The sequence below is a fragment of the Sphingomonas kaistensis genome (genome assembly GCF_036884275.1).
Classification (GTDB): domain Bacteria; phylum Pseudomonadota; class Alphaproteobacteria; order Sphingomonadales; family Sphingomonadaceae; genus Sphingomicrobium; species Sphingomicrobium kaistense_A.
This window is the reverse complement of sequence record NZ_CP145607.1, coordinates 1-57,671: the sequence shown is the minus strand read 5'-3', so window position 1 is coordinate 57,671 and position 57,671 is coordinate 1. Positions and strand designations below refer to the sequence as shown.

The 57,671-nt window shown below is 64.0% G+C and carries 44 protein-coding genes (1 of these 44 running past the window's edge); 17 read left to right on the top strand and 27 right to left on the bottom strand.

Annotated features, from left to right (window positions below):
* On the bottom strand, window positions 1-1,014 hold the 5' portion of the coding sequence (locus V6R86_RS00220; RefSeq protein ID WP_338501071.1) for a S8 family serine peptidase. 330 nt of this gene lie to the left of the window's left edge; the window shows 1,014 of its 1,344 coding nt (coding positions 1-1,014); its start codon is at window positions 1,012-1,014; its stop codon lies off the left edge, out of view.
* Window positions 1,015-1,088: 74 nt separating this feature from the next.
* Between V6R86_RS00220 and V6R86_RS00215 the strand changes: the two genes are divergently transcribed.
* The 5 genes from V6R86_RS00215 to V6R86_RS00195 all read left to right on the top strand — a co-directional run bounded on the left by V6R86_RS00215 (window position 1,089) and on the right by V6R86_RS00195 (window position 7,572).
* Window positions 1,089-1,595, top strand: a complete 507-nt coding sequence (locus V6R86_RS00215; RefSeq protein ID WP_338501070.1) for an RNA polymerase sigma factor — start codon at window positions 1,089-1,091, stop codon at window positions 1,593-1,595.
* Complete coding sequence (locus V6R86_RS00210) at window positions 1,592-2,284, top strand: anti-sigma factor (RefSeq protein WP_338501069.1); 693 nt, start codon at window positions 1,592-1,594, stop codon at window positions 2,282-2,284. Before V6R86_RS00215 ends, V6R86_RS00210 begins: the two co-directional genes overlap by 4 nt.
* A gap of 1,558 nt (window positions 2,285-3,842) precedes the next feature.
* Window positions 3,843-4,841, top strand: a complete 999-nt coding sequence (locus tag V6R86_RS00205) for a sensor domain-containing diguanylate cyclase (protein ID WP_338501068.1) — start codon at window positions 3,843-3,845, stop codon at window positions 4,839-4,841.
* 383 nt (window positions 4,842-5,224) lie between these two features.
* Window positions 5,225-7,210 carry a sensor histidine kinase gene (locus V6R86_RS00200; RefSeq protein WP_338501067.1) on the top strand — a complete coding sequence of 662 codons (1,986 nt, stop codon included), beginning with the start codon at window positions 5,225-5,227 and terminating at the stop codon, window positions 7,208-7,210.
* Complete coding sequence (locus tag V6R86_RS00195; RefSeq protein WP_338501066.1) at window positions 7,210-7,572, top strand: response regulator; 363 nt, start codon at window positions 7,210-7,212, stop codon at window positions 7,570-7,572. Before V6R86_RS00200 ends, V6R86_RS00195 begins: the two co-directional genes overlap by 1 nt.
* Window positions 7,573-7,813: 241 nt before the next feature.
* Here V6R86_RS00195 and V6R86_RS00190 read toward each other — a convergent pair whose 3' ends face one another.
* Window positions 7,814-8,161, bottom strand: coding sequence for a VOC family protein (locus tag V6R86_RS00190; protein WP_338501065.1), 348 nt, complete (start codon window positions 8,159-8,161; stop codon window positions 7,814-7,816).
* Window positions 8,162-8,374: 213 nt separating this feature from the next.
* Here V6R86_RS00190 and V6R86_RS00185 point away from each other — a divergent pair, with 213 nt between their 5' ends.
* From V6R86_RS00185 to V6R86_RS00160, 6 genes are all read left to right on the top strand, one after another.
* On the top strand, window positions 8,375-8,884 hold the full coding sequence (locus V6R86_RS00185; RefSeq protein ID WP_338501064.1) for a helix-turn-helix domain-containing protein: 510 nt from the start codon (window positions 8,375-8,377) through the stop codon (window positions 8,882-8,884).
* A gap of 4 nt (window positions 8,885-8,888) precedes the next feature.
* Window positions 8,889-9,179, top strand: coding sequence for a hypothetical protein (locus V6R86_RS00180; RefSeq protein WP_338501063.1), 291 nt, complete (start codon window positions 8,889-8,891; stop codon window positions 9,177-9,179).
* A gap of 232 nt (window positions 9,180-9,411) precedes the next feature.
* Window positions 9,412-10,209, top strand: coding sequence for an alpha/beta hydrolase (locus tag V6R86_RS00175; RefSeq protein WP_338501062.1), 798 nt, complete (start codon window positions 9,412-9,414; stop codon window positions 10,207-10,209).
* A gap of 125 nt (window positions 10,210-10,334) precedes the next feature.
* Complete coding sequence (locus tag V6R86_RS00170) at window positions 10,335-10,817, top strand: hypothetical protein (protein WP_338501061.1); 483 nt, start codon at window positions 10,335-10,337, stop codon at window positions 10,815-10,817.
* 279 nt (window positions 10,818-11,096) lie between these two features.
* Window positions 11,097-11,357: a DUF6894 family protein gene (locus tag V6R86_RS00165; protein WP_338501060.1), complete on the top strand. Its 261-nt coding sequence runs from the start codon at window positions 11,097-11,099 to the stop codon at window positions 11,355-11,357.
* Window positions 11,358-12,461: 1,104 nt separating this feature from the next.
* Window positions 12,462-14,006, top strand: coding sequence for an MFS transporter (locus tag V6R86_RS00160; protein ID WP_338501059.1), 1,545 nt, complete (start codon window positions 12,462-12,464; stop codon window positions 14,004-14,006).
* A gap of 367 nt (window positions 14,007-14,373) precedes the next feature.
* Here V6R86_RS00160 and V6R86_RS00155 read toward each other — a convergent pair whose 3' ends face one another.
* On the bottom strand, window positions 14,374-15,480 hold the full coding sequence (locus tag V6R86_RS00155) for an alpha/beta fold hydrolase (RefSeq protein ID WP_425335967.1): 1,107 nt from the start codon (window positions 15,478-15,480) through the stop codon (window positions 14,374-14,376).
* Between the two features lie 77 nt (window positions 15,481-15,557).
* Here V6R86_RS00155 and V6R86_RS00150 point away from each other — a divergent pair, with 77 nt between their 5' ends.
* On the top strand, window positions 15,558-16,049 hold the full coding sequence (locus V6R86_RS00150) for an FKBP-type peptidyl-prolyl cis-trans isomerase (protein WP_338501056.1): 492 nt from the start codon (window positions 15,558-15,560) through the stop codon (window positions 16,047-16,049).
* Window positions 16,050-16,080: 31 nt separating this feature from the next.
* On the opposite strand, the gene V6R86_RS00145 is transcribed toward V6R86_RS00150, so the two are convergent.
* Window positions 16,081-17,382, bottom strand: coding sequence for a M20/M25/M40 family metallo-hydrolase (locus V6R86_RS00145; RefSeq protein WP_338501055.1), 1,302 nt, complete (start codon window positions 17,380-17,382; stop codon window positions 16,081-16,083).
* 421 nt (window positions 17,383-17,803) lie between these two features.
* Between V6R86_RS00145 and V6R86_RS00140 the strand changes: the two genes are divergently transcribed.
* Window positions 17,804-19,555, top strand: coding sequence for a S9 family peptidase (locus V6R86_RS00140; protein ID WP_338501054.1), 1,752 nt, complete (start codon window positions 17,804-17,806; stop codon window positions 19,553-19,555).
* Between the two features lie 206 nt (window positions 19,556-19,761).
* Here the strand turns inward: V6R86_RS00140 and V6R86_RS00135 are convergent, their stop codons facing one another.
* Both V6R86_RS00135 and V6R86_RS00130 read right to left on the bottom strand, forming a co-directional pair.
* A complete protein-coding gene (locus V6R86_RS00135; RefSeq protein ID WP_338501053.1) occupies window positions 19,762-20,394 on the bottom strand; it encodes a tyrosine-type recombinase/integrase in 633 nt (210 codons plus the stop codon).
* 249 nt (window positions 20,395-20,643) lie between these two features.
* Window positions 20,644-21,393, bottom strand: a complete 750-nt coding sequence (locus tag V6R86_RS00130; protein WP_338501052.1) for a DUF72 domain-containing protein — start codon at window positions 21,391-21,393, stop codon at window positions 20,644-20,646.
* A gap of 156 nt (window positions 21,394-21,549) precedes the next feature.
* Between V6R86_RS00130 and V6R86_RS00125 the strand changes: the two genes are divergently transcribed.
* The gene (locus V6R86_RS00125) at window positions 21,550-21,774 is read left to right on the top strand and encodes a DUF2188 domain-containing protein (RefSeq protein ID WP_338501051.1); all 225 of its coding nucleotides are present in this window, start codon (window positions 21,550-21,552) and stop codon (window positions 21,772-21,774) included.
* 468 nt (window positions 21,775-22,242) lie between these two features.
* Entirely contained in the window at window positions 22,243-22,905 is a 663-nt protein-coding gene (locus tag V6R86_RS00120; RefSeq protein WP_338501050.1) for a DUF6766 family protein, read from the top strand.
* Window positions 22,906-23,230: 325 nt separating this feature from the next.
* Here the strand turns inward: V6R86_RS00120 and V6R86_RS00115 are convergent, their stop codons facing one another.
* The 9 genes from V6R86_RS00115 to V6R86_RS00075 all read right to left on the bottom strand — a co-directional run bounded on the left by V6R86_RS00115 (window position 23,231) and on the right by V6R86_RS00075 (window position 37,193).
* Window positions 23,231-23,599 carry a hypothetical protein gene (locus tag V6R86_RS00115; protein ID WP_338501049.1) on the bottom strand — a complete coding sequence of 123 codons (369 nt, stop codon included), beginning with the start codon at window positions 23,597-23,599 and terminating at the stop codon, window positions 23,231-23,233.
* A gap of 21 nt (window positions 23,600-23,620) precedes the next feature.
* Window positions 23,621-24,727 carry an ATP-binding protein gene (locus V6R86_RS00110; RefSeq protein WP_338501048.1) on the bottom strand — a complete coding sequence of 369 codons (1,107 nt, stop codon included), beginning with the start codon at window positions 24,725-24,727 and terminating at the stop codon, window positions 23,621-23,623.
* Window positions 24,728-25,106: 379 nt separating this feature from the next.
* Window positions 25,107-26,489, bottom strand: coding sequence for an efflux transporter outer membrane subunit (locus tag V6R86_RS00105; RefSeq protein WP_338501047.1), 1,383 nt, complete (start codon window positions 26,487-26,489; stop codon window positions 25,107-25,109).
* Window positions 26,486-29,692: an efflux RND transporter permease subunit gene (locus V6R86_RS00100; RefSeq protein WP_338501046.1), complete on the bottom strand. Its 3,207-nt coding sequence runs from the start codon at window positions 29,690-29,692 to the stop codon at window positions 26,486-26,488. The genes V6R86_RS00105 and V6R86_RS00100 overlap by 4 nt, the downstream gene beginning before the upstream one ends.
* On the bottom strand, window positions 29,692-30,933 hold the full coding sequence (locus V6R86_RS00095) for an efflux RND transporter periplasmic adaptor subunit (RefSeq protein WP_338501045.1): 1,242 nt from the start codon (window positions 30,931-30,933) through the stop codon (window positions 29,692-29,694). Before V6R86_RS00095 ends, V6R86_RS00100 begins: the two co-directional genes overlap by 1 nt.
* Before the next feature lie 116 nt (window positions 30,934-31,049).
* On the bottom strand, window positions 31,050-32,036 hold the full coding sequence (locus V6R86_RS00090) for a DUF2891 domain-containing protein (protein WP_338501042.1): 987 nt from the start codon (window positions 32,034-32,036) through the stop codon (window positions 31,050-31,052).
* Entirely contained in the window at window positions 32,033-32,986 is a 954-nt protein-coding gene (locus V6R86_RS00085) for a DUF979 domain-containing protein (RefSeq protein ID WP_338501041.1), read from the bottom strand. Before V6R86_RS00085 ends, V6R86_RS00090 begins: the two co-directional genes overlap by 4 nt.
* The gene (locus V6R86_RS00080) at window positions 32,983-33,654 is read right to left on the bottom strand and encodes a DUF969 domain-containing protein (protein WP_338501040.1); all 672 of its coding nucleotides are present in this window, start codon (window positions 33,652-33,654) and stop codon (window positions 32,983-32,985) included. The genes V6R86_RS00085 and V6R86_RS00080 overlap by 4 nt, the downstream gene beginning before the upstream one ends.
* Window positions 33,651-37,193 (bottom strand): hydantoinase B/oxoprolinase family protein, encoded by a 3,543-nt coding sequence (locus V6R86_RS00075; protein ID WP_338501039.1) that lies wholly within the window; start codon window positions 37,191-37,193, stop codon window positions 33,651-33,653. The genes V6R86_RS00080 and V6R86_RS00075 overlap by 4 nt, the downstream gene beginning before the upstream one ends.
* 100 nt (window positions 37,194-37,293) lie before the next feature.
* On the opposite strand from V6R86_RS00075, the gene V6R86_RS00070 reads away from it, so the two are divergent.
* Complete coding sequence (locus tag V6R86_RS00070; RefSeq protein ID WP_338501038.1) at window positions 37,294-38,553, top strand: cation:proton antiporter; 1,260 nt, start codon at window positions 37,294-37,296, stop codon at window positions 38,551-38,553.
* Here V6R86_RS00070 and eda read toward each other — a convergent pair.
* From eda to V6R86_RS00015, 11 genes are all read right to left on the bottom strand, one after another.
* The gene (eda, locus tag V6R86_RS00065) at window positions 38,542-39,150 is read right to left on the bottom strand and encodes a bifunctional 4-hydroxy-2-oxoglutarate aldolase/2-dehydro-3-deoxy-phosphogluconate aldolase (protein ID WP_338501036.1); all 609 of its coding nucleotides are present in this window, start codon (window positions 39,148-39,150) and stop codon (window positions 38,542-38,544) included. The two genes, V6R86_RS00070 and eda, sit on opposite strands and share 12 nt — an antisense overlap.
* On the bottom strand, window positions 39,147-40,118 hold the full coding sequence (locus V6R86_RS00060; RefSeq protein WP_338501034.1) for a glucokinase: 972 nt from the start codon (window positions 40,116-40,118) through the stop codon (window positions 39,147-39,149). Before V6R86_RS00060 ends, eda begins: the two co-directional genes overlap by 4 nt.
* Window positions 40,118-41,932 carry a phosphogluconate dehydratase gene (edd, locus tag V6R86_RS00055; RefSeq protein WP_338501032.1) on the bottom strand — a complete coding sequence of 605 codons (1,815 nt, stop codon included), beginning with the start codon at window positions 41,930-41,932 and terminating at the stop codon, window positions 40,118-40,120. The genes V6R86_RS00060 and edd overlap by 1 nt, the downstream gene beginning before the upstream one ends.
* Window positions 41,925-43,367 (bottom strand): glucose-6-phosphate dehydrogenase, encoded by a 1,443-nt coding sequence (zwf, locus tag V6R86_RS00050; RefSeq protein ID WP_338501030.1) that lies wholly within the window; start codon window positions 43,365-43,367, stop codon window positions 41,925-41,927. Before zwf ends, edd begins: the two co-directional genes overlap by 8 nt.
* Window positions 43,367-44,920, bottom strand: coding sequence for a tryptophan halogenase family protein (locus V6R86_RS00045; protein WP_338501029.1), 1,554 nt, complete (start codon window positions 44,918-44,920; stop codon window positions 43,367-43,369). The genes zwf and V6R86_RS00045 overlap by 1 nt, the downstream gene beginning before the upstream one ends.
* Window positions 44,863-45,771, bottom strand: a complete 909-nt coding sequence (locus V6R86_RS00040) for an alpha/beta hydrolase (protein WP_338501028.1) — start codon at window positions 45,769-45,771, stop codon at window positions 44,863-44,865. The genes V6R86_RS00045 and V6R86_RS00040 overlap by 58 nt, the downstream gene beginning before the upstream one ends.
* On the bottom strand, window positions 45,768-47,798 hold the full coding sequence (locus V6R86_RS00035; RefSeq protein WP_338501027.1) for a glycoside hydrolase family 97 protein: 2,031 nt from the start codon (window positions 47,796-47,798) through the stop codon (window positions 45,768-45,770). The genes V6R86_RS00040 and V6R86_RS00035 overlap by 4 nt, the downstream gene beginning before the upstream one ends.
* Window positions 47,799-47,801: 3 nt before the next feature.
* Complete coding sequence (locus V6R86_RS00030) at window positions 47,802-49,421, bottom strand: alpha-amylase family glycosyl hydrolase (protein WP_338501026.1); 1,620 nt, start codon at window positions 49,419-49,421, stop codon at window positions 47,802-47,804.
* Window positions 49,396-51,210, bottom strand: a complete 1,815-nt coding sequence (locus tag V6R86_RS00025; protein ID WP_338501025.1) for an alpha-amylase family glycosyl hydrolase — start codon at window positions 51,208-51,210, stop codon at window positions 49,396-49,398. Before V6R86_RS00025 ends, V6R86_RS00030 begins: the two co-directional genes overlap by 26 nt.
* Window positions 51,207-52,709 (bottom strand): tryptophan halogenase family protein, encoded by a 1,503-nt coding sequence (locus V6R86_RS00020; protein WP_338501024.1) that lies wholly within the window; start codon window positions 52,707-52,709, stop codon window positions 51,207-51,209. Before V6R86_RS00020 ends, V6R86_RS00025 begins: the two co-directional genes overlap by 4 nt.
* 63 nt (window positions 52,710-52,772) lie before the next feature.
* On the bottom strand, window positions 52,773-55,541 hold the full coding sequence (locus tag V6R86_RS00015; RefSeq protein ID WP_338501023.1) for a TonB-dependent receptor: 2,769 nt from the start codon (window positions 55,539-55,541) through the stop codon (window positions 52,773-52,775).
* Between the two features lie 148 nt (window positions 55,542-55,689).
* Here V6R86_RS00015 and V6R86_RS00010 point away from each other — a divergent pair, with 148 nt between their 5' ends.
* On the top strand, window positions 55,690-56,715 hold the full coding sequence (locus V6R86_RS00010; RefSeq protein WP_338501022.1) for a LacI family DNA-binding transcriptional regulator: 1,026 nt from the start codon (window positions 55,690-55,692) through the stop codon (window positions 56,713-56,715).
* Window positions 56,716-56,735: 20 nt separating this feature from the next.
* Here V6R86_RS00010 and gluP read toward each other — a convergent pair.
* Window positions 56,736-57,671 (bottom strand): glucose/galactose MFS transporter (gluP, locus tag V6R86_RS00005; RefSeq protein ID WP_338501021.1); only part of this gene is annotated, 936 nt, incomplete at its 5' end.

The following is a 57,671-nucleotide window of genomic DNA, read 5'->3' as shown; positions in this document are numbered from 1 at the left end:
GGGACCGTCATTGCCAACCGCCGCCGCCATCCGGATCTGGCGCCTGGCGAGGAGCGCGACGGCGCGCTGAAGCAAGAGATTACTGGGGCCCACGAGGCTGATGCTGATGGCGTCGGGCTGCTTGGACGAGGCCCAGGCGAGCGCCCTGACGATGGCGCTTGCGCTGCCCGCCGCCGGGCTGCCGCCGTAGACGTCGGCGACGAACAGCCTCGCTCCACCGGCGGCACCGCGAAAGGCACCGTCGCGCCCTACCAGCAGCGAGGCGACCGCCGTGCCGTGTCCGGTTGCCTTTGCCGGTCCGGCAAAGCCCTGCTGCACGATCGAGGCACCGGCGAGGCTTGGGTGCGGGGCCACGCCCCCATCGATCATGACGATGGTCTTTCCAACCGGCATCGGCGGCGGCGCCGCGGCGGCGAGCAGCGCGCCGGCACCCGGCAGGAGCGCTCCGCCCGCCGGCTCGTAGACATGATCGTAATCGGCCGTGAGCCCGGGTGCGACCTCGGCCAGCCGCCGCATGGCTGCCCGGGCGGAAAGCCGCACGGGAACCTTGAGCACGACACTGACGAGGCCGCCGAGGTCCTCGCGGGTCTCGACCGTGAAGCCCGCCGAAGTCGCAGCCCTTAACTGGGCTTCGGTCGGGTCGATCGCGACCAGCACGCCGCGCCGGATCGGTGCCCCGTCGGACCCGACGTCGAGCAGCGCCGGATTGGCGCGGATCAGCTCGGCAAGGCGAAGACGGCGCAGCTCTGCAAGCGTTTCCCGGCCAAGGTCACCGACGGCCGGACCGACCCCGAGCCGGTCGAGGCTGGGGACCGTCGCCGCGCGCCGCTCTGTCGGGGTAAGGCCGCGCAGAAGCTCGCCGACCAGTGGTGTACCGCGAACGGCGTCCGGCAGCGGAACGGGCAGGTTGCCGACCGGAAGCGAAGGCAGCAGTTGCGCCTGGGCCGCGCCGCCAGCGGCAATTGCGGCGCCGGCCAGCAGCAGAGCGGCAAGGGCGGAAGAGTGTCTGGACATTCCCGGGCATCCTAATCAGTTCGTCGTCAGGGATGAAACGGCGCAGCCTCCTCGTTTCATCCTCATGGAGAGCAATGAACAGCCAGGACGAGTTTGCCCAAGGAGTCGCATCGCTGCTGCCACGGGTGCGGCGCTTCGCCTTCGCGCTGTCGCGTCACCCGGCGGACGCGGACGATCTGGCAGCGCTCGCGGTCGAGCGGGCGCTTCGCAGCCGGGCGCAGTTCACGCCTGGCACCAGGCTCGACAGCTGGCTGTTCCGCATCACTCGCAACCTGTGGATCGACGAGGCTCGCAGCAGGCAGCGCAAGGCGGCGTGGGAAGCGCCACCGGAAGAGGGCGAGCGTCAGGGCTTCGACGGTGCGGCCGACATCGAGCGCTCGGCGGAACTGGCAAACGTCATGCGGGCAATGGGCCGCTTGCCCGACGAACAGCGGGAGGTCGTTGCCCTGATCATGATCGAAGGCCTTGGCTACCGGGAGGTCGCCGAGCTGCTCGGGCAACCGATCGGCACGGTGTCGAGCCGGTTGGTACGCGGGCGCAATGCCCTTCTTGCGGCGCTTGGCGAGGAAAGTGACGAATGACCGACGATCCCAACTTCTACGCCTGGCTGGATGGAGAGCTTCCGGACCCGCAGGCGAGCGCAATGGCCGCGAGGGTTGCGGCCGATCCCGAACTCGCCGCCTTCGCGGGCCAGCACCGGGCACTGTCGAACAGGCTTTCCGCGGCGTTCGCACCGGTCCTGGCCGCACCCGTGCCCGATCGTCTTCAGACGGCGGCGGAGCCACGAACCGCCGAAGTGATCGACTTTGCCGCACGCGCTCGCCGGCGTCAGTGGAGCGTTGTCGGGCTGGCCGCGGCCGCCAGCCTGGCGCTCGGACTCCTGATCGGCACCAATGTGCCACGGGAGGGCGGCCCGTTTCGGTCGACAGGCGGACAGCTTGCGGCCGCCGGGTCCCTGGACGCGGCTCTAGACCGCCAATTGGCTGCTGCCGGCGAGCAGAATGGTGTTCGTATCGGCCTTAGCTTCAAGGACCGGGAGGGCCGCTACTGCCGTACGTTCGCCGCTGAAGCTCAGAACGGCCTAGCCTGCCGCAGGGGTGAGAACTGGGCAATCGAGGGCTTGGTCCGCTCCGGCTTCACTCAGGGGGATTATCGGATGGCGAGTGGCCAGGATCCGGCACTTTCCGCGCTCATCGATAGTCGCATTGCAGGCGAAGCGTTCGACCCAGCGGCGGAAGCGCAAGCCGTCACGAAGCAGTGGGAAGATTAGGCCCACCTGCGCAAGCTCGCGTCTGCCTCGCGGATCAGGCACGAATAGCGGAGCACCTACCTAAACCATTGGCAGCTTTCTGCGTGAGGACCCCAACTCCAGACGGGCAGAGTACGGCCAAAAGCAGCCACTCCGCCGGCAGTGAGGATGTCTGCTTTCGACCCAAGGCAGACACCTCAATCAGTCCATCGTCATCTTAAACACGCACGTTTAGTTCGGCCCAATTTGGAAGCGTTCTTTATCCTTCGACAATGAGCATCTGCAACGAATCTTCCGAAGGGAACTACCGGGGGGTACGTCCATGGGTCATCTGCTTAGTCAGGGTTTGCGTGCCAGAGAACCTCGCAAGAAGGTGCTTATAAAGGCTAGAATGCAGGCAGGCTCAAGATGGGCTGACGTATGCCTCCTAAACATGTCGTCTCGCGGTCTCTTGATCCATAGTTTTGTGGCTCCGCCAGAGAACAGCTACATCGAAGTGAGGCGCGGCCGCCATGTTATTGTCGGGCGTGTCGTGTGGTCTAAAGATCATCGGTTTGGAGTCTGCACCCAAGATCCCCTGCCCATTGAAGCCTTGATAACAGGACAAGATAATGACGAAGGTGCCGCTCCCGCCTCGTCAGCACTGGGCGAACGGCGAGCTGTTCCCCGAGAGCCCGCTCCGATAAACAAGCACGAGCAGAGTAGGCTGCTAGGACGATCGATTGAGTTCTGCTCAATTAGTGCGGCGAGCATTGGTTTAGCCTTAGTTGGGGCTGGCATGGTTGAGGCAGCAGTGTCGGAGCCACTCTCGGTTGTCACCGCAGCTCTCGATTAGGCAGCAAAGCTTTACCAACCAGATCGATGCGATGTAGCCTAGAGCGCACGTCTGCTTTCCACCCGATCCGGATGTTTGTGGATACAAGTGGCCTAGCCTCAATGGTGGTGCTGACTGTACCTCTGCTTAGGCCAGGACTGCGCCTGCTGACCTACTCCCCAGTAGTCGGATCGATCACCGAACGCACCTACGAAATGCCGTTTGCTGGGACCGTCGTTTCCTTTGCGGCCAGCGCTGCCGGTATGGCGCATTGCCAGCTTGCCACTGCACGCGAGAAGACGGCTGCGACGCAGAGGCAAGCTTCGGGTACGCTGTCGGCGGTTTGCCATTACGGCGGCAGGCTCAACGCTTGGGGTCGCGCCAGTGGCTCCATCGATAGCCGCGCAGGTGCTCCCAACGAGGACTGACTCGGTTTCCAATGCCGTCATGGCAACATGGGCAGACGTCCAAGCACAGCTGTCACTCTGAATGCGAACGCAGGATTACGTAAACTCTTGGCCGCTAGCATGCCGTTTGTGTCACCAGCGTGGGAGGGTGTGCTGCGAAACGATCTACGAGACATCGAAATACCTGAGCAGCTACGCGCGGCTGCCGCTCGTCATAAAGAACATGTCGCTCAACTAGTGGGTCAGCTTCGAAGCTTTGGCATGACTGAAGAGGCTATTGAGCAAAGCGTCGACCAGCTGATCTCTGCCTACAGAGCCGAACTTGTAGAAGCGATTAAAGCCCTTGGGGAAGCTACCAATGCTTGATCGAAAGCTCACGGATGAACACGCCCGCTTGGCTGCGCTTCATCGTTATGGTGTGTTGGATACCGCACCTGAACAGCAATTTGACAAGATCACGTCCTTGGTCCGCTCCGTGCTCGGAGTTCCAATTTCAGCCGTTTCACTGATCGATCGGGACCGGCAATGGTTCAAGTCAATATGTGGTCTAGAAACCAGAGAGACCCCGCGGTCCGTTTCGTTCTGCAGCCATGCCATTCGCCAGACTGAGCCTCTTATCGTAGACGATGCGCTTCAGGACGATCGCTTCAAGGTGAACCCTCTAGTCTTGGACGATCCAAACATCCGCAGTTACGCGGGGGTGCCCTTGCAGACTCCCGACGGCTACAACGTGGGGGCGCTGTGCGCCATTGACGTCGTGCCGCGTGAGTTCAGCCAAGCTCAGATCGAAATACTCAGCAACCTTGCGTCGCTAGTCGTCGATGAGCTGGAGCTGCGCCGCATCGCAGAGCGGGATCATCTAACCAACGCTTTGACTAGGCGCGGGTTCGTGCAGGCGATGGACAAGGAGATCGCTCGTTTCCATCGCCATCAGCGAGCCTCTGCGCTGATCCTCTTCGACATCGATCACTTCAAGAAGATCAACGATTGTTATGGGCATCCAGGAGGCGACGCAGTTTTGAAGGCGATTGTCGCTGCCTGCCGCAACGCGCTACGCGCCAACGACGTCCTTGGGCGCCTTGGTGGCGAGGAATTTGGCATCGTCTTGGACGAAGCTGATAACTGCGCCGCAACCGCCGTTGCCGAGAAGCTCAGGCAGACAGTGGAGCAGCTGACGGTGGGCTTTTCGACAGGCATCAAGGTGACAGCGAGTTTCGGAGTCGCACCAATCGCGACTTCGGTGACAGACTCCGATGAATGGATCTTAGCGGCTGACGCCGCGCTATACAGCGCCAAGCGAGGTGGCAGAAACCAGGTCGTCGTAAACGAGCAGGACGAGAGAGCTGCGGCGGCATAGGTCCGCTCATCGGCGCATGCATCATTGTTGTTGAGGGCGGACAAAAAGTGCGCCCTCTCAGCCTTGATCGGCAACGAGTAAGCGACACTCGACCTAAGCCGACACAAGGGCCTGTTCCCACCAACTAGGCTAGAGGAAGAAAGGCTAGCGACCGATGCTCGTTGGGCCACCTCGAGCTGGCAACGATGCTTTCGCACAGAGCTCGAAGAGGGGCAAGCTAGTGCAATCCGCCGCAGCGGGGGCAACTAAGTCACTCGCCAGGCACTCACTTAACCTAAAACAGATGTGACCAGTGGGGGTTACTGGGCATACAACCGTGTTCTCGGTAAGCCGTTGACCGAGCAGCTTGCGCGATTTGACGTGGCCAGCGGTAGGAGCGTGGTTTGAGGTCGGTTCGCAATTATCTCGTCACTGCCTCAATCATGCTCGTGGCGCTTGTGGTCGCGGCAGCCTTGCTGATCCTCTCGCAGGTTGAAAGCGCTAGTCAGCGACAAGCCGAGCAGCAATTACTTGCCACGACCAGGGCCCTTTCACTTGTCGTCGATGGGGAGCTCAAGCGCTATGAGTCGATACTAACGGCGCTTGCGACAAGTAGTGAAGTCTCTCAGCAAGACTGGAAGAGAGTGGATGCTCGCGCAAGACAGCTCGGGTTGGGTCCGGATGCTTGGCTTCTTGTAAGTGATCGGAGCGGCCGCCAGCTCGTTAATACGGCGCTGCCTGCAGGGGCTGCGCTCCCAGCCGGACCTCCACCGGAAGACATGTGGCGCGAGCTGGACAGGGGACGCAGCAGAGTATGTAACCTCAGCGAGGGGTTGATCGAGCGACAGATCCTCTGCGTTGACATCGCTTCGCGAGCGAGCGGCTCTCCTCCCGTGGCGCTCTCTATCATCATGCGACCAGCACAGCTGGAGCGTATCCTGAAGGACCAACGCGTCGGACGTGCGTATACCACTGTGATCGACCGCACAGGCCGTATTATCTGGCGAAATCGAGATGCCGATCGCTGGATCGGGAAACCGGCTACCAAGGACATCCGAGCTGCCCTTCGGACGCGATCCGAGTCTGTTCAGCAAAGCAAGTCGCTTGAGGGCACGCCGACCTTGGCGGCCTTCAGCCGTTCTGCTTACTCCGGTTGGACTTTCCTCGTTGCCGTTCCTCGGGCCGACCTTGGTGTTCAAGGTACTGGACTTCTTTCTCTCAGCGCTGGCTCGGCCGTCCTTCTGATAATCATGGGCGCATTGGTTGGCCTGTTCACCGCTCGTCAGGTCACGAGAGCGACCAAGCGACTGGCACTTAGCGCGGCGCAAATAGAACGCGGAGCCTCACCCGACTTCGCGCGCACCGGCTTGGCTGAGATCGATGCTGCAGGCTTGGCGCTCCAATCTGCCTTCAATGCTCGCAAGTCCACGGAGGAGCGCTACCGGCTCATCTTCGAGCAAACGAGCGACCTCATCCTCACTGCTGATCTCGATCAAATCATCACTGACTGCAATCATTCCGCAGCGGCCGCCGTTGGTCTGAGCAGGGAAGAGGTAATCGGGAAGCGCATCGCAGACTTTATATCGGAGAGTGACTACACCCGAACGACTGGCATGCTTCAGCGCAAGCTCGATGCCGGCGGTACCACGAAGTATGACGTGCAGGTCAGGAACAAGGCTGGAGCATGGCTCTTCTGGGAGATCAACTCAGGGCTCCTTTTCCAGGACGGCGCTCCCATTGGCCTTCACGTTGTTGGGCGCGACGTAACAGAGCGGAAGAAGGCAGAAACGCGCCAACAGCTCCTAATCGACGAGCTGAACCACCGAGTGAAGAATACCCTGGCGATCGTCCAAGCTCTGGCTCAACAATCCTTCAAAGGTGGACGTCCGCCGGCCGAGGAAAGAGCAACTTTCGAGGCCCGCCTGAGCGCTTTGGCGGCCGCGCACAACCTGTTGACGAATGCTGCCTGGGAGTCCGTTAGCTTGTCGCAAGTGGTGGAGACCGCGATGGCGACTGTCTGCGGGACGGAGCTTCGGCGGTACCACATCGCGGGTCCTGAGGTTCGACTTGGCCCGCAGGCTGCCGTATCCTTCGCTCTGGCCTTACACGAGCTCTGCACCAACGCGATTAAGTATGGAGCACTATCCAACGACAGCGGGACCATCAGCATCCGGTGGCATCTTGAAGGATCAGGCGACGATCCAGAGCTTCTTCTTGTCTGGACAGAGAAGGGAGGGCCGGCAGTGCAAGCTCCGCCCAAGCGGGGTTTTGGAACTCGGATGATAGAACGTGCGCTTGCGAGTGACCTGAATGCGAGAGTACAAATCAGCTTTGAGGAGCACGGAGTGGTTTGCTCCCTGTCTGCTCCGGTTTCCAGCATGAGCGCGTGATGCAGAAGCGGGTACTGATCGTTGAGGACGAGCCGATAGTCGCTCTGACCCTCGAAGACATACTTGAAGGCCTCGGCTGCTCTGTAGTGGGCTCGGCTTCGCGGCTTGATCATGGTCTCCAGCTAGTACGAGATTCAGCACCCGATCTCGCGATTCTCGATGTGAACCTGCATGGCGAGAAGAGCTATCCCATTGCTGATCTCTTGGCTGACAACGGCGTTCCGTACTTCTTCACGACGGGTTACGGCTCGGCGGGGCACCCCGAGAGGCATCGTCGCGCACTTACGGTGGCCAAGCCGTACTCCGAGACGGTGATTGCGGATGCCATCGCCACAGTGTCTGCTGCAGCTAGGATCTGCTGATCACCTCTCCACACTGCGATGACGCCGAGACGTTTCTGCTACTCGAGCGTTTGCAATCGGCGATCCTTAGCGAATAGCGGACCAGCCGCTAGCGGCCAAAGGCGGTCGTAGGGCAGTTGTGGTCTGCTTGGCGCCCGTTCCGGCCGTTGCGGTCTGCCTGGCGATCACCGGTAAGCAGACGACCATTCAGCTAAGTTGCTTTTGTCGCAAAGCGATCCATTGCGGACACCTGGACAGCCCTTCACCCCATTACCCGACCTATCCGAACCAGCGTCCCGCTAGGGTCACTGACGGCAAACTCATAGGTGCCCAACGGCTTGGCGTGTGAAGCGCCTTCCTCAATGATGAGATCGCGAACGCCTTCGGCGACCGCGTCCACGTCATCGACGTAGAGGTACAAGCCGAACGGATTATCCTCGATATGTTTGGGCCAGCCCGGCGAATGGGTCAGGTGAAGGTGCCAGCCACGACCGTCTTCGAGAATGCGATAATGGCCGTAGTCGCTGGCGACCATAAAGCCCAGGCGCCGGTAGAAGGCCTCGCTGGCATCGAGGTCATTAGACGGAACGATGGCAACCGCATGATGCATGATCGCTGCACTCCTGAAATGATTTGAACGCCTCGCGCCCTGCGCCTGCCGCAAACCCTTGGCCAGTGAGTTCAGCCTCCCAGGTGCCGGATCCGGACATTGCGCCTCCATTGTCCGGCGCGTCACCCAAGCAACGCGGCGGCAATGCTGGTAGGAAGAGGCATGTCTCGCTCATCGCCAGTCTCCGGCCAGCCGCCTCAGAGGGCGAAAGCCATGATTGTCGCTGCCTTCACGGAGCTCGCTCAGCAGCAGCGTTACGGTACCATCAAGGTAGCCGATCTCGTCAACGCCGCCGGCGTTGCAAGATCGACCTTCTACGAAAATTTCAGGAGCAAGGACGAGGTCCTCGTCGCGGCGATGCAGCCGATCCTGCTCGCCCTCGCGACCGCGTCATCGGGGCGAGCCGCGCGGTCCTATGTGAAGGCCACCGTAGACCATCTTTGGACCCGGCGATCGATGACTCGCCCACTCCTTGATTCCCCCGCCGGTCGCGTCATGGAGCGCCATCTCGCCCGTGCAGTGGCAGATCACGGCATCCCCTTCGGCGCTGGCAGCGAAGTCCCTCTCTACGCTGTCGGAATTGCGGCAAGCCAGCTGGCCATGCTCCGTACTTGGCTAGCCGGCAAGGTGACCGTCACTGCCGATAAGGTGACCGACCATCTGATCGCCTGCGCTCACTTGCGTTCGAAGGATGTCGGCATTTCTGAGGGGCACAGGAGCTGAGGCGATGACCAGATTGATCGGGTGCGCATCCAGCGTCTGGCGCAAGAGCTTCTCGCCACCAATGGACTGTATCGCTCCGACGATCATTACATCCTCGGGATCAGGCATTCTGCCGATGATTGCCGTCATCGCCTCGCGCCAGACTTCCATCTGCCGCATCGTGAAGGCGTTGAGCACTATCAACGCTAGGCGGCTGTCCTCGTTGGCGGCATCCGCATCCATTCGAACCATGGCTCAACCTATGCAAGGGTGGGCATGCCCAAACAACGCAGCCCAATCGATTTTTGCGCAATGAATCTTAAGCGCACCAATGGCTCGGCGTGGTGGAGCCGCGATCAGTCGCGTGATGGCGTCGTCCTCCGCGAGAGCAACACAGCCTTCTACTTCTACTCAAGAGTGCAGCGCTTGATGTCTGCAATGGGCCGAACGCAGACGTCGGGCTCGGATGTCTGGAATGGGCGGAAAGCGGACGTTCCGAGGTCCGTTCTCGTGTGGTAGTCGGGGACCAAGGTCAGGGGTCTTTTGTCATGAAGATATTGGTCGTAGCTGCGCTTTTCGCCGTGTCAGTGGCGCAGCCCGCATCGGCGGAGACACTTCGGACGAACGGCGTCGAGATCGAGTATCGGGTGAGTGGTTCGGGCGAGCCGCTACTGATGATCCATGGCTTTGGCGAGTGCATCGACCAAAGCTGGGGCGCAATCATTCCGGAGCTTTCCAAATCATTTCGTGTGATCGCAATCAACCAGCGCGGACACGGCGCATCGACCAACCCATCGGGCAAATTTACCCACGAGCAGTCGGCTCAGGACGTCAAAAACCTGATGGATGCGCTCGGCGTGAAACGTGCAAATGCTATCGGATTTAGCAGCGGAGGGATGACGCTTCTCCATCTCGCCACGCGCTATCCGGAGAGCTTGTCGAAGCTGGTAGTAGTCGGTGCGACTACGCATTTCGGAGAGCAGGCCCGTCGAATCATGCGGTCGGTCGCTTCGGAGGGCTTACCACCGCCGGTCCGCGAGCAATTCCTAAAATGCGCTACCCGGGGGTCGGTGCAGGCCCACGAGCTGGCGCGGCAGTTCGGGGAGTTTAAGGACAGTCATTCGGACATGAACTTCAAGGCTGCAGACCTGATGAAGATCAAGGCTCGGACTCTTATCGTCCACGGCGATCGCGACGAATTCTTCCCAGTGGCGATTCCGGTCGCGATGTACTCTGCAATCCCCAAGTCGCAGCTGTGGATCGTTCCGCGCGGCGACCACTCGCCGACGGCTGGCGCACCGCAGGAGGTCTTTACCCAGACTGTGAAGACCTTTTTGGCACCCTAAGCGCCGATGTCCGCAATGGGTCGAAAGCGGACATTTGCGCCTGCTTTCACGCAATTAGCCAACGCGCTAGAAGATGAGCAGCAGGCTCATTGCCTGTGCTTACAAGCTAGGTCGAGTGGTGCAGGATGCAGCTAACGATCGATGAGGAACAAGCTGACGCCAGCAGTCGTGTCACAGCTATACGCTCTGCAATGATGTTGATGCGCTCGTTGGAGGTGTGGCGACAAGATCGCTTTGATCTGCCGAGCGTGTTCATCATCTTGGCCGTTATTGCCATCACGTCGGAGAAGCTGATGCGCTCGGACCTTGAGCCCAAATATCGCTCTCTGAGTGTCTACTTGCCGCTCGAGCAATTACAGCGATGCAACATTGCGTCAGTCGCTGCGGCAACCGGTCTAAATCGAGAGACGGTTCGACGTAGGGTTCATGACCTGATCGACGCTGGCACGCTTATCCGCACCGAAGCTGGTGAGATCGCACTGCCACCGCATAAGGTACAGGAAAGCTCCGCCCTTCAATTGGTGCGTCGGCAGCTCGAGGCTGTGGTGCGCTTTGCGAATGACAGCCTCAAAGATGGGGTCATCATCGCAAAGGGAGGAGAGACGTGACATCTTTGTTCGCTAATGCCCGCAATGGGTGGAAAGCGGACGTTCGCGTCGGCCTGCTGAGTGGCCGCTGATGGTCGAAGGAAGACATTCCGCCCCGATGTGCGCAATGGGTGGAAGCGGACCTACTGCCTAGACGTCGGCAACGGTCGAAAAGCGCCGGCCATTCTGTAGTTTACGCCGCCAGCAAAATGTCGCTTCCACGACTCCAATCTAGGTACTAGGGCCACTTATCGTTTGCGGCCCAGTAGCTTATCGGCACCGATCTCATTGGAGTTGCGGATGCCTGCGTACTACTTCCACCTCCAGAGTGGAGCCGAGACCCGCGACGAGGCGGGAACCGAGTTGGCGAGTTTGCAAGAGGCGAGATGCCATGCTGTGCAGATGATCGCCGAGATGCTGTGCAACTCACCCGAGCGCTACTGGGAGCATGAAGAATACCGAGTCACGGTGTCGGACCAGACAGGACTGACCCTGTTTACCGTTGAGATGGTGTCGGTGGATTCAGCGGCTGTGGGAACTTCTGGTAAGCGCGTCAGCTAGTTGGCGGCCCATACGGCAAGGGGGTCAGACGAGCCGCCGATAACAAGCTTACAGGGGAAGGCCGTCGCGGCAAGTGGGCTCGCCCGGTTCAGGGCCGAACGAGCCCACCCTAGCGCGCCTCTATGCGGCCCCCACAGAAGCGCATCGAAGCAACTGATGTTTTGGGGCTCGGTTCCAATCCGTACCAGCAGGGGAAGGCCGTACGGGCAAGCGCCGCAATCACGCTGCTAAAGTCCGCAATGGGTCGAACTCAGACGATCGGCCCGGGTGTCCGGAATGGGTGGAAAGCGGCCATCATGTCGGTCTGGCAGTCTGGATCTGAGACAGTAGCCCGTGCGCCCCTATCTCGTCACCCTCAACTGGCACATTCCGGCTTCATACGCTTTAGACGATGTCGCGTTGTCCAGCGTGATGAGGGAGACGCTCGCCCACGGTTCGCGATTGCGAGTTTCTATCCGGATTGCCACGTCGCCACGTTCCGAGCCCTGCACCGCAAGCGTATCGGACATGTCCCATCCACCCGTTCCATCGGGCATACTAACGCGACTCAACACGGGAGTTGCTCGTCTAAGATATGCCATCGCTCGGTCGGCATAAACAATACGACCGTTCGGCTGAGGAAAGTTCTTCACTTCAACTGCAATTCGAGCAACCCGTCCCGTCGGATCCAGCACCCGGCAAGTGGCTACATACTCCGGCGGCAGTTCTATTCTTCGAGGTGCTGGCGGTGGAGGTGGCGTCCCAGGCGCCGGCACCTCTCCTATCAATTGCGCAAAGAGCATGAGACCTAACATGCGTCCCTTATCGGTAAGCATCCGAATGTCCGCAATGGGTCGAAAGCGGACATTAGCCCGGCAGCTGAACGAGCGGCCGCTTCCCAGCTTTCGCCACGAACACCGGACGTTCTCCTGACGGCCAGCTTCAGCCGCTCAACTCAGAGCTCATCGGGGCGGCTGAGCCGGTACCCGCAAGCGAAATCTAGGCTTAGGCAGCCCTACCTTGCTGGCGTTGACTGCCGTTTGCGGCCACATAGTCTGGCGCTAACTGGCACGAGGCTCCAGTTGTATTGCAGGTGCGGGTCGAACCCCTTAGCCGCAGCAGGCTATGGGCAAACCTCAAGTAGGATCGATCGTTGGAGAGCGCGCGGCGTGGTTCTGGATCGGATGCGCGTTCATCAGCCTTGGCGTTCTGCTTCACCTGCCAATGCTGGCGATGGCTCACGAGATGGGAAACCACCTCGCAGGCATGCCCATGGATCTGGAAATGTACTTCGGGATGGCGGCCATCGCAGTTGGCGCTCCGCTCGCGTGCCTCGGTGCGCTGCCAAAGCATCGTGCGCCGCACGGGGATCATGCGGGAACCAGCTATGAAGCGCCAGACAGCACACCCCTGAACAAATGGCATGCCGGCGTCCTGCTGGTCCTGACCTTCGGCCTCATCATTGACGTGATGAAGCCCGCAACACTCGGCTTCGTGTTGCCGGGGATGCTGGTCGAATATGGTGTCGAACGTTCAACGGTTGCGCTGCTTCCGCTGGTGGCTTTGACGGGAACGACGGTGGGGTCATTCCTGTGGGGCTGGCTAGCTGATGTTTACGGGCGACGTGTTTCTATCCTCCTGTCCACCATCCTCTTCGTCGCGACTTCGATCTGCGGCGCGATGCCTGCGTTCGAGTGGAACCTCGTGATGTGCTTCCTGATGGGTTGCTCTGCAGGTGGGATGCTGCCCGTCATCTACACCCTCCTGGCCGAAGTGATGCCGCCGAAGCATCGGAGTTGGGTGCTCGTTCTCGTTGGCGGTACAGGTCTAGTCGGCGGTTATTTGGCCGCCAGCGCCGCCGCACACACCTTCGAGCCAATCTTCGGGTGGCGTGCGCTCTGGCTTCAAGGCTTTCCAACCGGCCTGCTGCTGCTGGCACTTGCCTGGCTCATCCCGGAGACACCTCGCTTTCTGGCGGAGCAAGGCCGGGCAGCCGAGCTTGAGCAGATGAAGGTGCGCTTCGGTCTTGTTCCGAAGGCGCGGCCGGCAAGACCGCCCACTGATGTTCCGACACCCAGTGGTTACCGCCAGATTACTCTGGCTCTAACGATTGCAGCGCTTTGCTGGAGTTTCGTCAACTTTGGCTTGTTGCTGTGGCTGCCTTCTGATCTGCAGGCGCGTGGATATAGTGCTGCCATCGCCAGCGGCATTCTCGCGAAGTCATCTCTGCTCGCGCTCCCAACGATCATGGTGGCAGCCTTCTTCTACGCTCGTGTCAGCAGCAAGTGGACTTTGGTGGCAACGATCCTGCTGACGCTTGTAGGCTTGATTGGCGCACTTGTCCCGACAGCACTACTCAGCTGGGAGCCGTTGCTGGTCTCGATCATCGCGATGCTCATAGTCGGCACTAATGGAACGATCGCGGTGCTCCTTCCATACACTGCTGAAAACTACCCCTTGGGCATGCGTGGGCGCGCAACTGGTTTAGTGGCCGGCAGCAGCAAGTTCGGTGGTGTGGCGGTGCAAGTCGCAGCCCTTGCCGGCTTTGTGCCGACTCTCGTGGGCGCTGCTATCGCCCTGCTTGTGCCAACGGCCGCCTCTGCTGGCATGATCGCCTGGGCGGGACGGGAAACCCGTGGACGCAGCCTCCGTGAACTGGAAGCTGAATGAAGCTAAGCCGCGCGCCCGTTTCGCCTCGTGCCAGCGCGCCTCTCTCTCTCTCTCTCTCTCTCTCTCTCTCTCTCTCTCTCTCAAAAACTCAAAGACATAGGTGCTTCCATCCTACGCCTTGAGGCCAATGAATGAAGGTCTGAATTCGACCGAGCGGTCCTTGCTTCCGGAAAGGCAGCTCTCGGCCAATTGCCGCCGTTCGGGTAGGGGTCGATCCAGGGCTGAGCTAAGGACGTAGCGATTGGGCGAGCCGCTAACGTTTCAAGCGCATCATCAAGCGAAGCTCTGCGCTTTCGCTAATGATTACAGGTAGAATAATTACGCCTTGGACCAAAAGCCGATCTTCGACGTCGCAACCAGGTGCTGTTTAGCGCTCGGTTCGGGCGAGCAAATCGACAAGATCGGCTTTCCAAAACTTGGCCCAGGTGTGGGTGCCGTGGCCGCGAGTTTCGGCGCTCTCCGCGATCATGCGGAAGCGGGCGTTCGGCATCCTGGCAATCGCGCGCTGCGGAACGTCGAGGGCGCGCGGATTTATGAAGTCGTCCGCCGAATTGATCCAGGTCACTGGTGCGGTGATTGCTTCCAGCTTTGGCCACGGATCGTAGGTCCGCGACGCGTCGACCTGATACAGCAGGTCGTTGGCTTCGAGCGCGGCGAGCGAAGCCTCCATTCGGGCGCGAACTTGCGCGGTCGCGGCCTCGCGCGTCGGGTAGCTCTGCTGCAGATTGAGCGGGGCCGCGCCGGCCAGGATCAGCATCGACGCTGCTGTTCGAAGGCCCTGTATTGGCTGGGTCTTGTAATCACCGCCGGCCCAAGCCGGATCGGCCTTGATGCCATCGACAAGCAGTTGCCGCCACATCCGATTGAGCCCGGCAATCTCTACCGGCTGACAAGCGAGCGGCATCAGCGCGCGTGCGAAACCCGGGCGTTTCTCTCCCCAGACGAAGCTGTGCATGCAGCCCATCGACGTGCCCATGATTAGCCGCATCTGACGAATGCCAAAACTTTTGCTCAGCAGTTGGTGCTGCGCTTCGACCATGTCATCGTAATCATAAGCCGGGAAGCGGGTGCGCAAGCCGTCCGAAGGCTTGGACGATCCACCGTGCCCGATATTGTCGGGAAGGATGATCCAGTAGCGATTGATGTCGAGCGGCTGTCCCGGGCCGAACAATTCATCGGCAAATTGGGGCTGCAGGAACTGCTTACCGCTTCCACCGGTGCCGTGCAGGATCATGACCGCATTGCTGATCTCGCCGCGTGCGTCGCGCTGCGGCCGACCCAAGGTGGTATAGTGGATGCGGAGAGACGGGAGTCGCTCGCCGCTCTGGAAACGGAAGTCACGAACAGTGAAATCTGCCTCGCGGGTTGGCCACTTGGTTACGGCAGCAGTTGCCGAGCGCGCCGGAGCGGCTGCAGGAGGTAAAGGGGCGGCCTGAGCAGCGAAGCCTGCCAGGATTTGAAGAAGCCATGTCATGCGCCTCTTCTGACTCGCTTTCGAGGCCAATCCAAGCCGATCAGGGATGTCTACATCGACACGCTGAAGGGTCTTACATGCGCGCTCAACTCAGCTTGGCAGTCTTCGCCCTCGTGGCTGTTAGCTCCGGCACCTTCGCAATTGCGCAAGCCCCGCAAAGCAAGGTCGTCCGCTTGCCAGGTCTTTCTTATGAAACGCTGCGCTCGGGCTCGCCCGCAGGGGCGCGTCCCTTGCGGTCGGACGACGTCATGATCCGCTATGTCGGACGACTGGAGGACGGGAGCATCTTCAGTACTTCAGCAGCCGACGGCACGGGGCCCACGCGCTTCTCCGTACGCACCGTGATACCTGGTTTCAGTGCGCTGGTTCAGCTTATGCGCCCCGGCGACCGGTGGCGCTTCACCATTCCTGGCTACCTTGGCTACGGCCACGAAGGGCGCCGATTTACTCCTCCCGAAGCAACCTTGCGGCGCGACATTCCGCCGGGAAGCACACTTATCTTCGATGTGGAATTGATCTCGATCGAACCGACACCTGCACCACCGCTCGCTGCTTCCCGAGGCCGGTAATCAGCAACCTGGATAAGCCCTCGCATTTGGTCTAGCGTCGCAGCTCGCTCGCGAGCCGCGACATTAGGATTGCGGCGCGTTTTGCCTGGCGCTGGATGCTGGGCAGGTCGACCGTTTCGCCCGGTGCATGTGAACCGTCGCCAGCAGGTCCAAGACCCACTAGCCCGTCCACGTCCTTGGCGACAAAGGCGATATCACCGGCGCCTCGCTTGGACGGATGGAGCTCGCCCATTGCTGGCAGGCCCATGTCGGCGTTCACCTCGTTGAGGCGCCGCAGCAACGCCCGATTACCTTCGGTGGGCGCCATCGGCGGGTAGCCTTCGTCAAAGGTGATCGTCGCCGACGCTCCGGGCAGATGCTTGGCAACGATTGCCCGCATCTTCGCCTGTACGCGCAAGGTTTGCTCTTCGCTCAGCGTCCGAAAATCGCCGCGTGCGATCCCGGCGGCCGGAATGATGTTTGTCTTGCCGATCGCACTAACGCCCGCTGCATCCGTGCTGAGCTCGGCTGTCGCGCCAGTCGCCGCGATCCCGACGTTGAACGTGAGGTTTTCCTCGGGCAGCTCAGTGCGGAACGCCGCAAGGATACGCGCAAGCTCGAAAGCTGCGCCATCACCAACGGCGTTACCGAAGATGCCGCTGGAGTGACCCGACTTGGCGGTCGTGCGCAGCGACCAGCTGTTCGAGGAGCGCCGCGCGATCGAGCCCATGTCGCGGCCGTCTTCCTGCGACAGTCCTTCGAAATCGAGCGCCGCATCGGCTCGCTTGCCCGCCGCGATCAAGTCCTCGCGCGCCACCTCGATAGGCCGGCCCGTGCTTTCCTCATCGCCTGTCAGGTGGATCTCCATGTTGGCCCCGTTCAGCGAGCCGGCGGCGCGCATCGCCCTCAGTGCTGCGACCATGACGACCATGCCGCCTTTATCGTCTCCGACTCCCGGACCGGTCGCCTTGTCCCCGCTGCGAGCGTACCGCTGGAACGGCGAGTTCGGCTCGAAAACCGTGTCGAGATGACCGATCAGCAGCAGGCGCTTGCCGCCGCGTCTGCCCTCGTGCGTTGCGATGAGATGACCGGCACGCTTCGTCTGCGGCAGCGGCTTCCACACGACCTTGAAGCCTAACGGCTCCAGCTCGGCACTCATCATGGCGCCGACTTTCGCAACTCCGTCGACGTTCATCGTGCCGCTGTTCTGGTTGACCAGCCGCTCCAACAGGGCGAGCGAACGAGCCTGTTCGGCATCGACCACTTGCACCATGCGTTTCTCCGACACGGTGAGGCGGGCCTCCACCGGGGTAACGATCACCAAGGCTGCAGCAAGTGTGCAAAGCGGCTTCATCAATCCTCCGGATGTGGGCACTTGGTGGCGATCTTACCCATTCAGCGCTATCGCGTGGCCAGTGCAACCTCAGGAGGGTGCAAATTTGCCTCGGGTAGGACGAAGACACCGCTGCGCATTGAAAGGACGACCGCGCTGCTGTGCCACGCGCCGCCGAGCGATCAGTCGACTGGTGCAACCCCAACTCCTCTATGATTACTGATGTGAGTTAATTGGCTTGCACTGCGTGCCTTGAAGGTTGAGCATCCCCTTTTCCGCAGGGGGGGCAATCGAGATGAAGCTGAGACACGCACTACTAGTCGGCTTCTTGGTGTCGTTTACACCAACTCTCGCCGCCGCAGACGAGCTTGCGAAAAGGGTGGAGGCATTGGGGCGCATCAATAGTGCTACCTCGCCGACCCTTTCCCCAGACGGAAAACGGATGGCCTATCTCTCCAATGAAAGCGGCAGTCCGCAGATCTGGATTCGCGACCTGGCCACTGGCGCCGCTCGGCAGATCACGACGCTAACGGATCCAGTCGGTTCTGTGTCATGGTCTCCGACTGGCGAGCAACTTGCATATTCGGTGCTGCCAGGCGGCGGCCTTAACACTCAGATCTGGGTGATGAACGCGGCAGGTTCAGGCGCAAGACGGCTGACTCCCGGAGGTAAGGAAAACAATGGGTTTGCCGGCTGGAGCCGCGATGGATCTGCCATCTTCGTTGATACGAACAAGGACAATCCGGCGGCGCGAGACCCGGCGCTGATCCAGGTGGCCACTGGAGCGTGGACGAAGCTCGCTTCCGACAAGGGCTTGAATAGCATTGCCGACATGCGAGGTGACCGGGCCGTTGTCGGACGGCTACTCGGTCGTGGCGACACGAATCTCTATCTCATCGACCAACGTACTGGCACGGAGACCCTGCTTACACCCCACGAAGGGAAGGCTGAGACCGGCTGGGGCGACCTCTCCCCCGATGGGAGAACCGTCTACGTAATCTCCAACGTCCGGCGGGACCGGCAAGCATTTGGCACCATAAGCATCGGCCCAGACGGCAAGCCCGGGCCGATCCGCTATTTTGCTCAGCGAACCGATGCCGTGGCCGAGGGTGCCGCCATGAGCGAGGACGGCCGCAAAGCGGTACTCGTGTGGAATGTGGGCGGAAGAAGCGAGTTGGCCTGGTTCGATCCGAAGAGCGGCCGGGTCCGTCCGGGACCCAAGCTTCCGTTCGATCTCGTCGGTGCGGGTGACTTCACTGCTGACGGTCGAAGTCTCGCGCTAGTTGGATCGGGGGCCAATCGCACGACCGACATCTACCTTGTCGACACCGCCACGGGAGGCATTCGCCGCATCACCGAAAGTCGTCACGACGGGGTCGATCTGACGACGCTCGTCCGCCCGGAATTGATTACCTACAAGGCTCATGATGGCCTTGCACTTTCCGGCTGGTTGTATCGGCCTCGGGCATCAACGGGGCCGGTGCCGGTAGTGTTCAATTACCACGGCGGACCCGAAGGACAGGCCAGGCCGAGCATGAGCCCAGACGCTCAGGCTCTAGTCGCCACCGGCATCGCCGTTTTTGCACCCAATGTCCGGGGCTCCTCAGGTTTCGGCAAGACCTTCATGGCGATGGATGATCGCGGCAAGCGCGTCGACGGCGTGCGGGACATTAAGGCTACGACCGATGCGCTGGTCGCCAAGGGGATCGCCGATCCCACGCGGCTCGGTATCATGGGTGGAAGTTACGGCGGCTACATGGTGATGGCTGGACTGACCGAGTATCCAGACATGTTCGCCGCAGGCGTGAACCTGTTCGGGGTCGTCAATTTCGAAACCTTCTTTCGTGAAAGCGAGCCCTGGATGGCGGCCATCTCGACCACTGAATATGGTGATCCCGCGACAGAAGCGGCAATGCTTCGCAGCCTCTCGCCCATCCACAAGCTTGATCGCATCAAGACACCCTTGTTCGTGCTTCACGGCGCCAACGATACCAACGTGCCGGTCGTCGAGGCGGAGCAGATTGTCGCAGCGATGAAGGCGCGGGGGGTGCCTGTTAAGTACACGCTCTTCCCCGATGAGGGTCACGGCTGGCGCAAGACGTCTAACAGGGTTCGCTCCACGACGGAGATCGTTGGCTTCTTCGCAGAGCATCTTAGGGCTGTGGCAACGACAAGCAGCGCTGCGCCACGCTGAAAGCCCGCAGGACCGACTGCTTACGGCCCGTTTCGGACGCCGAGATTTGGCAGATTTCTGGAGGATTATCCTGCATTTTTCACGATGTGACGATTCGCTGGATAACCAGTCGGGGAGAAAGCTTCAAAGCTTCGCAGATTGCTACCCCAGTTGGACGAATGGCGATGGTCAGCGTGGAGGGCTGGCGAACCAGCCCACCACGCTGTTTAGATCTCGGTCGCTTCGGCAAGCGCCAGAGCATCTTCGACTTCGACGCCCAGATATCTCACCGTCGTCTCGATCTTGGTGTGCCCGAGCAAGATCTGCACGGCGCGCAGATTGCCCGTTTGCTTGTAGATGAGGGCTGCCTTTGTGCGGCGGAGCGAGTGGGTGCCGTAGTCTTCGCGGCGCAAACCTATGGCCGTCACCCACTCGTCGACCAGGCGAGCATACTGCCTGGTGCTCATGTGTGCGAGCCGGTCAACGCGGCTGGGAAAGACGTACTCGTCGAGCGAGCCACCGCGTCGTTCAAGCCACTGAAGCAAACTTGTGCGGGCGGGTTCCAGAAGCTCGAACTGCACAGGGCGACCAGTCTTCTGCTGGACGATGATCGCGCGCTGGCGGATACGGGCTCCGCTGACCAGCTCGTCAATCTTGATCTTCACGAGGTCGCAACCGCGAAGCTTGCTGTCGATCGCTAGGTCGAAGAGAGCGCGATCGCGGAGGCGGTGCTCCTGCTCTAGGAAGAATCGCACCGCCCACACCTGCTTTGGCAGGAGCGGCCGCTTAGCGCCAAGCTTACGGCCAACGTTCCACGCGGGGCGGTCTTCCTGACCGGGATCGTAGATTGCATGTCCCATGCTTCATCTCCTCAGGCCCACAGCGGCCGAGGAGAAAACGAGCGAAGAGACTTGGCCTGGTGGAAAGCAGTCCGTCTGCTTTCGGATGCGCAGGCGGATAGCGGAAGTTCGTTCATGCGAGGCGTAGGGCAGCTATGCGCCCTTCGCAGGCACACCGAAGCCCTTCGCCAGTACCGACAAATGGACGTTTGTTCAGCTGAGTTGCTGATATTCGCAGCCGGCGAATTGCAAAAATTTCGTCACCCCGAATCAGAATAAAGGTAAACTTGAAGGAAGGTTGAGCGCATCTTTTAGCCCTAGCGCGTTCGCTGTCGCCGCGGTGCTTGCCGTATTGTCGAAGATGCACCAGCGCTCCTCGGCTTCCGTGTTCCGCAACGCCGCCGCAATGTCGCCAATCCGGTCCACATAGCTTGAGCGGTAGATGACAGGCGATCCATGCAATCGCCAATAGGCAAGGCCGTTTTCCACTAGCGGCAAGGCTGCCTCGGGCAATCGCGCGGGATCTGCCCCGACCCGGCTTACGCCCACCTCGCGCAGCAGGGCGTCACCTTCCACGCCAAACCAGCTTGCGTGACGCGGCTCGACTGTCACGCGCGCCAGTGAGGCAGCACGGAAGTCGCGAAAGAAGGCACCGGCAACTTCCGGGTCCAGTTCAAGGCTTGGCGGTAGTTGCACCAGCAGAACGGCCAGTTTCTCGCGCAGCAGCCCGGCTTCACTTAGAAACGCCTCCATCTGCTTCTCCGCCCCAACGAGCCGAGCCTCATGCGAGATGGTTTTGGGCACCTTTACGGAAAATCGGAAACCTGTTGGCACGCTCTCCCGCCACTTCTCCCAAGTGCTTGTCCGATGCGGACGGTGGAAACTGCTGTTGATCTCGGCACAGGAGAAGACGGCCGAGTAGCGCTCGAGGCCGGTCCCTGCCGAGGGGAATGCCTGTGTAGCGTCACTCGCTATGCTCCAGCCTGCGGTGCCGATGCGCGTGGTGTCCGAGAAAGCCATAAGGATACGAACGCACAAAGACGCGCATGTCTGCTTTCGCTCATTGCGGAAGTTCCGCTCACCATTCCCCAAGACATTGCGAGGCCGTAGCGGACCTCGGGAACATCACGGCGATCATCACCGTTCCGGCAAACGGTATCAGGAGGAACTGTTGCCATGGCTCGAGATATTCATCGCATCATGCCGCACAAAGATGGCGGTTGGCAGGTCAAACGGGACGGCGGGAAGCGCGCCAGTCATGTTGCTGACACGAAGGCCGAGGCCGAGAAAATCGGTCGCGAGATCAGCCGAAATCAAGGGACCGAGCTACAAATTCAGAATCTCGATGGCAAAATCATCAGGTCGGACAGCCATGGCAACGACCCTCGCGGGCGCGGGTAGTTTGCGAGCCGCTCCAATAGCGGTTTGACTCATCAGTGGTCAGGCCGTCGCCAACTATGCGCCGGAAAGCTTTTCATAGGCTTAAAGAATGCTTGTGACGCGCTTACGGCCGCGTGAGAGCTTGCGAAGGATTCAATGGCTCTTCAAGATGATCGTTCGCTACGGGGCGACCCATCGTCCTCATCAGGCTGAGATAGTGATCAGCTAAATCCTCATGTTGCCTCGCAATCTCAGGCGTAGGCTCGGCTAGGGCCCGTCCTGACTCAGTGAGAACCAGCTTGCGATATTTTGCGATCTTTTCGTAAGGCATGGCGTCTTATGCCTGCCACGGCTCGTACTCGTTTTCTACTTGGAAAGCGAAGCTCTTCGCCTCATGCCGCCGACGGGTTGTTGTGGCAGTTGGCCTAGTCTTGCCTGCCCAACGGGTTGAAGACTGCTTCGTCGTCTGACCACCGAAATGGAGCTACTATGCCAAGAATCATCAGGGATAACGGTCTGACTATCGTTCTCATGATGATGTTCCTCGTGAGCATCGTTGGACAGTGGCTCGCCGGTTGGAAAGTCGAGAACGAAAATCTTGGCCGCCATGGCGAGCATTTGCTTACGGGCTGGCAGTATCTCGGTAGCGCGTCCTTTATCTCGTCGGTCTTCGAGAACTGGGAAAGCGAATTCCTGCAGATGTCCACGTACGTCGTGCTGACCAGCATTCTCGTTCAGCGAGGTTCATCGGAGTCTAGAGACCCTGACAAGCCACCTCGCGATGGCTTGCCCGAGGAAGCAGCAAAGATCGAAGGATCACCGGGTGCGCTGCAACGCGGACCCCTTGTTCGGTGGCTCTACGCGCACAGTCTCGGCCTGACGCTCTTCACCCTCTTCGTCCTTTCCTTTGTCGTGCACTGGACGAACAGCGCGAGAGTGGCTGCACAGGAGGCTGAGGCCCATGGCGAAACGCAGGTCGACCTACTTTGGTATCTTGTCGACCCGCAGCTTTGGTTCGAGTCCTTTCAGAACTGGCAGAGCGAATTTCTTTCGACCGCCGTCTTGGTAGTCCTGTCCATTTTCCTCCGGCATCAGAACTCGCCCGAAAGCAAAGCGCTCTCCGCCCCAAATTCTCAGACCGGGCAGGAGTAGCTATCGGGTTCGCCTAGTGGGGTTGGGCTAGCTTCGTCTCTTTCAGATTGACCGAACACCGCATTATCCGCAGGAGTTGACGACCCGTTGCCACGTGCTCGAAGGTCGTAATGCTTCCGGGTCACAAGCGCACGAGATGCACCGCATTGCCCGCAGTCGATCCTCAGGTTGAGCAGGAGCACTGAGCCGGCGCAACCATCGCCTACGTCCAATATCGTCGTCCTAAGTATAGCGGACAGGCGAGTTTCGGCCACCTTGAGACATTCAGCCTAGGCTCTCTCAGTTGGGAGTGCGCGGGCCGATTAAGGACGTGAATTGGCGGGAGCTATTGTCGCAACCTATCCGCAAGTTCGTCGATCCGGGCGATCCCGCGTCTGATATAGCTCCCTGGCGCGGCGGCTCTCGAACCTGCAATTGCGTCAAGGCAATCTCCGGCAATTGAACGCAGCCTTTCGATATCGGCAAGACCTGCATCGCCGATCCCTTGGAGTGCCCGCCCGATCTGTCCGGCTTCTTTAGCACTTTTCGGATGTACGTGTTCGCCTGCAGTAATCTTGGCCAGCCAAGCGGCGGGTGCGCCCGCAGCGACGTCGAAAGCTGCGTCGGAGTGCGCGACCCGATCCTTGAATAGCCGTTTGTTTGCCGCATGGCCGCCTGTCCCATCGATGAAGGAAGTGAGCTGTTCGTCGCTCATTCCAGCAAGCCGGGCGAAGTGTCAGATGGGAAGCCATTCGCCGTTCGATATCTCGATCGCAAAGCGGAGATAGTCGACTGGATCGGCCCGGCTTGTATCGTCGAGAAAGTCGGAGAGCATCTCGGCGCGGTTAACGATGCCCTTCTTCACTGCCGGCTCGCCCTGACCGACTCGTACTTCGCCTACGAGCCGGAGCGCCGGCATCCCGGCTTTCTCGACGAAGTGGCCCTCCTTGATGAAGGCGATCTTGTCTGCGAGCTCCTTATCGATCCTGATCGAGCGCCTACCATCGGTTAGCTCGTTGGCAGAAAGATCGGCTACCATCGCCCTGCCAGGACCAAGCTGCACAAGGCGGTTGAGCATCGGCTGTAGTTCGGCCCGGACGCGCGCATCTCGCTCGTCGAGTAGCGTCCTAAGATCGCTATACTTGATCTTCAGGCTCTGGCCCGGATAGCGATAGTATATGTCACCCTCGGCGACGTCCCCGTCCTGCTTCGTCGCTACAATGGGACGAGCGGGATGCTGATCAACGTGCATAACGCCGACCACCTTATTACCGAACGAGATCTTCCCGATCTGGAAGACCGGAGTAGGGTCGAAGGTGCTCCGGATCCGACGGGTGAGGACGAGCGGGTCTGTTTTCAGCAAAATGTCGTCACGCATGCCGACGACAACTAGCTGTCTCCCCTCCACGTCATTGTCACGGACGCCGAAGAGGATGTAGCCTCCCTGATTGTTTGCGAGAGCAGCCATGGCGCGCAGCCAGTTCCCGCGCAGGTGAAAGGTCTCCTTGCACTCTACTCGGTCTGTCTCGTTGCCGACCAGTCGCCATGCACCCTTGCCGATCTTCTCGAAGAGTGCCCTCAGAGTCACTGGTGCGAGCGGATCGGGTTTCGCTATTTCAACATTGATCCGGCCAGCGGCATGATCATCGAGAAAGGTCTGCAGCTCTTCATCGGTCGCGGCTCCGATCACGGCGGAGCGGCCGTAGCGACCGGCGCGAATGTCGGCAAAGCGGCCTGTATTTACTGGCCGATCTTGATGGTTGAAGTAGAACTGGATGTCCGCAGTTTTCATGCCTCGCGCCATCATTGCCTTGATGAACGCAATCTCTCTGTCGGTGATCACAGTCAGGCCCCAGCTTTCTCGTTAGATTAGCTAGGTGCAAATCGACTGCAAGAGTCAGGAGCTGCGCCAGAGGAAGGCTTTCTCTTGCCACTTTCAGGCCAGGGCGCACATGAACGAACGGCTGCTTACGTTTGATCGAAAGTCAGCGCCGAACGTCGGCTTGTGGGTCTTTCCAGACAAAGTAACCCTGCGTTGGATCATTCGGTCCTCTAGGCCACTTGCAACTCGACTGCCGCTTGCCGCACGTCATTTGCGGAATCCAGAATGGGGGCACCCGTGGGGGCACCGTCCCCGAGGATGCGGGTCGTGCTAAGCAATTGGAGAGAGCAGACAGACTTCTGTTCGAATCCCACCCTCTCCGCCACTTTCCCCTGACGCTTCAGATCCCGTCGCCGCCAAGCGCGCGATAGACGGCGACGCGATTCTGCGCGGCGGCGAGTTGTACGGCGACGACGTTGCGTTCGGTCGCATAGGCCGAGCGCTGGGCGTCGAGGACGTTGAGGAAGGGGTCCAGTCCTTCGCGGTAGCGGGCGGTGACGAGGCGCAAGGTCTCGTTGGCGGCGGTCAGGTTGCGCTGATTGGCGGCGACCCGGTCGCCTAGCGCGCCGCGGTCGGCAAGCGCGTCGGCCACCTCACGAAAGCCGGTCTGGATCGCGCGCTCGTAGGTCGCGAGCGCGGCCTGCTGCCCGGCACGGGCGAGTGCAACGTTTCCGCGCGCCGCGCCGCCATTGAAGATGCTGTAGGCCGCATCGGCGCCGGCCGAGAAGTTGAACGCGCTTCCGCTGAACAGGCCGCCGAGCGTGCTGCTGGCGAGCCCGAGCAGTCCCGTCAGCGAGATGCGCGGGAACAGCGCCGCGCGGGCCGCGCCGATATCGGCGTTGGCGGCGCGCAGGCGATACTCGGCCTCAATCACATCGGGGCGGCGAAGCAGGATGCGGCTGTCGAGCCCGGCCGGAAGCGCGGCGACACTGGCCGCCGCTTCGTTGATCGAGCGGGGCAGCAGGCTCGGATCGACCGGGGCGCCGACCAGCAACTGCAGGAGGTTCGCGTCCTGCGCGCGCCGCGCGCGCTGTTCGGCGAGATCGGCGCGGGCGGTCTCGAGCACTTGCTGCGCCTGAAGAAGATCGGTGCGCGGGGCGACACCGCCGCGAAGCCGAGCATCGGTCAGCACCCGGCTCCGCTCGGCCGCCGCAACCGTATTCTCGGCAATCGACAGCAACGAGGTGTCGGCGGCGTAGGTCAGCCAGGCATCGGCGATGTCGCCGATCAAAGCGACCCGAACCGCCCGCTCGGCCGCGCCGGTGGCGAGCAGCCGCTCCTGCTGCGCCCTGGTCTGGGACGCGAGCAGGCCGAACAGGTCGAGCTCGAACGACGGGAGCAGGCTTGCCGCGCCGCCGACGCGCACGCCTTTGATGTCGCCGTCCTCGTTCCGGCGCGGGCTGACGTCGACCCCGACGGCGCTGTCGAGCCTCGGCAATTGATTGGCGCGGGTGATCCTCACCTGAGCGCGCGCGGCGGCGATGTTGGCGGCGGCGATACGCAGGTCGCGATTGTTCTGGAGCGCCTGTGCGACCAGCGTCTGCAGCCGCACATCGCGCAGCACGTCGCGGTGACCGAACGCGGGGAGGGCAGGGGCCTCGGCGCGATACGGATCGCCGGCCGGCCAACTCACCGGAACCGGTGCGGCCGGGGTGCGGTAGGTGGGGTCGAAGGAAGTGCAGCCGGCAAGCAGGATGGGGGCGAGAAGGAGAAACTTCTTCATGTCGTCGCCTCCGCTGTCGGCGGCGGGGTCCGGCGGCGCAGTCGATCGCGGATCTTGGACACGCCGTCCCTCGCAGCGCGGCGCACCAGCACGAAGAAAAGCGGGATGTAGAAGACGGCGAGAATGGTCGCGGTCAGCATCCCGCCGATCACCGCCGTGCCGATGGCGATGCGGCTGTTGGCCCCGGCCCCGGTCGAAATCGCCAGCGGCAGCACGCCGAAGATGAAAGCGAAGCTGGTCATCAGGATCGGGCGCAGGCGGATCCGAGCGGCTTCGATCGCGCTGTCGAGCACGCTCTTGCCCTGCCGCTCGGCCTGTTCGGCGAATTCGATCATCAGGATGGCGTTCTTGGCGGCAAGGCCCATGGTCGTGAGGAGGCCGATCTGCAGGTAGACGTCGTTCTCCAGCCCGCGAAGCGTCACCCCAAACACCGCGCCGACTAGGCCGAGCGGGATCACCAGCAGCACCGCGACGGGGATGGTCCAGCTTTCGTACAGCGCGGCGAGGCAGAGAAACACGACCAGGAGCGACAGGCCGTAGAGCAAGGGCGCCTGACCCGCCGACAGACGTTCCTGGAAGCTCGCGCCCGACCAGGCGACGCTGGTGCCGGGGATTTCGGCGGCAAGCTGCATCATCCGGTCCATCGCTTCGCCCGAACTGACGCCCGGCGCGGGCTGACCCTGGAATTCGAACGAGGAGACGCCGTTGAAGCGGCTGAGGCTGCTCGGCCCCGTGCTCCACCCGGTCTGCGCAAAGGCGCTGAACGGGGTCATCTCCCCGTCGTTGCCGCGCACGAACCATTGACCGATGTCGGACGGCTGCGAGCGATAAGCGGCGTCGCCTTGCACGTAGACCCGCTTCACCCGGCCATTGTCGATGAAGTCGTTGACATAGCGTCCACCCCATGCGGTCGACAACGTGCTGTTCACGTCGGCCTGGCTGACGCCGTAAGCCGTGAGGCGTTGCTGATCGACGTCGATGTCGAGGTTGGCGACATCGGGCAGGTCGCTGAGGCGAACCGACGTCAGCAGCGGGTCGCCATTGGCGGCGGCGAGCAGGCGTTCGCGTGCTTCCTGGAACTGTTCGCGGCTGAGGCCACCGCTGTTCTGGAACTGCAGGTTGAAGCCGTTGGATTGGCCAAGCCCGCGGATCGCGCCCGGCACCAGCGCGAACACCTGCGCGTCGCGCAGGCCGCGGAAGGCACCGGAGGCACGCTCGACGATCGCATTGGCGCTGTTTTCCGCCCCCTTGCGCTCGTCCCACGGCGCCAGGTTGATGAACCCCTGACCGGTATTCTGCCCGGTCGCGCCGCCGCCGCCACCGCCGCCCGCCACGGTGAACACCACCGCGAGGTTCTTGGCTTCGTACTGATTGAGGTAGGTCTCGATCTGCCGCTGCACTTCCAGCGTGCGTTGCTGGGTGGCGCCGGCGGGCAGGCGGAACTGGATGCTGGCCGCACCCTGGTCCTCGGTCGGCAGGAAGCTGGTCGGAAGGCGGAAGAACAGGATCACCAGGATGGCGCAGGTGATGCCGTAGATGCCGAGGAACAGCCACTTGCGGTTGATGACGGTCATCACTCCGCCGGTGTAGCGCTCGATCCCGCGGTTGAAGTTGCGGTTGAACCCGTCTTGGAACTTGTGCGCCCAGCGCTGGTACCAGCGTGCGTCGACCCGCTCGGCGGCTTCTTCATCGGCGGGCTTGCGAGCTTTCAGCAGGGTCGCGGTGATCGCCGGGCTCAGGATCAGCGCGACCAGCACCGACAGCACCATGCAGCTGATGATGGTGATCGAGAATTGCTGATAGATGACCCCGGTGGAGCCGCCGAAGAACGCCATCGGCAGGAACACCGCCGACAGCACCACCGCGATCGCGACAAGCGCGACCTGGATCTCCTTCATCGAGATCTCGGTGGCTTCCTTGGGGCTCATCCCCGGGTTTTCTTCCATCAGGCGCTCGACATTCTCGACCACCACGATGGCGTCGTCGACGAGAAGCCCGATCGCCAGCACCAGCCCGAACAGGGTCAGCGTGTTGATGGTGAAACCGAACAGGTAGAAGATCGCGAAGGTGCCGAGCAGCACCACCGGCACCGCGATTGCCGGCACCAGCGTCGCCCGCCAGCTTTGCAGGAAGACGAACATCACGATGACCACGAGGACCACGGCCTCGAGCAGGGTCTTCACCACTTCCTCGACCGACAGCTTGATGAAGGCGGTGGTGTCGTTGGCGTAGGCGACCTTGAGGCCGTCGGGCATCGAGGTCGTCAGCTCGGCCACCCGCGCCTTAATCAGGCCGGCGGTCTTCAAGGCGTCGGCCCCAGGCGCGAGGCTGATCGCCATGCCGGCACCCGGATGGCCGTTGATCCGGCTGACCGAATTATAGCTCTCGGCGCCCAACTCTACCCGGGCGACGTCCTTGACCCGGACGGTAGCGCCGCTCGGTTCGGTCTTGAGGATGATGTTTTCGAACTGCTCGGGCCTCTGCAGGCGCGACTGGGCGGTGACGGTAGCGTTCAAAAGCTGGTCGCGCGGCTGGGGCAGGCTTCCGACTTCGCCCGCGGCGACCTCGGTATTCTGGTTCTGGATGGCGGTGATGACGTCGCCCGGCATCAGCGCGACACCGGCCAGCTTTTGCGGATTGAGCCAGATCCGCATCGCCCGCTGTGAGCCGAACACGTTCACGTCGCCGACCCCTTCGACGCGGCTCAGCGGATCCTGGATGTTGCTGGTGAGATAATCCGACACGTCGATGTTCGAGCGCCGGTCGGTCTCGTCAAAGACGCCGACGATCAGCAGGAAATCGGGATTGGACTTGGTGACCCGGACACCCTGCTGCTGAACCTGCTGCGGCAGCCGCGAGACCGCCTGCTGCACCGCATTCTGCACCTGCACCTGCGCGGTATCGGGATCGGTACCCTTGGCGAAAGTCGCCGAAATCCCGACCGCCCCGCGCGAGCTCGAGGTGGAGGAAAAGAACAATAGCCCGTCGATCCCGGACAATTGCTGTTCGAGGATCTGGGTGACGCTGTTCTCGACCGTCTCGGCGCTGGCGCCGGGATAGGTGGCGCGGATGTTGACCTGCGGCGGGGCGACGTCGGGATATTGCTCGATCGGAAGCTGGGTGATCGCGCCGATCCCGGCCAGCATGGTGATGATCGCCAGGACCCAGGCGAAAATCGGCCGGTTGATGAACAGCTGGGACACTAAGCGGGCCCGCCGCCCTTGCTCTGTCCGCCCGCCTTGCCCCGGCCGCCGCCCTGACCCGCCGGAGGTGGCGCGATGCGTTGCGGGGTGTTGGCGGGCACCGGTCGGATGTCGGCGCCGTCACGCAGGTTGGCGAGGCCCTGCGTGATGACCTTGTCACCGGCCCGAATGCCACCGGTAATCACCCAATCGTTGCCCTGCGCCCGATCGGCCTTCACCTCGCGGCGGATCGCCTTGTTGTTGGGCCCGACGATGAACACATACGCCTGCCCGCCGATGTCCCGCTGCACCGCATTTTGCGGCACGAGTATGGCGTTGGGCGTCACGGCCTGGGTGAAGCGGGTCTGGACGAACTGCCCGGGCAGCAAAGTGCCCTGCGGATTGGGGAAGCTGGCGCGCAAGGTCACGGTGCCGGTGCTCTCGTTCACCTGGAGCTCCGAGAATTGCACGGTGCCGGTGTAGCCATAATCGCTGCCATCCTCGAGAAGGAGGCGGACCTGCGTGCTGCCCGGCGTCACCCCGCCTTGCGCCAGCGCGCGGCGCAGCGCGGTCAGATCGGCGCTCGATTGCTGGATATCGACATAGATGGGATCGGTGCGCTGGATGATCGCGAGCGGCTCCACCTGATTGGCGCTTACGAGCGCGCCCTGCGTGAACAGCGAACGGCCGATGCGCCCACTGATCGGCGCACGGATGGTAGCGAAGCGCAGGTTGATCCGCGCGGTCTCGAGCGCCGCCTGATTCTGGGCCACGGCGGCGCGCGCCTGCCGGGCCTGCGCGGCGGCATCGGTATATTCCTGCTGGCTGACCGCTTCGATCTGGGCCAGCGGACGGAAGCGATTGGCCCGCGCCTGCGCCGCATCGGCTGCCGCGCGCGCGCTGGCCACGGTGGCGGACGCCTCATTCACGGCGGCGCGGTAAAGGCTGGGGTCGATCTGGTAGAGCGGCTGGCCCTGACGAACGAAGCTGCCTTCGGTGAACAAGCGGCGCTGAACGATGCCGTTGACCTGTGGCCGGACTTCCGACGTCTCATAAGCAACGGTGCGCCCGCCGAGCTGGGTGACGAGCGGCACATCGGTGGTCGTCACGGTGACGAAGCCGACCTGCGACGGCCCGCGCGCGCCTTTCGCGTTGCCGCCCTTCTGCGCTTCGGCCTCAGCCCCGCCCGAGCAGGCGCCGAGGATCGGCAACAGCACGCAAAGAACGAGGGCCGTGGCAGCGCCCGGCGATCTTTTGCTCATCAGATATACGCATTCTTCAAGCTAGCTACGCCCCTTCAATCGTGCCGTGCGGCAAAAGTTGCATAAGCGAACTCGTTATCGACCAACCGCCGTATCGCTCGGCCAACGGCCTGCGCTCAGGCGAGCGTGGCCAGCAGCGCGAAGGTCGCCAGCCAATGCTCCCCGGCATAATCGCCGCTGAGGTGCGGCAGCGCCGCGGCGAAATTGGCGTCGGCGAGGCGGGTCAGCAGCGGCGCGGCAGGGTGGGGGCCAAGGCGCTCGCGGATTGAGCGCAGCGCCCAGGCGCGGCTGAGATTGAGCCCATCGAGATGCGCGGTCTTGCCGTCGCTGCGGTCGGACACGAAGGCGGGCGCGAAGCGACCCTCCAGCGCGCCATTGTCGAGCAGGAACGCCTCGAACCACGGCGCGAAATCCTCGCGCCCCCGCACTCGCGCCATCAGCAGGGCGACGCTGAGGGCAGGGGACAGGAACTCGTCCCCGCCGGGCTCCCACCCGCGATAATCCCGCTCCTCCCCGAAACAGCGTTCGGTCCAGGCTTCGATTGCTTCGCGCAGGGCCGGGTCATGCTCGCGTGCCCAATCGTGCGCCAGGGTCAGCGCGAAAGCGGTGTTGAAATGCGTCCCGACCGTGATCGGATAGGTCAGCTTGTCGAGATAGCCGACAAAGCGCCCGGCGAACGCTTGGGCGAGCGGGCGCAGCCGGTCGCCCCAGCTGTGGTCGCCCTGCCGCTCGGCCTCGCCATGCAGTGCCAGCAACCAGGCCCAGCCATAAGGCCGCTCGAAGCCGGCCGATTGCGGGCGGTTGAGATAGGCGAGCTCGGCCGCCACCTTGTCGGCGGTGAAGCTTTCGTCCGCGAGCATGGTGATCCGCGCCGCTTCGGAGAGGTCGGGGAACAGCCGGCGGATGGTCAGCAGGGTCCACCAGCCGTGGACGCAGCTGTGCCAGTCGAAGCTGCCGTAGAAGATCGGATGCAGCACCCGGGGCGGCACCGCGTCGGCGTCGCCGAGCAGCACATGATCGAGCTTGTGCGGATATTCCTGGGTGACGTGACCGAGCGCGATGCCCGCGAAGCGCGCCGCCATGTTGCGGGTGAGGCCGCTCATCGGAACGCCGCCACGTAGATGATCAGGATGTTGAGCGCGAGAAGCGGCAGCGCTGTCGCGACCTGTGCTTTCACCACGCCATATTGGTCCTTGAGTTCGAGCAAGGCGGCGGGGACGAGATTGAAGTTGGCGGCCATCGGGGTCATCAGCGTTCCGCAGAAACCCGCCAGCATGCCGACGGCTCCCACCACCGCGGGATCGCCGCCATAATCCTGGATCAGCAGCGGCACGCCGATCGCTGCGGTCATCACCGGGAAAGCGGCAAAGGCATTGCCCATCACCATGGTGAACAGCGCCATGCCGATCCCGAACACCGCGGCGGTGAGGAACAGGCTGCCATCGGGAATGACCGAGCGGGTCAGCCCGCCGATGATGTCGCCGACGCCGGCCGCCGCGAACAGCACGCCCAAGGCCGCCAGCATCTGCGGCAGGACGGCGGCCCAGCCGATCGAATCGATCAGCCGCCGGCCTTCCTGCAGCGGGGTCAGCGGCGGCGGCTTCAGCCAGACGAAGATCGTGAGGATCGCCAACAGCACACCGAGGCCGAGCAGCACGTAGGTCTCGCGCTTGGCTTCGAACAGGCCGGACTGACCCAGTGGCGAATAATTGTAGAGCAAGGTGCCGAATAGCGCTGTCGCCGGAATGATCAGCGCGGGCAGGAACAGCTTGTTGCCGAGCCGTGCGGACCAGGCCTCTCGCTCCGCCTCGCTGGTGGTCGCCGGCTGGCCGCGCCCGACCAAGCCGAACCCGGCCAGCGCCGCCAGCCCGAGCACCAGGAAGCCGTTGCCGAGATCGCCGATCAGGTCGCCGCCAAGCAGGCTCAGCGCCATCAGCCCCCAGAAGGCGGCATTGCCCCAGCGCTTGGCGTTGCTGCGATCGCCCGCGCTGAGGATCGCAAAGCCGGCGAACATCGCGCCTGCCAGGAGATAGAGCCAATGGAGCGTGATCATTTGGCCGACCTCCTCAATCGCCGGTCGAGCAGCAGCAGCCGCGCGCCGTGGATCAGGAAAGCGAGGATCGCGGTCGGGATCGCCCACACCGCGAGCTGCAAGGGCGCAAGGTCGATGCCGTAAGTCGCGAGCGTCGCCTGGATCAGGACGATCGAGCCGATGGCGAAAAAGATGTCCTCGCCGAAGAACAGTCCGACATTGTCGGTCGCCGCCGCCATTTCCTTGACCGTCTCGGCGGTTTCCTCGTCGAGCTCGCCATGCTCCATTTCGGCCGCCGCGAGCGCCATCGGGGCGACCAGCGGGCGAACGGTCTGCGCCTGGCCGGCGGTCGAATGAAGGCCGATCGCGGCGGTTAACTGACGATAGCCGAGGTAGAGGAGCAGGAGCTTGCCGGTGGTCGCCTTGCGCATCGAGCGGATCAGCGTCGCGGCACGCTGTTGCAACCCGAAGCGCTCGAGCATGCCGATCACCGGCAGCACGATCCAGACGATGGCGATGATCCGGTTATCGTTGAACGCCTTGCCGAAGGTCGCGATCACCGCCAGCGGGTCGAGCCCGGCAAGCAGCCCCGTCGCCAGCGCCGCGACGGTCACCACCAGCATCGGGTTGAGCCGCAGCGCAAAGCCCGCGACCACCAGCAGGATGCCGAGCAGGGGCCAATAATTCATAAGGGCTCTCCAAACCCGCCGCCGCCCGGCGTCTCGATGATGAAGCGGTCGCCGGGCGCCATGTCGGCCTTGGCGGTGGCGGTCAGTTCCTCGATCGTGCCGTCCGCCCGCTCGACCCAGTTGCGGCCGGGCAGGGCGTCGCTGCCACCGGCCAAGCCCTTGGGCGCGATCCGCCGGCGATTGGCGAGGATGTTGGCACGCATTGGCTCGAGGAAGGTGATTTCACGCACCACCCCGTCGCCGCCCTTGTGCGCACCGCTTCCGCCCGACCCGCGGCGGATGGCGAAGCGGTCGAGCCGGACGGGGAGGCGGGTTTCCAAAATCTCTGGATCGGTCAGCCGGCTGTTGGTCATGTGGGTCTGCACCGCGTCAGTCCCGTCATGGTCCGGCCCGGCGCCCGATCCGCCGGCGATCGTCTCGTAATATTGGTGCCGCGCGTTGCCGAAGGTGAAGTTGTTCATCGTGCCCTGGCTCGGCGCCAGCCGCCCGGTCGCGGCGAACAGGGCGTCGGTGACGACCTGGCTGGTTTCGACATTGCCCGCCACCACTGCGGCCGGATAGGCGGGCGTCAGCATCGAATGCTCGGGCAGGATCAGTTCGACCGGGCGCAGGCAGCCATCGTTCAAGGGAATGTCTTCGTCCATCAGCGTCCGCACGACATAGAGCGAAGCGGCACGGGCGATGGCACGGGGCGCGTTGAAATTGTCGGGGCGCTGCGGGCTGGTGCCGGTGAAGTCGAACACCGCCGAACGAGCGGCGCGGTCGACGCGGATCGCGACCGTCACCTCGCCGCCATTGTCCATCGGGTAGGTAAAGGCGCCGTCCGCGAGTCTGCCCAGCATCCGCCGCACGCTTTCCTCGGCATTGGCGAGGACGTGGTCCATGTAGGCGGTGACCACCTCCGCCCCATGGTCCCGCGCGATCGCAAGGAGCATGTCGACCCCCCGGCTGCAGGCGGCGAGCTGGGCCTTCAGGTCGGCCATGTTGCGATCGGGGCGGCGGACCGGCCACTCGCCGCCGGTCAGCAGCGCCACCATCTCCGCCTCGCGCAGCCGCCCTTCGTCGACCAGCAGCTCGTTGTCGATCAGCACGCCTTCTTGGCCGATCGAAGTGCTTTCGGGCGGCATCGATCCCGGCGCGATCCCGCCGACATCGGCATGATGCCCGCGCGCGGCGACGAAGGCGGTCGGCGTGTCGCCCTCGCCCAAAAACACCGGCACGATCACCGTGATGTCGGGCAGGTGAGTGCCGCCGCGGTACGGATCGTTCAGCAGATACGCATCGCCGCGCCGGATCCCGCGCCCGTCCTGGCCGTCGCCCCGCGCTTCGATGATGGTGCGGATGCTTTCGCCCATCGAGCCCAGATGCACCGGAATATGCGGCGCATTGGCGATGAGCGCGCCCTCGGCGTCGAAAATGGCGCAGGAAAAATCGAGCCGTTCCTTGATGTTGACCGACGTCGCGGTCGCCTGCAGCGCGACGCCCATTTCCTCGGCCACAGCCATGAACAGGTTGTTGAAGATTTCGAGCCGCACCGGATCGACCTCGCGCCCGGCTGTGCGCTGGGAGGCGAGTGGGGCGGTGCGGGTCAGGATAAGGGAGCCGTCATGCGCCCGCGCGGCGGTCCAGCCTTCCTCAACCACCGTGGTCGAAGCCGCATCGAGGATCAGCGCCGGGCCGGCGATCTGCTGGTCATCGGCAAGCTCGGCGCGCTGGTAGCAATCCCAATCGCCGTGTTTCGTCGCGGTCGCGCCGTGTCCCGCCGGGTGGGAAAGGCTGCCCGGCAAGGCGGTCCCGCCGACCGCTTCGGCGACCAGCGCCTCGACGATGACCGGCGCGCTGTCGTCGGTATAGCCGAAGCGCTGGCGGTGCAGGGCGTGAAAGCGTGCGGTCAGCGCGTCCGCGTCCTCCAGCGGCAGTTCGAGTGAGGTATCGCTGCCCTCCAGCCGCAACCGCGCCCGCTCGGCGATCCGCACGCTATTCGACGCGACGCCCTGATCCTCCAGCGCCTGCCGCGCATCGCCGGTCAGCCCGGCCAGCGCAGCGTCGAAACTCACGCCGAGCGGCTGCCGCCAGCTTCGCTCGCGAATGACCTTGCGTTCGGCCAGCCCGATTCCGAACGCCGACAGCACCCCGGCCAGCGGGTGGATCAGGATCCGCTGCATTCCCAGCCGGTCGGCGACCGCGCAGGCATGCTGCCCGCCCGCCCCGCCGAAGCAGGCGAGCGTGTAGCGCGCCACGTCATGCCCGCGCGCGACCGAGATCTTGCGGATGGCGGCGACCATGTTCTCATTGGCAATGGCGAGAAAACCGGCGGCGACCTCTTCGGCGGACAGCGACCCTCCCGCCGCTTGCCGCACCCCTTCGATCCGGGCCAGCGAAGCGGCACGGTCGAGCGGCTGGTCGCCGCCCGGCCCGAACACCGCCGGAAACAATTCGGGCACGATCCGCCCGAGCACGAGATTGCAGTCGGTTACCGTCAGCGGTCCGCCGGCGCGATAGCAGGCCGGTCCCGGCTGCGCCCCGGCACTTTCCGGCCCGACCCGGAAGCGCATCCCGTCGAACCGGCAGATCGACCCGCCGCCCGCCGCCACCGTGTGGATCTGCATCATCGGCGCGCGCACCCGGACACCAGCGACGAGGCTTTCCTCCGCCAATTCGAGCTGCCCGGCATAATGCGACACGTCGGTCGACGTGCCGCCCATGTCGAAGCCGATCAGCCGGTCCTCGCCATGCGCCGCGCCCGCCGCGACCATTCCGACGACGCCGCCAGCCGGGCCCGACAGGATCGCGTCCTTGCCGCGAAAGGCAGTGGCGGCGGCAAGTCCGCCGTTCGACTGCATGAAACTCAGTTCCGCGCCCGCGCCGAGCCCGGCCGCGACCCGGTCGACATAGCGGCGCAGTACCGGCGACAGATAAGCGTCGGCCACCGTGGTATCGCCGCGACTGACGAACTTGATCAGCGGGGCGACTTCGTGGCTGGCGGACACCTGCGCAAAGCCCATTTCGCGCGCCAGTTCGGCCAGCCTTCGCTCGTGCGCCGGATAGGCCCAGCCGTGCATCAGGACGATGGCCAGGCTGTCGAAGCCCTGCGCCCGCAGCGCCTCAAGCGCGGCCCGCGCCGCGTCCTCGTCCAGCGGCTGGAGCACGTCGCCGTCGGCCGCCACCCGCTCGGGCACCTCGGCCACCGCCGCATAAAGCATCGAGGGCAGCACGATATGCCGCGCGAAGATCTCCGGCCGCGCCTGTGTCCCGATCCGCAGCACGTCGGCAAAGCCGCGCGTGGTCACCAGCGCGGTCCGCTCGCCCTTGCGCTCAAGCAAGGCGTTGGTCGCAACCGTGGTGCCCATCCGCACCGCGGCAAGGCGTCCGCCCTCCTCGGCCAGGACCTGCCGGATCGCTTCCAGCGCCGCGTCTTTATACAGGTCGGGCCGCTCGGACAGCAGTTTCACCACCCGCTGCCGCCCGTCCGAGCTGGTCGCGATCACATCGGTAAAGGTGCCACCGCGGTCGATGGCGAACGACCAGGAGCGGTTCACAAAGCGCCTTTCAGCATAGCGCGGTGGCGGGCTCAAGGGCCGGCTTTCCACATTCCGTCGCTCCGGCTAGGCCAACCGCTCAAGGGGGTAGGGCCGCCACATGTCGCCAGCGGAACTGAGCATCGTCTTTTTCGGGCAGTTATGCCTGATCGTCGCCGCCGCGCGCGGGGTCGGCTGGCTGTGCCGGCGCTTCCTCGGCCAGCCGCAGGTGGTGGGCGAAATGATCGCTGGGGTGGTGCTCGGTCCCTCGCTGTTCGGGCTCCTGCTTCCGGACCTGCAGGGGGCGGTGTTTCCGGTCGAGGCACGCGGCATCCTGTTCGTCGGCGCGCAGCTCGGCGTCGGGCTCTACATGTTCCTGGTCGGCCTCGGCTTCGACCGCGCGCACTTTCGCAGCAACGCCAAAAGCGCCGGCGCGGTATCGCTGTCGGGGATGGCGGTGCCGTTCCTGCTCGCCGCGCTGCTGGCACCGTGGCTGATGAGCATGGAGCTGTTTTCGCCCGATCTCGGCACCTTTCAGGCGACTCTTTTCCTTGGCGCGTGCATCGCCATCACCGCCTTTCCGATGCTGGCCCGCATCATTCACGAGCGCGGCCTGTCACGCTCGCCGCTCGGTTCGCTGTCGCTATCGGCCGGCGCGATCGACGACGCGGCGGCGTGGATCGTGCTGGCGATCGTGCTCGCGACCTTTAGCGGCGACAGCGGGGTCGCGGTGAAAGCGATCGCCGGTGCCGTCGGCTTCGCCGTGCTGGTGCTGGGACCCGGCCGACGCCTGCTGCGCCCCCTGGGTGAGCGGGCCGAGCGCGGAGGCGTCGATCAGGGCCTTCTCGCGATCGTGCTGATGGCCTTTCTCGGTTCGGCCTTTCTGATGGACTGGGCGGGGATGCATGCGGTGTTCGGCGGGTTTCTTCTCGGCATCGCCATGCCTCGCGGCCGCCTCGCCGCCGAGCTGCGCCAAAAGCTCGAGCCGATCACCGTGGTCCTGCTGCTGCCGATGTTCTTCACCTTCAGCGGGCTCAATACCAAGCTCGACTTGCTTGCCGATCCCGCGCTGCTGGGTGTCGCCGCCGTGCTGCTGGCCGCATCGATCTTCGCCAAGTTCGGCGCCTGCTGGGCGGCGGCGCGGCTGACCGGTCAGGACAATGACACCGCGCTCGGCATCGGCGCGCTGATGAACGCGCGCGGGCTGATGGAGCTGATCATCCTCAACATCGGCCTGCAAAAAGGCATCATCGGCCCCGAATTCTTTTCGATCATGGTGCTGATGGCGGTGGTGACGACCCTGATGGCCTCGCCCCTGTTCGAGGCCGTCTACGGCCGCAAGGCGCGCGCCCGGGGCGAGCTTGGCGCCTTACCGGGGTAGCGCCGCGGCCCGGGCCGCGGCCGTGCCGATGTCGGCCAGGCTCATGCCCTTTTTCACCATCCAGCTACCGCCGATGCACGCGACCGCGGATTCGGCGAGATAATCGGGCGCGGTGGTCTCGGTGATTCCTCCGGTCGGGCAGAAACGCACCTGCCCGAACGGCGCCGCCAGCGCGCGAATGGCGGGCAGGCCGCCCGACGCTTCGGCCGGGAAGAATTTGAAGCGGGTGAGGCCAAGGTCGAGCCCGCGCATGATGTCGCCCGCAGTTGCGACGCCGGGCAGATAGACCATATCGCTCGCCATCGCGGCGCGGGTCAGGCTTTCGGTCAAACCCGGCGCGACAATGAAGCGCGCGCCGGCGCCTTCGACCTCGCGCAATTGCCGTTCGTTCAGCACCGTGCCGGCCCCCACGATCGCACCCGGCACCCGCGCCATCGCCCGGATCGCTTCCATTGCCTGCGGAGTGCGCAGCGTGACTTCCAGCACCGGCAGACCGGCTTCGACGAGGGTCTCGGCCAGCGCCACCGGATCATGCTCGCCGTCGAGCACCAGCACGGGAATGACCGGCGCGGTTTGCATCAGCTCGTCGATGGTCATGAAAAACGCCTCGCAAAGGCCGCGGCGGCGCCGAACAGGCCCGGCTGCGGATGGGTGATGAGCTTGACCGGCAGCGCGTCCATGCGCCGCTCGAACCGCCCCTTGGCGATGAACCGGTCGCGGAAGCCCGAGCGGGGAAGATGATCCTTGAGACGGAAGCCGAGCCCCCCGCCGATCGCCACCGCCGCCGCGCCCTGTGCCAGCGCGAGGTCGCCGGCGACCGCGCCGAGCGTCAGGCAGAAGCGGTCGAGCGCTGCCGCCGCCAGGCTGTCGCTCCCCGCCATGGCCGCGCCCCACAATTCCTTTTCGTCGCGAATGGTGGTGGGCCGGTTCTCGAGGCTGGCCAGCGCTTCGTAAAGGTTCATAAGCCCGCGCCCCGACAGAATGCGCTCGACCGACACGCGGCGAAAGCTCTTGCGAAGCTCGGCAAGGATGCGGTCTTCAAGCGCGTCCAGCGGCGCGAAGTCGATATGACCGCCTTCGGTCTCGATCACTTGAGCCCCGTTCGGCCCGAGCAGCAACCCGGCGACGCCGAGCCCGGTGCCGGGGCCGAGAATGGTGACCATGCCGGTCGCCGGCAGCGGCTGGTCGGGACCGCAAAGGTGGGTGTAGGCGCTCTCATCGAACGCAGCGACGGCCGAGGCGACCGCGCCGAAATCGTTCACCACGACATAATCGGTAACGCCGAGCTTTTCCGGGATCAGCGCGGGGCGGATCACCCACGGATTGTTGGTGAGCTTCAGCAATTCCCCGCCGACCGGCCCCGCAAAACTGATCGCCAGCGCCGGGGGCAGCGGCTCGTCCGAGCGGCGCGCGAACTCTTCCCAGGCGAGCTGAAAGCTGCCGTGATCGGCGGTCTTCAAGGTGACCGGATCGTCCATTGCGACGACCTTGTCGCCATCGATGGTCGCAAGCGCGAAGCGGGCGTGGGTCCCGCCGATATCGGCGGAAACGATGCGGCGGGTCATCAAGCGTCCTCGTCCATCGCGTGCAGCATTGCCGATGCGCCGCGCTCGGCATCGTCGGCGGTGTGGCGCATCAGCGCGAACAACTCACGCCCGGTGCCGACCGGCGGCGGGGGCGGGGAGGCAGGTTCGCGCGCGGCAAGATCGACATCCAGCGCTTCGAGCAGGCCCTCGTTGGCGCACACCCGCACCAGGTCGCCGTCGCGCAGGCGGCTGAGCGGCCCGCCGCCCAGCGCCTCGGGCGACACGTGGATCGCGGCGGGCACCTTGCCGCTCGCGCCACTCATCCGCCCGTCCGTGACCAAAGCCACCCGGAAACCGCGATCCTGCAGCACCCCGAGCGGCGGGGTCAGCTTGTGCAACTCCGGCATCCCGTTGGCGCGCGGACCCTGGAAGCGGACCACCACTACCACGTCGCGGTCGAGTTCGCCCGCCTGGAACGCTTTCAGCACCTCGTTCTGATCGGAGAAAACACGGGCCGGGGCTTCGATTGTCCAGCGCGACGGATCGACCGCACTGGTCTTGAGCGTCGCGCGGCCGAGATTGCCCTTGACCAGCCGCATGCCGCCATCGGCGAGGAAGGGCTCGGCGACCGGCCGGAGCATCGTGTCGTTGCGGCTCTCGGTCACCTCGCGCCAGATCAGCGCGTCGCCCTCCAGCTCGGGATGCGAGGTCCACGCCGCGAAATCGTCCGCTCCAGCGGCAAGAATGTCGGTATGCAGCAGTCCCGCCGCGCCCAATTCCTTCGCCACGAACGCGATGCCGCCGGCATAATGGAAGTCGTTCACGTCGCCCGAGCCATTGGGATAGACCCGCGCCAGCAGCGGTACGGCGGCCGACAAATCGTCGAAATCCTGCCAGTCGATATGAATGCCCGCCGCCCGCGCGATGGCGGGGAGGTGGATCGCATGGTTGGTCGAGCCCCCCGTCGCCATCAGTCCGATCATCGCATTCACGATCGCCCGTTCGTCGACACAAGCCGCCAGCGGCCGCTCCTTGGCGCTTGCCAATTCGACCACCCGGTGCACCGCCGCGCGGGTCAGCGCCTGGCGCAGGCCCGTCCCCGGCTGGGTAAAGGCGCTGTTAGGAACGTGCAGTCCCATCAGCTCCATCATCATCTGATTGCTGTTGGCGGTGCCATAGAAGGTGCAGGTGCCGGGGCTGTGATAGCTCGCGCTTTCGGACGCCAGCAGCTCGTCGCGCCCGACCTTGCCCTCGGCATAAAGCTGGCGGATACGCTGCTTTTCCTTGTTCGGAAGGCCCGACGGCATCGGTCCACCCGGCACCAGCAGCATCGGCAGGTGACCGAAACGCAGCGCGCCGATCAGCAGGCCGGGCACGATCTTGTCGCATATACCGAGCAGCGCCGCGCCGTCGAACATGCCGTGGCTCAGCGCCACCGCCGTGCTCATCGCGATGACGTCGCGGCTGAACAGCGACAGGTCCATCCCGTCCTGCCCCTGAGTCACGCCATCGCACATCGCCGGCACCCCGCCCGCGACCTGCGCGGTAGCGCCGACCTCGCGGGCATAGATCTTCATCTGCTCGGGGAAGCGGGCGTACGGCTGATGCGCCGATAGCATGTCGTTGTAGCTGGTGACGATACCGATGTTCGGTCCCGCCGCCGCGCGGATCGCGTCCTTGTCGCCCTCCGCCGCGGCAAAACCATGCGCGAAATTGCCGCAGCTCATCCGGCTGCGCGAAATGCCGCGCTCGGCCTGCTGAGCCATGAGGTCGAGATAACGCTTCCGCCCCGGCTTGGAGCGCTCGATGATGCGATCGGTGACCGCCGCGATGCGCGGATCGAGCTTAGTCATTCCAGCTTCTCCCGTCGCGCTCGATCAGCGCGATCGCCGCGGACGGACCCCAATTGCCGGCGGCATAGGGACGGGGCGTGGCGCCGGCCTCACCCCAGGCAGCGCGGATCTGATCGACCCACTGCCACTGCGCTTCCACCTCGTCGCGACGCACGAACAAGGTGGGATCGCCCTCGATCAGATCAAGCAGCAGCCGCTCATAGGCGATCCGCCGCCGCACGTCGGCAAAGGCGTCGGCCTGATCGATGTCGAGCTCCACTTCGCGCAGGCGGATGCCCCCGCGGTCGAGCCCCGGCCGCTTGGCCATCAGTTCGAGCGTGATGTTTTCCTCTGGCTGAATGGCGATGATCAGCCGGTTGGGCGCCGCCTTGGCCCCGCCCGACGCGAACATCGAGTGGGGCAGATCGCGAAACTGGATCGCGATCTCGGTCCGCCGCTGCGGCAGGCGTTTGCCGGTGCGCAGGTAGAACGGCACGCCCGCCCACCGCCAATTGTCGACATGAGCCTTCAGGGCGACAAACGTCTCGATGTCGCTCGGACGCTCCAGTTCCTCCGCATAGGCCGGAACCGGCTTGCCGCCGACCGCACCCGCCGTGAACTGGCCGATCACACTGTCCTCGGCCCGCATCGGGCGGAGCGAGCGCAGGACCTTGACCTTTTCATCGCGCACCGCGGTCGCGTCGAAGCTCGCGGGCGGCTCCATCGCGACCAGCGCGAGGAGCTGGAGCATATGGTTCTGCACCATGTCGCGCAGCGCGCCGGCGCCGTCGTAATAATCCGCCCGGCCCTCCAGCCCGACCGTTTCCGCCACCGTGATCTGGACGTGGTCGATATGCGCGCTGCTCCACACCGGCTCGAACAATAGGTTGGCGAAGCGCAGCGCAAGGAGGTTCTGGACGGTTTCCTTGCCGAGATAATGATCGATCCGGAAGGTCCGCTCTTCGGGGAAAGCCTTGGCCACCGCGTCGTTGATTGCGCAGCTCGACTGAAGGTCGGAACCGAGCGGCTTTTCGAGCGCGAGGCGGACATGCGGCCCGGCGAGGCCGACGGCTTCCAGATTGTCGATGGTCGGCTTGAACAGCGAGGGAGCGGTGGACAGGAAGATCGCAATTTCGCCGCTGCCCTCTACCGCGTCGGCCAGCCGCTGAAACCCCGCCGCGTCGGTCGCATCGAGCGTGACGTAGCTTATCCGCTGGAGAAAGCTCGCCGCGCTGTCGGCTTCGAAATAAGCCTCGGGCACATGCGCGACGAGCGCCGCGCGCGCATGCTCGCGAAAGTCCGCATCGTCGTGCGCCGACCGCGAGGTGGCGACGATCTTGAGCGCTTGCGGAAGCAATCCGTCGCGGTGCAGCCCGTAGAGCGAGGGAAGCAGCATCCGCGCGGCAAGATCGCCGGTCGCGCCGAAGAGGATCAGAGTGGTGGCTTTATGATTCATCAGGCAGCCTTGGCAGCGGCAAGGCGCGACAGCGCCTCGGCATGCGTCGGGAAATTGAGCGCGCAGCCGCCGACGAAGCGCTCGACCTCGGCCAAGTCGATCGGACAGTCGGCGATCGGGGCGACGCGCGATGGGAAATTGCCGTAACCGGCAAGCATGACGTTCCAGGACATGGGCGCATAATAAGCAGCGATGCCCTGCTCGTGCACCTCCTGTTCGAGGTCGGTGCCGGTGAACCAGGCGGTCAGGATGCTTTTCAGGCTGTCACTGATACGGTCATGCCCGGTGACATCGCGCCAATAAGGCGTGTCGCGGCGTTGGGCGGCCCGGTAATGGCAGACGATATAGTCGCGAATGCCTTCATAGCGCCGGGCGATGGTGGCATTGAAGCCGTCGCGGTCGTCTTGCTCATAGGCCTTGGTGAAGCCGTCGACGGTGGCCAGCACGATGTGAAGGGCGGTGGCCTCGAGCGGTTCGAGAAAGCCTTGGGCGAGGCCGATGGCGAGGCAATTGCGGACCCAGCTGCGTTCGACCCGGCCGCATTTCATCGACAAATGGCGAACCTCGGCGTCGTCGGGCAACCCGCAATGACGGCGCAGCTCGGCGGCGGCGGCCTCGCGGTCGAGGTAGCGCGAGGAATAGACATAGCCGTTGCCGACCCGATTGGTCAGCGGAATGTGCCAGATCCACCCTGCGCTGGCGGCGGTCGCCGTCGTCATGGCCCGCACCCCCGACGCGGGAACGGGTGTTGGGGTCACCACGGCGCTGTCGTTGAACAGATTGTCGCCGAAACTGCGGTGCGGTTCCTTCAGCGCCCCTTCGATCAGGCTGGCCCGAAAGCCGCTGGCATCGAGAAACATATCGGCGGCGAAGGTCCGTCCGTCGTCGGCGACGAGGTGATCGATATCGCCAGCCTCGTTCAGCACCACGTCGGCGATGGTCGCTGTTTCATGCCGCACGCCCTTTCCGACCGCGAACTCCCGCAAGGTCGCGCCGACCAGATAGGCGTCGAAATGATAGCCGTAGCCGATGTCGAACGGGAAGTTCGCGGGGGCGAGGGGAGCGCGCCCGTCACGCGCGATCCGGGTGGCGAGGTAAAAGGGATCGGGATGCGCGGCGACGTCGGTGCCGCGGCGGCGAAGCGCGTTGGCAGCAAAGAAGGTCCGCTCGGTGAACGGATCGACCGCCGTGGCGAAGGGGTGGAAATAGCGTTCGAACCCGGCGCGATCCGACCAGCCCTCGAACTCGATGCCCGCCTTGTAGGTCGCGTTGCAGCGCGGCATCCACTCGGCCTCGGCAATGCCGAGTTCGTCGAAAAAAGCCTTCAGTTGCGGCGTCGACCCTTCGCCGACTCCGATGATGCCGATGTCCTTGCTCTCGATCAGCGTGACGATGGTGCCCGCCGCGCCCCAGCGTTTCTGAAGCAGGTTGGCGGCCATCCAGCCCGCGGTGCCGCCGCCCAGAATGATGATCGAAGCGGGGGGCGGCCGTCCGGTCACCGCCTCCAGTCCGCCAGCAGCCAGCCGAGCATCTCGGGTAGCCGCGCGGCCCACGCATTTTCCTCATGCGCGGTGCCCTTGTAGACGCGGCTTTCGAAATCCTTGCCGCGGACCCAGCCCGCGTCGGCCACACCCTGATCCAGCACCGCCTGATACGGGGCGTAGGACGCATCCAGCGTTTCGGTGCCATGGTCCATCCACAGCTTGCGGCCCTGCGGCGTGCCGAGGCGGGTCGAAAGGTAGCGCTTCCAGTCGGCCTTGACCCCCGCCGCCATCATCGGCTGCTTGGCCAGGAGGTCGGGATCGATCAGCGGCGAATGCGTCGACACCGCCGCCGCCTTGCCGAAGATGTCGGCCCGCTCGGTCAGCGCGTAAAGGCTGATCAGCCCGCCCATGCTGCTTCCCGCGACCGCGGTGTAGCGGGGTTGCGGGCGGGTGCGGTAGCGCGCATCGATGACGGGCTTCAGCGTGTCGCCGAGGAAGCTCAGATATTCGTCGCCGCCAAGCTTGCCCTTGGCGAAGCCTTCGGTGCCCTGCCGCAGCGGGGCGCTCACCACCCGGGTCGGGAAATAGCGCAGGAAGCGCGAGGGACCGGGGTGATCGACCGCGACGATCATGAACGGCGCGACCTTGCGGGCGTTGATCAGCGTGAGGGCCGCCTTGTCCGCGGCCCACACCTTGTTGAAGTTCGAACGCTTGGGGAAGAACACATTTTGCCCGTCATGCATGTACAGAACCGGGTAACGCCGCTTGGTGTCCTTGTCATAGCCGGGCGGCAACCAGACGGTGACGTGGACCTGGCCGATATCGGCCGGCTGGTCGAACTCGACGAAGCGCCCCTGCGCGGTGGCGGGGGCAGCGAGGGCGGCGAAAAGCGCGACAAGCGCGAGGAGAAAGCGGGTCATCGCCCCAGTCTTACGAAACGGATCGCGAACCCGCCACCCGGTGCCATGCGAAGTTTCATCGAGTCGGAAGCGGTGACATTGCGCTTCTCGATCGCGATCGCGCGCGGATTGGTGCGGAAGTCCGCGCCTTCGCCGTCGCGATAGATTTCCGCGCGGTAGCGGGCGCCCGCATCGAGGAAGCTCAGCGGAAGGTCGAGATCGCGGCCTTCCTCGTCGGTGATGCCGCCCATGAACCAGGTCGGCTTGCCCCGCTCCTTGCGGGCGAAGACGGCATAGTCACCGACGTCCCCGGCCAGCATCCGGGTGTCGTCCCAATCGACCGCCACGTCCTTGATGAACTGGAAGGGCCCGGGATTGGCCTCGTAATTTTCGGGCAGATCGGCGGCCATCTGAATCGGCGAGGCGACCGTCACGTAATAAGCGAGCTGCCGGGCCAGCGTCGACGGGATCGCCGTGTCGCCGCGCCCTTTGAGGCTGAGGATGCCGGGCGTGAAATCCATCGGCCCAGCCAGCAAGCGCGTGAAGACCAGTTCGGTATCGTAATGCGGCGGGTTCTTGGGCTCGGCCCAGGCGTTATATTCCATCCCCCGCTGGCCTTCGCGGCTGACCCAGTTGGGATAGGTGCGGCGAAGACCGGTATCCTTGATCGGTTCGTGCGGATTGATCGCGATCCGGCGCTTGGCGGCCTCGGTCACGACCTTCAGGTGATGGCGGCTCATGACCTGGCCTTCATGCCATTCGAACACCTTGCGACCGTTGGCATCGAGTGCCTGCACCCCGCCCGCGTCCGCGACATAGCCGGTCTTGATCGCTTCCATGTTCATGGTCTGCGCAAGGTCCAGCGCCGGTTCCAGCTGCCGCTCGTAATTGGCGATGTTGGCGCTGGTCTCGTGATGCCCGATGATCCGTACGCCCTTGCGCTTGCCGTAGGCGGCGAGGCTCTTGATGTCGTAATCGGGATACGGCTCGGTGAAGCTAAAATCATCGCCGGTCGCGAACCAGTCGCCGTCCCAGCCCTTGTTCCAGCCTTCGACCAGCACCCCGCGAAAGCCGTTCTTGGCCGCGAAATCGATCATCTTCCTGGTGTAGGCGGTCGTCGCCCCATGCTTGGGCCCCGACGCCCAGGTCTGCGTGTCGAGGTGCATGCCCCACCACACGCCGACATATTTCTGCGGCTTCACCCAACTGACGTCGCCCAGCTTGTTGGGCTCGTTCAAGTTCAGGATTTCCTTGTTGGCGTGATACAGCGACGGCGCATCGCCGGCGATCAGGATCACCCGCCACGGTGTCTCGAACGGCGTGTCGCGCACGACCTTCGGCCCGCTCGACGAGGGCGTCAGGTCGGCTTTCATCAGCCCGTCAGCCACATGCGCGACATTCATGCCCGAATAATCGACCAGCGCCGCTTCGTGGATCGCGACGTGGATGCCGTCGTCGCGGCGGATGGTGAACGGGGTCTGCGCGGTGCCGACGCCGGTGATCGGCGTGTTGTTGTAGAGATATTCCTCGCGGTTGCTTTCATAGGCCGGCGCCCACCACGCCCGCCCAGTCCCGAGCACCCGGAACTGGGTCAGTTCCTCGACGATGTTGGCGGTCTTGAGGTTTTCCTGCTCCGGCAGCTCGTAGCGGAAGGCGACCGCGTCATCGAACACCCGGAACCGCACCCGCATGGTACGGCGCAGCTTGTCGCGCTCCTGAAAGGTTAGCGCGACTTCGTTGTGATGATCGCGGACCTGCCGCCATTCGCCCCACGGCTGCTCCCAGGTCTGATCGACCTTGGCCTCGGTCTTAGCCTTTAGCTCCATGTTGCGGAGCATCTGGCGGCTGTCGCTGAACAGAAAGCCGAGATGGCTTTCGCCGATCACCGGCGTCGCCCCCCGCGCCACGGCATAGCCGACCCGGCCCTCGCCATTGGTGGTGACCGTCAGCGTCAGCGTGCCTGACGGCGAGGTGGCGGTCGCCACCGTGGTTTGCGCGAGAACCGGCGCGGAAAGCGACAAGGCGGCAAGGGCAAGAAAGGTACGCATGGGTCAGAGTTCCTCGATCAGGGCCGCATAAGGCCCGAGGTCGCCGCCGGCCTGCTCGCCGGTGGAGAAGATGGTGGTGCCGGCCGGGGCAAAGGACGCCCGCGTCGCCGACAGGTTGAAGGTGCAGCGAAGGCGCGCACCGCCGCGTGCCCGCTCGAACACCAGCAATTGCTCGCTTGCTTCGATCACCTCGAGCGAGCCCCAGCGCAGTGCTTCGTGCGCATTGCGCAGCGCAATCACCGCGCGAGTGAAATGCAGCAGCGAGCGCGGGTCCGCCACCTGCGCATCGACGCTCAGCGCGGCGTGGTCGGGGCCGAACGGCAGCCACGGCGATCCGTCGGTGAAGCCGTGACCCTCGCCGCTGCGGGTCCACGGCATCGGCGTCCGCACCCCGTCGCGGCTCAGCGTCTGCGGCCAGTTGGCGATCGCTTCGGGGTCCTGCAGCAACTCGAACGGCACTTCGACCTGCGTCAGGCCAAGCTCTTCGCCCTGATACAGGATGATCGACCCGCGCAGCGCCGCCAGCAGCAGCATCTTGGTCCGGGCGAATTGCGCGGCATGGTGCTCGTCGACCCAGCGCGACAGCGCGCGCGGCGCGTCGTGGTTCTCGAACGCCCAGCTTGGCCAGCCGATGCCCTCGCGGTCCGGCCAGCGCCCGGCGCTCTCCGCGACCAGCGCCGGGGTCAGCCGGTCGGCATAAAGAAAGTCGAAGCCATAGGCACTGTGGAGCCGGCCGGGCGCCGTATAATCCGCCATCTCCGCCTGCGCCTGTTCGCCGCCGACTTCGGCCAGCGCGAACGCCGCGCCGTGGCTGTCGCACAGCGCCCGCAACCGCTCGAGAAACGGCAGGATCTCGGGCTGCGACTGATTGTGGAGATGATGTTGGAAGTCGAACGGCCGGGTCCGCTGCGTCGGGTTCGCGACCGGCGGATTATCGGTCAGCGCCGGATCGTGCATCATGAAATTCACCGCATCGAAGCGGAAGCCGTCGACCCCGCGGTCGAGCCAGAAGCGCACGATGTCGAGCAGCGCCTGCTGCACCGCCGGATGGTGCCCGTTGAGCTGCGGCTGCTCCTTCAGGAAGTTATGATGATAATATTGCTCGCGCCGCGCGTCCCAGGTCCAGCTCGGACCACCGAACACCGACTGCCAGTTGCTCGGCGGCGAACCGTCGGGTTTGGGATCGGCCCAGACATACCATTCGGCCTTGTCGTTGCCGCGGCTCGACCGGCTTTCGACGAACCAGGGATGCTGGTCGCTGGTGTGCGAGAAGACGAGATCGATCAGCACCTTGAGGCCAAGCGCATGGGCGCGGGCGATCAGCGCGTCGAAATCGGCCAGCGTGCCGAAGATCGGATCGACATCGCGATAATCGGCGACGTCGTAACCGAAGTCCTTCATCGGCGAGGTGAAGAAGGGCGACACCCACACCGCATCGACACCGAGGTCCGCGACATGGCTCAGCCGCGCGGTGATGCCCTGCAAATCGCCCACCCCGTCGCCGTCGCTGTCGCAAAAGCTGCGCGGATAGATTTGATAAATGGTCGCGCCGCGCCACCAGGGCTCGGCGGCGGCCGGCGCCCTGCTCACGGGCGGGTCAGCGAGCGGCGCGGCAGATGACATGGCCGAACGCTGGCAAAGTGATGCGGACAGTGCCCGGCGCGACCGGGGCGGCGGGGCAGGGACCCGACAATGAGGCAAGCCCGCTGATGTCGGCGGCAATCGCGACATTGCGGGTGATCGGCTGCGAGGAAGTATTGACCGCGACGATCACTTCTTCCGAAGACGCTGAGCGGCTGAAGGCCAGCAGCCCGGCCTTGTCCTCAGCCGCGAGCAGGCGCGTGTCGCCGCGGCGCAGCGCCTCGCTGCCGGTGCGGATCTTCGCCAGCTCGGCGATCAGGCGATAGAGCGGGTGCCCAGTCTCGAAATTCGCCACCGCATTGGTGCGCGTGGTGCCGAGCAATGTGTTGTCGAGATAGACCGCGGTCTTCGACGGGAACATCGTCTCGCGCGCATCCTGGTCATTGCCGTCGCCGACGAAGCCCTGCTCGTCGCCGTAATAAACCGTCGGCACCCCGCGCCAGGTGAACATCAGCACATGGCCGAGCTTCACCCGCTCGAGCAGTTCCTCCGGCGAAGCGTTCTTGTTCCCCTCGCGCACATAATAAGCGAACCGCCCCTGGTCGTGGTTGCCGAGGAAGGTCGGAAGCTGCTTCGCGGTCGCCTTGCCGCCGGCATAGAGCACGTCCTGATTGAGGAATTCGCGCCAGATCTCGGTCGGCTGCCCGCTCGCCAGGCTGCGCAGCGCGGCCTGCTTGAAGGCGAAGTCGAGCACGGCGGGAAGCTTGTCCTCGACCGTGTGCTTGGCCAGGAAACCGGGCGAAAAATCGTCGTTCGCGACTTCGCCGAAGATGTGGAAGTTGGGAATACCCTTGGCTTTGGCCCGCGCCAGCATCGCCGGCGCGAACTGCTGCCAGAATTCCGGGTTCACGTGCCGCGCGGTGTCGATGCGGAAGCCGTCGATCCCGAACCGGTCGATCCAGCTGCCATAAACCTCGATCATGCCCTGCACGACCCGCGGATTCTCGGTCATCAGATCGTCCAGCCCGACGAAATCGCCCTGGGTCGAGCTTTCGCCCGTGAACGTGCTGTCGCCGCGATTATGATAGAGCAGGGGATCGTTGAGCCACGCCGGAACCTTGACGTTCCGCTCCTTGGCATCGGTGTTCAGCGTGTAAGCGTAATTGGGATCGGTCAGCCTGGCGAAATTCTCCGCCGTGGGCACCCTTTCGCCGAGGAAGCCCGGATTGATCGCTTTGCCCCCAATGCCGCCGCGGCGCTGATAGGGATAATCGGCGATCGAGCGATACGGGCAGGCATTCGCCGCCTCGCATTCGGCGAACTTGATAACGTCGGCCGTGTGGTTGGTGATGATGTCCATGTAGACCTTCATGCCGCGCGTGTGCGCCGCGTCGACAAAGGCCTTGAAGTCGCCATTCTCGCCGAAATGCGGATCGACGCGGGTGAAGTCGGTCACCCAATAACCGTGATAACCCGCGCTCTCCTGGCCCTTGCCGCCCTGCACCGGCTTGTTCTTGAAGATCGGCGCGAACCAGATGGCGGTGACGCCCATGCCCTGCAGGTAGTCGAGCCGGCGGACCAGGCCCTTCAAGTCCCCGCCGTGATAAAAGCCCTTGCGCGCCGGGTCGAACCCGGTCTCCAGCGGCCCGCCCTTCAGCCCGCCGCGATCGTTCCTGGTGTCGCCGTTATCGAACCGGTCGGGCAACAGGAAATAGATCACCTCGTCTTCCGGCAAACGCGCGCGGAAGTCGGCGGCGGTTGGAGCGGCGGGCGCGGCGACCGTTGCGGCGGGCTGGGCCGCGGCAAGCGACAGAAACAGGGCAAGCGTCATGGGCGGGCACCATTGTTGATCATGGGGGCGAAGTTGCCAAGAAAAGCGGCGTGGTCGGGAAGCCGTCCCGCGTCGACCGCATAAGCATGCTCGAGCGAGCCGAGGAACTGCCCCAGCTGCGCTTCCGACAATTGCGCGGCAATCGGATGGGCGCGGCGCGGGCGCACATTCTGGCCGATCATGACCTGCGACCAGCCGGGCACGTCGAACAATTCGTCGCCATCACGAAGAATGGCGCCGCTGTCCTCGAACAGGGCGATGCGCCGGGCAAGGCTGTCGGGGATCGGCATGGTCCGGACCCGATCCCAGAAGGGCAGGCCTTCGCGCTGGTTGGCATGATAATGCAGCACGATGAAGTCGCGCAGCCGCTCCATCTCGAAATCGAAGCGGCGGTTATATTCGTCACGCACCGCGTCGCTGATCGGCCCGCCCGGGAGCAGGTCGAGGATGCGATCCACGCCCGTCTGAATGAGGTGGATGCTGGTCGATTCAAGCGGTTCGATGAAGCCTGACGAAAGTCCGATCGCGATCACGTTCCCGACAAAGGCGCGGCGCCGCCTGCCGGTGGTGAAGCGCAGCGTGCGCGGCTCGGCGAGTTGTTCGCCGTCGAGGTTGGCGAGCAGCAGCGCCGCGGCCTCGTCCTCGCTGGTGAAGGCGGAGCAGAACACATGGCCGTTGCCGGTGCGATGCTGCAGCGGGATGCGCCATTGCCAGCCCGCGGTGCGCGCGGTCGCCCGCGTGTAGGGCACCAGCGGCTCAATGCGGGCGGACGGCACCGCGATCGCGCGGTCGCAGGGCAGCCAGTGCGACCAGTCGTCGTAGCCGGCGCCAAGCTCGCCTTCGATCAGGAAGCCGCGAAAGCCCGAACAATCGATGAACAGGTCGCCTTCGACCCGCCGCCCGTCACCGAAACGCACGGCCGCGATATCGCCCGTCTCGGGCTGGCGCTCGGCGCCTTGCAGCTTGCCTTCGATCCGGATTACCCCGCGCGCTTCGGCGAAACGTCGAAGAAAGGCGGCGTAGAGCCCGGCATCGAAATGATAGGCATAGGGCAGGGGCGGAAGCGCGCTGCCCTCGGCCCGGGTGACATGGGCAAAGCGATTGGCCTCGGCCGCCACCTTGTTCAGCACATAATGGCCCAGCGGTTTGGCGAGGCCGAGCGCGTCGGCGCGGCACCAATAATGGTGGAACGGCAGTAGCCCGAGGCTTCGTCCGACCAGCCCGAACGCGTGGTGGTAGCGTTCGCCCTCGCGGCCCCAGTCACGAAACTCGATGCCGAGCTTGAAGCTGGCGCCGGTCGCCGCGACGAATTCGGCTTCGTCGATGCCGAGCGCATCGTTGAAGATGCGGATGGCGGGAATGGTTGCTTCGCCGACCCCGACCGTGCCGATCTCGTCGGATTCGATCAGGGTGATGTCGGCGCCCGGCATCAGGAACCGGCTCAGCGCCGCGGCGGTCATCCAGCCGGCCGACCCTCCACCGACGATGACGATCCTCATGCCATTTCACTCCCTGAACAGCGGCCGAGAAGGGTCGGCCGCTGTTCAAAGTTCATCATCGGCTCAGAACTTGAAGGTCAGTCCGGCAAGGAAACGCCGACCGTAGATCTGGTAATCGATGATCTGGGTCGGATTTTCATTGCCATTGACCGAGGCAAAGCGCTCGTCGGTCAGGTTCTGGCCCTGGAGATAGACCGACAGGCCGTTGAGCCGCGAGCCTTCCTTGAAGTCGTAGCCGACCTGCGCGTCGTATATCGTCTCGGCAAGCGCGATGCGCCGCGTCGGCGACCCGCCGAAGCCGGTGAAGTCGCCAAGGAAGCTCGACCGGTAGCGGACGCTACCGCGGGCGTTGAAGCCCCACTTCTCGAAGAAGGCGGTGCCGTTGGCGACCCACTTCGAATAGCCCGGGATCTGCGACCGAGCGCCGCTGAAATCGCGAACCTTTGTCTTGGTGTAGCCCACGCCGCCGGTCAGGCCGAAGCCGTCGAGGTAGCTGCTGAAGACGCTGAGCGGCAGCGTCGCCGCCACTTCGGCACCATACAGCTTGCCGCCGTCGGTGTTCACGGGCGAGTCGAGGCGGCCGATCAGGCTCGGCGGCGTCACCCCGACCGGAAGCGGGAAGCCGGTGTAGTCGAAGTTCTCGTTACGGCCGTCCGACACGTACCGGTCGATGTCCTTCCAGAACAGCTGAAGGGCGACATAGCCGGTGTTGGCGAAATATTTCTCGAAGTTGAGGTCGACCGCGGTCGCCCGATACGGGCGCAGCCGCGGATTGCCGCCACCGCCCGAGATGAAGGGCTGCGGACGGTCGGTGGTGTTGATCCCGTATCCGATCGCGGAACGCAGCTGGTCGAGCCGCGGCCGCTGCATTTCGCGCGCCGCCGCGAACCGGACCACGAAATCGGTCGGGAAGCGCAGGTTGAGGTTCAGGCTCGGCAGGACCATCCAATATTTGTCGCCCAGCGAGACGTTGACCCGCGTGCCGTTGAGGAAGGCGATGCCGGTCGAACTCTGATCGGTATGGATCAGCTGCGCGCCGATGTTGCCGGTCAGCTCGCTGTTGCCGAGCGTGCCCTTGATGTTGGCCTGCGCATAGCCGGTCCAGACCTTTTCAAAGACATTGTAGGCCTTGGCCGGAATGTCGTTCGACGGATTGGTGACCAGAATGAGGTTGCCGGCGTTGATCAGCGCGCGCGGATCGTAGCTGACCACCGGGCCGAGGCCGAGGTAGCTGAGGTTGGTCGGCGACAGCAGCAGGTTGCTCGGGATCGGCGCTTCCAGCGCGCCGTTCGGCAGCCGGACGAGATATTCGTCCGGGGTCAGCGACTTGGTGCGGTCGGTGTAGTTCACGCCGACCTTGATGCCGTCGATGAACCCACCGATCTCGCGCTCGAGCTCGCCGCGCAGCTGGACCAGTTCATCCTCGAGGATGCGGTTGTTGTAATAACCGGCCTGCGGGGTGGTCGGACCGCCGCCCCAACCGAGCGGGTCGGTCAGACGGATGAGATTGGTGTCGCTGTAGTTGAGCGTCGGCTTGAACACCGTGCCGGTCGGCCCGGTGACGAAGCTGATCGTGTCGGTGGCGCCAAGCGCTTCGCCGAAGCCGGTGCCCGAATAGCTTTCGATGCTCAGCTCTTCGCGATCGGTGCGCGAATAGCTGGCGTCGGCGAACGCCTTCCAGCCATTGTCGCCGTTCCAGGCGAGGTTGAGGCCGCCCGAATAAAGATCGGCCTTCTTGGCGAACACGTCGTTGCGGACGACACCCTGCACGTTGTTGAACGTGCCCGACACCACCGTGCCGTTTTCGCCCCGGAAGGTGGCAGGATTGAAGGTGGTGCCAAAGGCGCCGAAACCAAGCGGCAACTCGATACCGCGCTTGATCTGGTCGTCCTTGAAGTTGCTGTAGAAACCGTCGGCGGTCAGCACGAGGTTGGGGGTGATCTTGGCCTGGATGGTGCCGTTGATCCCGAAGCGCTTCAGCTGCGTCGAGGTGACGTAGGACTTGGAGCCGCCGATCAGGCCCAGCTGCTCGGTGCTGCCGGGCAGAGTGCCGGTGGCATAGCCCCAGGCATTGAATTCCTGCACCTGGTACGGCTCGTCGACATAGGACGCCGACACCGCGACGCCGATGCGGCCGTCGGCGAACTGATCGATAAAAGTGCCGCTCAGGCGATAGCCCTTGTCTTCCGATCCGGCATTGAGCTTGCCAAGGTCGGCATAACTGCCGCGTAGCCCGATCGCGACCGTGCGACGCCCGTAGTCGAGCGGGCGGACGGTGCGGATGTCGACGGTGCCGACCAGGCCCTGACCCACCAGCGAGGCATTCGGCGACTTGTAGACGACGACCTGGCTGACGACTTCGGACGGATACTGGTCGAATTCGACCCCGCGGTTGTCGTTGGTCGAGGTCTGCTCGCGGCCGTTCAGCAAGGTCTGCGAGAAGTCGGGGCCGAAACCGCGAATGGCGATGACGTTGGCGCGGCCGCTGGTCCGCTGCGACGCAATACCGGGCAGGCGGGCGATCGATTCGCCGATGCTGTTGTCGGGCAGCTTGCCGATGTCTTCGGCGGTGACCGATTCGACGATCTGTTCCTGGCTCTTCTTGGTCCGAACCGCGCTTTCGAGGCTGCGGCGGAAGCCGGTGACGACGATCTCGTCGCCCTCGGTCGGCGCGGGCGAGGCCGCGTCATTGGCATTTTCTTCGGTGGTCGCCGGCGGCGCGTCTTCGGGCTGCGTGGTCTGGGCGGCGGCCGGTGTGGCGATCAGCGCGGCGCACAGCGCCAGCGGGCTCGCGGCAAGGCTAAAACGGCCGAAATTTGCGTGGAAAGTCATCGTGGTCGTACCCCTCCTCGACGATCGGGCACGGCGAACCAGCGCGCACCTCGTCATCAATGGGTCAAACCTATCAACGATGGCTCGGAGGTGACTAGATCGCCGCCGCGCTATACATACGTATTCAGCACGTTACACTGTGGCTCCAATGACGCAGCGGCGCCCGACCTCCTTCGATATCGCCGCTTTGGCGGGTGTGTCGCAACCGACCGTCAGCCGCGCGCTGTCCGGAAATCCCGCGGTGTCGGCCGAGACTCGGGCGCGGGTTCTCGCCGCCGCCGAACAGCTTCACTACAAGGTCGACAAGAATGCCTCGGGGCTTCGCCGTCAGCAGAGCCGCACGCTCGCACTGCTGTTTTTCGAAGACCCGACCCCCGACGAAACCCTGATCAATCCCTTCTACCTGTCGATGGTTGGATCGATGGTCCGCGCCTGCGCCGGGCATGGCTACGACCTGTTGATCAGCTTTCAGCAATTGAGCGACGACTGGCACGTCGATTACGAAGACAGCCGCAAGGCCGACGGGATCATCCTGCTCGGCTACGGCGATTATCTCCAATATCGCCCGCGGCTTGAAGCCCTGGTCCGGCGCGGCACGCATTTCGTCTGCTGGGGCAATCCGCGCGCCAATGAATTCGGTGCGATGATCGGCTCCGACAACGAGGACGGCGGGCTCGAAGCGACGCGGCACCTCCTCGGCCTCGGCCGCCGCCGGATCGGCTTCGTCGGTACGGTCAGCGAAGCCTATCCCGAGTTTCTCGACCGCTATCGCGGCTACGTGCGCGCCCACGACGAAGCGAGCCTCCCGGCGTTCGACCGCCTGCGCATCGACGCCGGGCCGAGCGAGGAGGAAGGCCGCGCCGCGGTCGCCGAACTGGAGCGGCGCGGGATCGACTATGACGCCCTGTTCGCCGCCTCCGACCTCGCCGCGATCGGCGCGATGAAAGCGCTCGGCGAACGCGGCAAGCGCGTGCCCGACGACGTCGCGATCGTCGGCTTCGACGATCTTGCGGCAGCGCAGCTCGCAAGCCCGCCGCTTACCACCGTCGCACAGGATGCCCGCGCCGCGGGCGCCGCGCTGGTGGAAGCGCTGATCGAGCGGATCGAGGGCCGGGAGAGCGAGCCGCGGCTGCTTCCCGTGCGCCTCAAGGTCCGTGGTTCAACGTCGGTCTGACGCCCCCGGCAAGCGGCGGCTCAGGCGAGGTCTGACGCCGGCCTGCGCGCGTAAAAGCCGTATCCAGCAATTACGGCGTAGCAGAGCGCCGGCAGGATCAGCGCGATCGCCAGACTGCCGCTGGCATCGGCCAGCATGCCCGTCAGCAGCGGGATCACCGCCCCGCCGAAGATCGCGATGTTGATGATCCCCGACCCATCTGCCGCCCGCGCGCCCAGCTTCTCGCAGGCGAGGCTGAAGATGGTCGGGAACATGATCGAGTTCATCAGGCCGATCCCGAGCAGACTGTAGGCCGCGACCTGGCCGGTGCTGTGAGTCGAGATCGCCAGCAGCGCGATCGCGCCCGCCGCGACGGTGGCCAGGATCAGCCCCGGGCTCATCACCCTCAGGAACCAGCTACCGATGAAGCGGCCGATCATCGCCCCGCCCCAGTAGAGGAAGATCATGTCCCCGGCGGCGCGTTCGCTGAGACCGAGCACATGGCTCTGCTGGAGGTAATTGACGATCAGGCTGCCGATCGACACCTCGGCGCCGACATAAAGGAAGATGCACAGCGCGCCGAGGCCGAACCGCTTGCGGCTGAGCAGCGAGAAACCGGCCAGCGGCGAACTGCGCTCATGCTGCTCACCCGGCAACCGATTGCGGAACAGGAACACCGCGCCCGCGATCACCAGCAGCGCCACGGCAAGGCCGATGTAGGTGTTGCTGATCGCCTGCGTTTCGGCGGTGCGATAGGCTTCGAGCTCAGCCCCGGTGAAGTCCGACGCGCTGACACCCGCCAGCCCGCCGAGGATCAGCGCCGAGCCGACGATCGGAAACACTGTGGTGCCAAGGCTGTTGAACGCCTGCGCAAAGGTCAGGCGGCTGTGCACCGTTTTCGCCGGTCCGAGCAGGCTGATCAGCGGATTGGCGACGACCTGCACCACCACTACGCCGCTCGCGAGCACGAACAGGGC

What these genes read in the sequence shown, in the direction of transcription:
- V6R86_RS00215 (WP_338501070.1), top strand. Translation starts at nt 1,089, where the DNA reads ATGAACAGCCAGGACGAGTTTGCCCAAGGAGTCGCATCGCTGCTGCCA.
- V6R86_RS00210 (WP_338501069.1), top strand. Translation starts at nt 1,592, where the DNA reads ATGACCGACGATCCCAACTTCTACGCCTGGCTGGATGGAGAGCTTCCG.
- V6R86_RS00205 (WP_338501068.1), top strand. Translation starts at nt 3,843, where the DNA reads ATGCTTGATCGAAAGCTCACGGATGAACACGCCCGCTTGGCTGCGCTT.
- V6R86_RS00195 (WP_338501066.1), top strand. Translation starts at nt 7,210, where the DNA reads ATGCAGAAGCGGGTACTGATCGTTGAGGACGAGCCGATAGTCGCTCTG.
- V6R86_RS00190 (WP_338501065.1), bottom strand. Translation starts at nt 8,161, where the DNA reads ATGCATCATGCGGTTGCCATCGTTCCGTCTAATGACCTCGATGCCAGC.
- V6R86_RS00185 (WP_338501064.1), top strand. Translation starts at nt 8,375, where the DNA reads ATGATTGTCGCTGCCTTCACGGAGCTCGCTCAGCAGCAGCGTTACGGT.
- V6R86_RS00180 (WP_338501063.1), top strand. Translation starts at nt 8,889, where the DNA reads ATGACCAGATTGATCGGGTGCGCATCCAGCGTCTGGCGCAAGAGCTTC.
- V6R86_RS00175 (WP_338501062.1), top strand. Translation starts at nt 9,412, where the DNA reads ATGAAGATATTGGTCGTAGCTGCGCTTTTCGCCGTGTCAGTGGCGCAG.
- V6R86_RS00170 (WP_338501061.1), top strand. Translation starts at nt 10,335, where the DNA reads ATGCAGCTAACGATCGATGAGGAACAAGCTGACGCCAGCAGTCGTGTC.
- V6R86_RS00165 (WP_338501060.1), top strand. Translation starts at nt 11,097, where the DNA reads ATGCCTGCGTACTACTTCCACCTCCAGAGTGGAGCCGAGACCCGCGAC.
- V6R86_RS00160 (WP_338501059.1), top strand. Translation starts at nt 12,462, where the DNA reads ATGGGCAAACCTCAAGTAGGATCGATCGTTGGAGAGCGCGCGGCGTGG.
- V6R86_RS00155 (WP_425335967.1), bottom strand. Translation starts at nt 15,480, where the DNA reads ATGACATGGCTTCTTCAAATCCTGGCAGGCTTCGCTGCTCAGGCCGCC.
- V6R86_RS00150 (WP_338501056.1), top strand. Translation starts at nt 15,558, where the DNA reads ATGCGCGCTCAACTCAGCTTGGCAGTCTTCGCCCTCGTGGCTGTTAGC.
- V6R86_RS00145 (WP_338501055.1), bottom strand. Translation starts at nt 17,382, where the DNA reads ATGAAGCCGCTTTGCACACTTGCTGCAGCCTTGGTGATCGTTACCCCG.
- V6R86_RS00140 (WP_338501054.1), top strand. Translation starts at nt 17,804, where the DNA reads ATGGCCTATCTCTCCAATGAAAGCGGCAGTCCGCAGATCTGGATTCGC.
- V6R86_RS00135 (WP_338501053.1), bottom strand. Translation starts at nt 20,394, where the DNA reads ATGGGACATGCAATCTACGATCCCGGTCAGGAAGACCGCCCCGCGTGG.
- V6R86_RS00130 (WP_338501052.1), bottom strand. Translation starts at nt 21,393, where the DNA reads ATGGCTTTCTCGGACACCACGCGCATCGGCACCGCAGGCTGGAGCATA.
- V6R86_RS00125 (WP_338501051.1), top strand. Translation starts at nt 21,550, where the DNA reads ATGGCTCGAGATATTCATCGCATCATGCCGCACAAAGATGGCGGTTGG.
- V6R86_RS00120 (WP_338501050.1), top strand. Translation starts at nt 22,243, where the DNA reads ATGCCAAGAATCATCAGGGATAACGGTCTGACTATCGTTCTCATGATG.
- V6R86_RS00115 (WP_338501049.1), bottom strand. Translation starts at nt 23,599, where the DNA reads ATGAGCGACGAACAGCTCACTTCCTTCATCGATGGGACAGGCGGCCAT.
- V6R86_RS00105 (WP_338501047.1), bottom strand. Translation starts at nt 26,489, where the DNA reads ATGAAGAAGTTTCTCCTTCTCGCCCCCATCCTGCTTGCCGGCTGCACT.
- V6R86_RS00095 (WP_338501045.1), bottom strand. Translation starts at nt 30,933, where the DNA reads ATGAGCAAAAGATCGCCGGGCGCTGCCACGGCCCTCGTTCTTTGCGTG.
- V6R86_RS00090 (WP_338501042.1), bottom strand. Translation starts at nt 32,036, where the DNA reads ATGAGCGGCCTCACCCGCAACATGGCGGCGCGCTTCGCGGGCATCGCG.
- V6R86_RS00085 (WP_338501041.1), bottom strand. Translation starts at nt 32,986, where the DNA reads ATGATCACGCTCCATTGGCTCTATCTCCTGGCAGGCGCGATGTTCGCC.
- V6R86_RS00080 (WP_338501040.1), bottom strand. Translation starts at nt 33,654, where the DNA reads ATGAATTATTGGCCCCTGCTCGGCATCCTGCTGGTGGTCGCGGGCTTT.
- V6R86_RS00070 (WP_338501038.1), top strand. Translation starts at nt 37,294, where the DNA reads ATGTCGCCAGCGGAACTGAGCATCGTCTTTTTCGGGCAGTTATGCCTG.
- eda (WP_338501036.1), bottom strand. Translation starts at nt 39,150, where the DNA reads ATGACCATCGACGAGCTGATGCAAACCGCGCCGGTCATTCCCGTGCTG.
- V6R86_RS00060 (WP_338501034.1), bottom strand. Translation starts at nt 40,118, where the DNA reads ATGACCCGCCGCATCGTTTCCGCCGATATCGGCGGGACCCACGCCCGC.
- edd (WP_338501032.1), bottom strand. Translation starts at nt 41,932, where the DNA reads ATGACTAAGCTCGATCCGCGCATCGCGGCGGTCACCGATCGCATCATC.
- zwf (WP_338501030.1), bottom strand. Translation starts at nt 43,367, where the DNA reads ATGAATCATAAAGCCACCACTCTGATCCTCTTCGGCGCGACCGGCGAT.
- V6R86_RS00040 (WP_338501028.1), bottom strand. Translation starts at nt 45,771, where the DNA reads ATGACCCGCTTTCTCCTCGCGCTTGTCGCGCTTTTCGCCGCCCTCGCT.
- V6R86_RS00035 (WP_338501027.1), bottom strand. Translation starts at nt 47,798, where the DNA reads ATGCGTACCTTTCTTGCCCTTGCCGCCTTGTCGCTTTCCGCGCCGGTT.
- V6R86_RS00030 (WP_338501026.1), bottom strand. Translation starts at nt 49,421, where the DNA reads ATGTCATCTGCCGCGCCGCTCGCTGACCCGCCCGTGAGCAGGGCGCCG.
- V6R86_RS00025 (WP_338501025.1), bottom strand. Translation starts at nt 51,210, where the DNA reads ATGACGCTTGCCCTGTTTCTGTCGCTTGCCGCGGCCCAGCCCGCCGCA.
- V6R86_RS00020 (WP_338501024.1), bottom strand. Translation starts at nt 52,709, where the DNA reads ATGAGGATCGTCATCGTCGGTGGAGGGTCGGCCGGCTGGATGACCGCC.
- V6R86_RS00015 (WP_338501023.1), bottom strand. Translation starts at nt 55,541, where the DNA reads ATGACTTTCCACGCAAATTTCGGCCGTTTTAGCCTTGCCGCGAGCCCG.
- V6R86_RS00010 (WP_338501022.1), top strand. Translation starts at nt 55,690, where the DNA reads ATGACGCAGCGGCGCCCGACCTCCTTCGATATCGCCGCTTTGGCGGGT.